Here is a 54829-nt window from a genome sequence, read left to right as displayed (position 1 = left end):
TCACGTAGCAATTGCAGCCCGGCTGCATCGGGTTCGGCCAGCTTCTCGATCATCGACGTGGAGCAGCGCGCATTGGTGCCTGTTGCTGGCATCCCGGCGGCGACAAACCGTTCCCGCTGACGCTCTCGGGCGCGCGCAACGCGTGCGGCGATATCGGCGCTCTTCTCGGCCGGCATCGGACGGATGAGGTCGGCCGCCGAGACAGCGGGAACGTCGATGCGGATATCGATGCGATCCATCAACGGGCCGGAAATGCGGCCCTGATAGTCCGTCATGCAGCGCGGACCGCGGGCGCAGGTATGTCCCGGCTCGCCCGCCATGCCGCAGCGGCAGGGGTTCATCGCCGCAACGAGCTGGATGGTCGCAGGATAGGAAATCCGGTGATTGGCGCGGGCGATGATGCATTCACCCGTCTCCAGCGGCTGGCGCAGGGCATCCAGCGCCTGAGGCGAGAATTCGGGAAACTCGTCGAGGAACAGGACGCCATGATGGGCAAGCGATGCCTCGCCGGGCCGGGCGCGCAGACCGCCGCCGACAAGGGCCGCCATGGTTGCGGAATGATGCGGGGTGCGGAAGGGCCGCCGGTCAGAGAGCTTGCCGCCGGACAGTTGGCCGGCGATGGAATGGATCATTGAGACTTCCAGCAGTTCCTGGGCGGACAGCGACGGGAGGATTGAGGGAAGCCGCGAGGCGAGCATGGATTTTCCGGAACCCGGCGGTCCGACCATCAAGAGATTGTGCCCTCCTGCCGCAGCCACCTCCAAAGCACGCTTGGCGCTTTCCTGGCCCTTGATGTCGGCGAGATCGGGAAGGTTGGCAGCATTGGCGCGAATGGCGGGCTCCGGTCGCGAGAGCACCTGCGTGCCGCGGAAATGATTGGCGAGCGCAATCAGGCTGCGCGGGGCGAGGATGTCGATCTGCGAGCCGGCCCAGGCTGCCTCCGCGCCGCTTTCCGCCGGGCAGATCAGGCCCTTTCCCATGGCGTTTGCGCCCATCGCAGCCGGCAGGGCGCCTGCGACAGGGGCGATCGTTCCGTCGAGATTGAGTTCGCCGAGCACGACGAAATCGGATAGCGCATCGGCCGGAATGGCACCGAGGGCAGCCATCAGCCCGAGGGCAATCGGCAAGTCGAAATGCGATCCTTCCTTCGGGAGATCAGCGGGGGCGAGATTGACCGTCACCTTCTTTGGCGGCAGCGCCAGACCGGAAGCATGGAGCGCTGCCTGAACCCGCTCCCGGCTTTCGGCCACCGCCTTGTCCGGTAGGCCGACGATCTGAATGCCCACCTTTCCAGGCGCAACCATGACCTGAACTTCCACGGGAACGCCTTCAATGCCCTGAAATGCAACCGTGCTTACCCGCGCGACCATGCCCTGTCCTCCATGCCGCAACCCCTTACACCGCGAAATACAGACCCTCTGGTGCTATGAATTGCAATCATGCATGGAAAAAAGAATAAAACAAGAACAATAAACGAACAATCGCACCTTACCGCTGCATTAAAGTTGCAATGAGTTGTAGCGGCGGAACAAACGGCAGATGAATCGCGAAACCGCGCTGGCAGCTAGGTTTGTCGGCAAGCTCTCAACGTCATCCACGGCCTCGTTGTAAAGCCCGAGGATGACGAAAGAGCCGTTGGCAGACTTTTTCGGTAGTCTGACGCGCCCTCAGGCGCGCTTGCTCTCGATTGCATCCCAGAGGAGGCTGGCGATATCGGCGCCGCCGAAGCGCTTGACCTCGCGGATGCCGGTCGGCGAGGTGACGTTGATTTCCGTCATGTAGTCGCCGATGACATCGATGCCAACGAGAAGGAAGCCGCGCTCCCTCAGCGCCGGACCGATGCGCTTGCAGATTTCCTGCTCACGGGCGGTCAACTCGGTCGCCTCGGCGCGCCCGCCGACATGCATGTTGGAGCGGCTGTCATGCTCGGCCGGCACGCGGTTGATGGCACCGACAGCTTCGCCATCGACGAGGATGATGCGCTTGTCGCCCTTGCGGACGTCAGGCAGATATTGCTGGGCGATGAAGGGCTCGCGGAACAGTTGGCCGAACATTTCCAGCAGCGAGGAGAGGTTTCGGTCGTCCTTGGTGGAATGGAAGACGCCTGCGCCGCCATTGCCATAAAGCGGTTTCAGGATGATGTCGCCCATCTCGTCGCGGAAGCGGCGGATCTCGGCGGGGTCCTTGGTGATCAGCGTCTTCGGCATGAGATCGGCGAATTCGGTGACGAAGATCTTTTCCGGCGAATTGCGGACCCAGGCCGGGTCGTTGACCACGAGGGTCTTTTGATGGATGCGCTCAAGCAGGTGCGTCGAAGTGATATAGGACATGTCGAAGGGCGGGTCCTGGCGCAGCAGGACGACGTCCATGGTGGAAAGGTCCACACGCTCCGGCTCGCCAAGGGTAAAATGATCGCCCTTGATGTCGCGCAGTTCCATCGGCTCGACGGTCGCGAAGATCTTGCCGTCGCGCATGCTCAGACGCTCAGGCGTGTAGTGAAAGAGCTTGTAGCCGCGTGTCTGCGCTTCCAGGCTCATGGCGAAGGTCGAGTCGCCTGCAATGTTGATGCCTGATACATGGTCCATCTGGACCGCGACGTTCGTAATCTTCGCCATGTCTGTCCCTCGCTCGGATGCCGGACAGATTTAGGTCCGCCGCCCTCCAAACGCAACGCCTGTTCGGCGAGTTCGCAAAGCTTGTTTCAGGCCGCGATGCCCTGAAGGCCGCCGCTGCGGACGAGATTGCGGAGCCGGTAGGCCATGGTGAGCGGTTTCGGGAAAGGCTTGCGGCAGAAGGCAACCTTCTTCACATAGCGCTCGATGCGCCAGACCGCGGAGGTACCGCCGGCGAAATAGGCGACGTCGCCAGCGCGAAGCAGGCGCTCGGTACCGTCCTCGGCGGTCACATGGACTTCCCCTTCCATGATCATGACGGTCTCGTCCCAGCCGAACTGCCACTGGAATTCGCCCGCCGTGCAGTCCCAGATCGCAGTCACCGCCGCATCGTCCTGCCCGCGGGAATGCTCGGCGAGCCGCGCGACCGGCGCGCCCGAGAGAATCCAGGACGGCTCGATCGGCGAGGGCTTCATCTCCATCTCGTCTGCGGTGCCGGCCACGAAATTCCTCGGTGCGGGCTGCGCCATCATTTCGGGCACAGCGCGCACGGCAAATGCCGCAGCACTCGCAAACACAAAGTTCCAAGCCATAGCAAAGCCCCCGTCATACCTCTTGCGTCGATCTTTGAATGGCATGACGGGAGTAACGGCTTCATTGAAAGGAAAGCCGGCATTTTAACGATTTCAATTTTTAGGCGAAACTTTCAACCGTACAAACAATCATATCGTGGTCGGTAAGCGGCTTTCCTTCCTCGTTCAGCGAGGAGACGAGATGGCTCTCGCTGATCTTCAGGCCGCGGCAGACGATCCAGTCGAGCTTCATGGCGCGCTCTGGGAAACGGGTAATCAGGCTCGGGCGGGTGCTCGTCTGATCGAGCGGGCCGCCATGGCATTCGAAGCCGCGTGCTTCAGCCATCGCAAACAGCGTATCGGTCCGGTAGTCGCCGCCAGAGTGATTGCCGGTGTTCAGGTCACCGCCGATCAGGATCGGAAGGCCGGGCGCATAGGCCTCGACGGCGTCCATCAGGGCTGATATCTGCCGTTCACGATAGGGGCCGTCGGCGACGCTTTCGAGATGGACGGAGACGGCAACGAAAGGGCCGGCTTCCGTTTCGACCGTGGCCCCGATCGCGCAGCGCTCGCCGACGCGCGGCTGCTCGTTGCTGTCCTTGAACCACTTGCCTTCGCCCGGAAGCCGGAAAACAAAGGGATCCTTCAACGGAGTGGATGCCATCAGCGCGTTGCCGTGGAAACCCTTTTCGTTGAAGTCGTCCTTGCAGAAGGAATGTTCGATTTCGGAACCGAGGCTCAGTTCAAGGAACTCGATACCATAGGCATAGGCCATGCCGAGCTCACCGGCGACGATGGCGGTGGGATCGGCCTGGCCGGTACGGGCCATGCCCTCGTCCATTTCCGAGAGAAGGACGAGGGGCGCCCCGGTTTTCCGCAGCTTTTCGGCGCTTTCCAGCGGGAAGAGGCAACGCTCGAGATTCCAGGCCGCAACGGTGAAAGGAAAGGCAAGCGGGGTTGAAAGGTCGGCGCCGCCTATCCGAACCGTATTCATGCAGTCGAGCGAGGCAATGGTCGCATCATGGATATCGGGGCGCTTTTCCAGCGCAATGAAGGCTTGGCGCGCTTCCTGGGAGGGAACGTCGAACACAGATACGGTCTTGCGGATCATGATGAAATGCCTGCCTGTTTTAGATGGGGGCCTTGGCCTTGCTTTATCAGCAAGACGAGATGCGCCGGCCATAGGCGCGTTCTATGACAGGGCCGTGAAGATCGCTCAGAAAGCATCCATGAAATGCCGCGGCCAGCGGCCGGGCAGGATGGCGACGATATCGTAGCGTTGCGACAGGGCCGCATAGTCACGCTGGCGGGCGAGCCAGAGGTCGCTTGCGGCGCGGATCCGCCTTTGCGTGCCGTAGGACACCGCGTCCACGGCTTGCTGCTCTTCGCGCCGCGCCTTCACCTCGACGAAGACGGCGAGATCGCCTTTGCGAGCGATGATGTCGATCTCGCCGAGCTTGGTGCGATGCCTGATGGCAACGATGCGGTAGCCCTTCAGCAACAGAAAGGTGGCGGCGAGATATTCCGATACCTGGCCGCGGCGCCAGGCTTTCTGTCGCTTGCGGCGTTCGTCGTTCTCGATCATTCAGCGTTCTTCATGTCGAGCAGGCGCTGATAGAGCTCCTTGCGCGGCAGGCCGGTCAGTCGCGCGGCTTCGGTCGCGGCCTTGGCGGTCGGCAATGTTCGGGAAAGATCGGCTAGGATCGCCTCGACATCGGCTTCCGGGGTCTCCTTTGCCTCGGGTGGCCCGACCACGAGGACGATTTCGCCCTTCACGTTATCGACCTTTTCGTAATGGGCCGCCAGCTCGGAGAGCGTGCCCCGCCGGAACTCCTCGAAAGTCTTGGTCAGTTCGCGGCAAACTGCGGCCCGCCGATCTCCTCCCAGAACATCGGATGCACCGGCGAGGGTGGCGGCAATGCGGTGCGGCGATTCAAAGAAGATCAGCGTCGCCGGAACTTCAGCCAGTTCGCTCAACCTGTCGCGACGGCCCTTGTCCCTGGCAGGCAGAAAGCCCGCGAAAAAGAAGGCATCATTCGGCAGGCCGGAGCCGACAAGAGCGGCAAGCGGTGCGGATGCGCCCGGGATGGGCACGACGCGATAGCCGGCCTCGATCGCCTGAAGCGCGAGCCTGTAGCCAGGGTCGGAGACCAGCGGCGTGCCGGCATCCGACACCAACGCCACCGAGCGGCCATCTGCCAGCGCCTGCAGCAGCCGGGGACCGGCTTCATCCGCATTGTGCTCATGATAGGCATAGGGGCGGTTCTGGATGCCGTAACGGTCGAGGAGGACGCGGGTGACGCGCGTATCCTCGCAGGCCAGCACGTCGGCGCCTGCCAGCGTTTCCAGGGCTCGGAGCGTAATGTCGCCGAGATTGCCGATCGGCGTTGCGACAAGATAGAGCGCCGTCTCCAGGGGGCGGGCCGGAACTGCCGTGTTATGTAGCCGGAAGCCGCGAACCCTGCCTCCCTCGCCCGAAATCTCGTCGCTCATGTCGTGTCGATACCCTGTCCTAAAGTCTAGCCTTTATGGGCGAGGCAGTCGCCTTGGGCAAGACCGGACGAAATCCTGTGCGCATTCGGCAGGAAATGCCGAAATGACCTTGCGTACCAATGCATAGCTCTTGCATTCGCATGCGGAATTCTGCCATTTTGCCTGTCCAATCCTTCGGGTCCGGCCCGGAGAGGCATTTCTCCGAGCGCTCCGGCGCCCGGGCAGTAACGGTCGAAAGCGGTAGCATCCCATGCGTATTACTATTGAGCGGTCAAACCTCCTGAAGTCGCTGAACCACGTGCATCGCGTGGTGGAACGTCGCAATACGATCCCGATCCTGTCGAACGTACTGCTGAAAGCCGAAGGCGCCAATCTCGACATGAAGGCGACCGACCTCGACCTGGAGATCACCGAAGCGACGCCGGCCAATGTCGAGCAGGCTGGCGCCACCACCGTTCCGGCCCATCTTCTCTACGATATCGTGCGCAAGCTTCCTGACGGTTCCGAAGTTCTCCTGGCCACCAATCCGGACGGCGGCTCGATGACCGTTACATCAGGCCGCTCGAAATTCTCGTTGCAGTGCCTGCCGGAATCCGATTTCCCCGATCTGACCGCCGGCACTTTCAGCCACTCCTTCAAGCTGAAGGCATCCGATCTGAAGATGCTGATCGACCGGACGCAGTTCGCGATCTCGACTGAAGAGACCCGCTATTATCTGAACGGCATCTTCTTCCATACGATCGAGGCTGGCGGCGACCTGAAGCTTCGCGCCGTCGCAACCGATGGCCACCGTCTCGCCCGCGCCGATGTCGATGCTCCCTCGGGATCGGAAGGCATGCCCGGCATCATCATCCCGCGCAAGACTGTCGGCGAATTGCAGAAGCTGGTCGACAGTCCCGATGTCATCGTCACGCTCGAAGTGTCCGATGCCAAGATTCGCCTGACGATCGGTTCGATCGTCATGACCTCGAAGCTGATCGACGGCACCTTCCCTGATTATCAGCGGGTCATTCCGGCCAATAACGACAAGGAAATGCGCGTCGATTGCCAGACCTTCGCCCAGGCGGTCGATCGCGTGTCGACGATCTCCTCGGAGCGCGGTCGCGCTGTGAAGCTTGCCCTTTCCGATGGGCAACTGCTCTTGACGGTCAACAATCCGGACTCGGGCAGCGCCACTGAAGAAGTCGCCGTCGGCTACGACACCGACGCGATGGAAATCGGCTTCAATGCCAAATATCTCCTCGATATCACCGCCCAGCTTTCCGGCGACGAGGCGATCTTCCTCTTGGCGGATGCCGGCTCTCCGACGCTCATTCGCGACACGGCGGGCGACGACGCGCTCTACGTTCTGATGCCGATGCGTGTTTGATCTGTCACACAAGCGTCGCAAACCTGTAAGGAATGCGACGTTTTATCTTGTCTTTGCGTCATGACCTTGCAAGATTGCGCGCGAGCGATACCTCAAATCGCGTCGGTGAGATTCTGGTGGGAGGAAAGCATGGCGCTGCGCCTGAAAGAACGGTTGGGCAAGAAGTTCGACGAGGAAATCCGTTTTTTCAAAGGCATGATGCAGGGGCCGAAAACCGTGGGCTCCATCGTGCCGACGTCGTCGATCACGGCCCGGAAGATGGCAAGCGTCATCAATCCGCAGTCCGGCCTGCCGGTGCTGGAACTGGGTCCGGGGACCGGGGCCGTCACCAAGGCGATCCTGGCGCGCGGCGTCAAACCTGAAAATCTGGTCGCCATCGAATATTCGACCGATTTCTACAAGCATCTGCTGCGGCTTTATCCCGGCGTCCATTTCATCAACGGCGATGCTTTCGATCTGGACAAGACGCTGGGCGTGCTACGCGGCCAGACGTTCGATTCCGTCATTTCCTGCATTCCGCTCCTGAACTTCCCGATGCAGGCGCGTGTTGCGCTGCTGGAAAGCCTTTTGGACCGCATGCCGGCGGGACGGCCTGTCGTGCAGATTTCCTATGGCGCGATGTCACCGATCATCGCCAAGCCCGAGCGCTATCATATCCAGCATTTCGATTTCATCGTCCGCAATATTCCCCCTGCCCAGCTCTGGATCTACCGGCGCACGTAAGATCAATCATGTTTGCGCTTTATATTACGCATCCGCAGGTCCGCATCGACCCTGACGTGGCCGTGCCCAAATGGGGGCTGTCCGATATCGGCTCCGCGCGGGCGAGACTTGCTGCGGAAAGCGCCTGGGCCGGCCAGCTTCGGCGGATCATTTCCAGCAATGAGGTCAAGGCGATCGAGACGGCCAATATTCTGGCCTCTGCGAGCGGGGTCCCGGTCGAGATTGTCGAAGGCATGCACGAGAACGATCGTTCGGCGACCGGCTTTTTGCCGCCGCCCGAATTCGAAATGGCCGCCGACTGGTTCTTTGCCCATCCGCATGACAGCTTCAGGGGCTGGGAACGGGCAATCGACGCGCAGACGCGGATCGTCTCGAAGGTCGAGGCCATTCTTGCCGAACATGATCCGCAAGCGCCGATCGCCTTCATCGGCCATGGCGGCGTCGGCACGCTGTTGAAGTGCCATATCGCCGGCAGGCCGATCGCGCGGCAGGGCGACCAGCCGGCAGGCGGCGGCAATCTCTTCTGCTTCGATCTTGCGAACCGCGCCATCTCGTGCGACTGGACGCCTATGGAAAGCTGGAAGGGCGAAAGCCGGAAGGGATAGGCCGGACAATGACCGCACGGACCGCACGCGACCACTTGATCGTCGGACTGGATGTCCCGACCCTTGGCGAAGCCGAGAGGATCGTGACGACGCTCGGCGACGATATCGTCTTTTACAAGATCGGCTACCAGCTCGCCTTTGCAGGCGGCCTGGAATTCGCCCGCGACCTCGCAAAGAGCGGCAAGAAGATCTTCCTCGACATGAAGCTGCTCGACATCGACAATACGGTCGCCTCGGCCGTCGAGAACATCGCCAAGATGGGCATGTCGATGCTGACGCTGCATGCCTATCCCAAGGCCATGAAGGCAGCCGTTTCCGCCGCTGCGGGGTCGGATCTCTGTCTGCTCGGCGTGACCGTTCTCACTTCCATGGACGATGCCGATCTGCGCGATGCCGGCTATGGCGACGATGCCGCCTCGCTGGTTCTGCGCCGCGCGGAACAGGCTCGATTGGCGGGCATGGGCGGTATCGTCTGCTCTGCCGAGGAAGCTGCTGCCGTTCGCGAAGTCATCGGCCCTGATATGGCGCTGGTAACGCCGGGTATCCGTCCGGCCGGCAGCGACCATGGCGACCAGAAGCGCGTCATGACGCCCTTCGATGCCCTGAAGGCCGGTGCCTCGCATCTCGTCGTCGCGCGACCGATCGTCAAGGCGCCCGATCCGCAGGCAGCCGCCAATGCAATTCTTGGCGAGATGCTGAACGCGCTGTGGCCGGCCAATCGCTGATATCAGGACGATCATAAAGGGAGAACATCATGCCAAAGGGATATTGGATTGCGCGCGTGGATGTCCGCGATCTCGAGCGCTACAAGGATTATATCGCGACGGCCAAACCGGCATTCGAGCGATACGGCGCGAACTTTCTTGCGCGCGGCGGTGCATTCACCGAACTGGAAGGCAAGGCGCGCGGCCGCAACGTCGTCATCGAGTTCCCCTCGCTGCAGCACGCCGTCGACTGCTACAACTCGCCTGAATACCAGGCAGCCGCGAAAATCCGCCATGAAATAGCGGATGCGGAAATGGTTGTCGTAGAAGGCGTTTAGAGCATCTGGCAGGAGGCCGAAGATGCGGGCGCGATGGTACTTCACCTTGCGCCCCGATTCGGCTAAGACGAAACCATATCCAGCATCTGTCCAAGCCTTTCGAGGAGCCTGCCATGACCCTTGCCGACCTTCCACCGCTCGTGACCGTGTTCGGAGGGTCTGGCTTCGTCGGACGGCACGTCGTGCGGCAGCTTGCCAAGCGCGGCTATCGCATCCGTGTTGCCGTTCGTCGTCCTGATCTTGCCGGCTTCCTGCTTCCGGCCGGCAATCTCGGCCAGATCTCTGTTGTCCAGGCCAATCTTCGCTATCGCAACTCCGTCGACCGTGCCGTCCAAGGCGCGCAGCACGTGGTCAACTGCGTCGGCATCCTTTCCGAAAGCGGGCGCAACACGTTCGACGCAGTGCAGGACTTCGGCGGTCGCGCGGTTGCCGAGGCGGCTCGCGGCGTCGGAGCAACGCTCACGCATATTTCCGCGATCGGCGCGAATGCAAACTCTGCGTCCTCCTATGGCCGCACCAAGGGCCGTGCCGAGGCTGCCATCCTCTCCATCAAGCCGGAAGCCGTCATCCTGCGGCCCTCGATCGTCTTCGGTCCCGAAGACAACTTCTTCAACAAGTTCGCTGAAATGTCGCGCCTTGCGCCTGTCCTGCCCCTCATCGGCGGCGGCCAGACGAAGTTTCAGCCGGTTTATGTTGAGGATGTCGCCGAGGCAGTTGCCCGCGCGGTCGACGGCAAGCTTCTTCCCGGCAAGATCTATGAACTCGGCGGCCCCGAAGTCCTGAGCTTCCGCGAATGTCTCAAGACAGTCCTGAGGGTCGTGGACCGCAAGCGGCCGCTGGTCACCGTGCCTTTCGGCGTAGCATCGCTGATCGGCAGCATTGCCTCGCTCGTTCCCGTGATCGCAGCGCCGATCACGCCTGATCAGGTTCGGCTGCTGAAATACGACAATGTCGTCTCGAAGCAAGCGGAAACCGAAGGCCTGACCTTGAAGGGTATCGGCATCCTGCCCACTATGCTGACCTCGGTGCTGCCGTCCTATCTCGTGCAGTATCGGCAGCACGGCCAGTTCTCGGGTTCCGGCAAGGCTGCCTGATTCTCTAAGCGCTCAAAATCAAAGCCGCCGCGGTCTTTCCAGGCGGCTTTTTCTTTGCCCTTCGTGCGGCCTTTTCGTTCCAAAACGGCGGCTTTTTCATGATCGCGCACAGGTAAGCGTTGCTTAAAAGACGCATCGTTTAATTAGTGGCATTAACGTCAAATTTAACCGGAACATTTATTGCTAATTCCCATTCCTGTGACTAACACAAGCCGCGCGCCCAATGACTGTCCCAAGGGTTTTTGAGGCGTGCTGATTATTGCGGAAAGGCATTTCGATGGGCAAGTCAATCGCGCTTCTGTTTGCGTGTGCGGCATTGGTAATCCTGGCGGGTTCGTTCGTAGCGCCCGGCAGCATTGCAGCGGTCAAGGGCGAATGTTCGCCGGCTTATGGTGTCGATCCCTGCTCGACGGGTTCGATCGGCCATTAATGAAAAGGCCGGCGCTTCAAGCACCGGCTCTCTTCTCTCTCTATATATAACAACAGGCAGCTCGGTCTGAGCGTGTGAAACGCGACGCCCAAGGTTTGGTGCGATCCGCCTGCCGGTTGATGAAAAAGGGCGGCAGACGCCGTGCCACCCCTCTATAGTTTCTCTGAAAATTGATATGTCCGAGGACTGATATCACCTCACTGCATCCGCGCCATGGATTGCGCGAATGCAGTGCGAGACCGATGTCTCAGTTGATCATGCCGGCCATTGCCATGCCGAGCAGCAAAACGCCGAGAATAATGCGGTAGATGGCGAATGCGGTGAAACGGTTGCTCTGGATATAGGAAAGCAGCCATTTGACGGCGATGAAGGCGACAACGGTGGAAACCACGAAGGCAATGCCCAGCGAGGTCCAGTTTTCGCCTGCAGCTCCGCCACCCTTGAATGCCTTCAGCAATTCATAGCCGCTTGCGGCATACATGGTCGGGATGCCGACGAGGAAGGCGAATTCGGTTGCGGCAGCGCGGTTGCCGGTGCCTGCCAGCATGGCGACGAAAATCGTGGCGCCGGAACGCGATGTTCCCGGAAAGACGCCGGCAACGATCTGGGCGATGCCGACCAGGATGGCGACGAGCCAGGTGATCTTGGTGTGGGGCGGCCGGCGGGCGGCGGCCCATTCAGCAAAGATCATCCAGATACCGCCGATGATGAGCGCCCAGGCGACCGGCGTTGCATCCTCAGGCAGTTCGAAGCCGAGTTTCTTGACTATAAGCCCGAGGACTGCCGTGATGAGAAATGCGACGATCAGCTTGGCGGCGTAATCGCGGTTCCTGGGATCGCGCCAGCCAAGCACCAGATCCACCAGGCGGCGCCAGTAAATGATCGTGACGGCGATGATGGCGCCTGCCTGAATAACGATGTTGAAGAGCTCAGACCGCGCGCCGAGCCATTGCTCCGCAATGATGAGGTGGCCGGTGCTCGATATCGGCAGAAATTCGGTGATACCCTCTATGATGCCCAGAATTATAGAGTTTATGTATTCCATTCATTGTCTCCGGTTTTGAGTTCGGTCGGACTTGAAGCACGCTTAAGCCGAGTGGGGCGGCATCCGTCTTCAGTGGTCAGAGGCGGGGTAAAAACATGGCCATTGGCGGCGTGATAATGATTTGTTCAGCCATGTGATGTCCTTATGTCAGACGGCGAGGCGGGCCGATTCGCTTGTATTAGCTTGGCCAAACTCCTATAGCTGCAACGAATGAGTCATGACTAGGGCCGCAAAATAGAAGCGCTCCGTCCATGCAAGCAACAATCACAAAGTTCGAGTATCAATGCCGACGCTCTACCATCATTCCATGTCTTCCGCATCACGCTTCGTCAGGTTGATCCTGACCGAATACGGCTATCAGGCAGAACTGATAGAGGAGCAGACCTGGGAGAAGCGGCGCGACTTTCTTGCGCTTAACCCAGCCGGCACCCTCCCCGTCTATGTCGATGACAGTATGAGGGCGCTCTGCGGCGCGACGGTCATTTCCGAATATCTCGACGAGACGCATGGCGTGCTGAAGCGCGACCGGCGTCTGCTCGCGGAAGATCCGTTCCAGCGCGCAGAAATTCGCCGGCTCACGGAATGGTTCATGCAGAAGATGGAACAGGACGTCACCCGGCCTTTGGCGCGCGAGCGTGTCTACAAGCTGCAGATGCGCGCGGAGCACGGCGGCGGCGCACCTGATTCCAAGATGATGCGCACCGCGCGCGCCAATATCCGCCAGCATATGAAGTACCTCGCTTGGCTTGCCGGCTCGCGGCAGTGGCTGGCCGGCGAGCGGCTGAGCTATGCCGACCTTGCGGCCGCAGCCTCGATTTCCGTGCTCGATTATCTCGGCGAGATCGACTGGGCGGAATCGCCGATCGTGAAAGACTGGTATCAGCGGCTGAAATCGCGCCCGTCCTTCCGGCCGCTGCTTGCCGAGCGCGTCCGCGGCCTGACGCCCGTCTCGCACTACGCGGATCTGGATTTCTGATGGATACGGAGCCATGCCCGAGGAGCGGTCAACAGAGAAGGAACGCAAGCGTCGTGAGACGCTGACGGCTTTTCTGCGCGCCGAGGCGCAAGCTCAGGGTTTCGACCTTTGCCGCATCACCAGCCCCGATGCCATACCCCAGGCGCCCGAGCGGCTGAACAGCTTCCTTGAAGCCGGCTATCACGGCACCATGGACTGGATGGCGGAGACGCGCGAGCGCCGTGGCGATCCGCGCGTCCTTTGGGCTGACGTCCGGTCCATCGTCGTCTTCGGTCTGAACTACGGCCCCGATGAGGATCCGCGCGGTATTCTTTCCAAGCCGGACCGGGCCGCGATTTCCGTCTATGCCCGCAATCGGGACTATCACGACGTCATCAAGGGGCGCCTCAAGGAAATTGCGACGCGCTTTGCGGCCCGGGCTCAGGAGGACGTGAAGGTCTTCGTCGACACCGCTCCCGTCATGGAAAAACCGCTGGCTGCGGCCGCCGGCCTCGGCTGGCAGGGAAAGCACACCAATCTCGTCAGCCGCACGCATGGCTCATGGCTGTTCCTCGGCTCGATGTTCACGACCGCCGATCTGGTCGAGGATGCGCCTGAGGTCGATCATTGCGGCTCCTGTCGCGCCTGTCTCGACGCCTGCCCGACAGCGGCTTTCCCGGCGCCCTACCAGATCGATGCGCGGCGCTGCATTTCCTATCTGACCATCGAGCATAAGGGGCCGATCAATCCTGAGCTCCGGCCGCTGATCGGCAATCGCATTTATGGCTGCGACGATTGCCTTGCGGCCTGTCCCTGGAACAAGTTTGCGGCACAGGCCTCCGAAATGAAGCTCGTCGCGCGCGAAGACCTGAAGGAGCCGACAATCGCTTTTCTGCTTGATCTCGACGATCCGACCTTTCGCTCCTTCTTCAGTGGCTCGCCGGTCAAGCGGATCGGCCGAGACCGGTTCGTGCGCAATGTGCTCATTGCAGCCGGAAATTCGGGCGACCGGAGCCTGATCGATCACTGTCGGCGGCTTGCGGGCGATGGCTCGGCTGTGGTGCGCGGAATGGCGGTCTGGGCGCTTTCGCGACTGATGGAGGCTGGCGAATTCAGCGCGTTTGCTGCAGAAAGGCCCGTCGAGGCGGATAGCGATGTTCGCGCGGAATGGGACCTGGCGGGGATGAAACAATGAATCTGACGATTTTCGGCTGCGGCTATTCCGGTACGGCGATTGCGAAGGCTTTCGCCGATTCAGCGGACCATATCGTCGGCACGACCCGCTCGCCTGACAAGGCCGCCGTTCTGGAAAGGGACGGTATCCGGGCGTTCGTCTTCGACGGAGCCGAGATCAGTGACGCATTGCGCGCCGATATCAAGGAGACGACGCATCTCGTCCAGTCGATCGCACCCGGCAAGGATAGCGATCCGCTAATCCGGCTGGCCGGCAGCGATATGCGGGCGCTTATGCCGAAGCTCGAATGGATCGGCTATCTCTCCACCATCGGCGTCTATGGCGATCACAAGGGCGCATGGGTGGACGAGACGGTTTCTGTGCATCCCGTTTCGGCACGTTCGGTCGAGCGTGTCGAGGCTGAGGAGAACTGGCTTTCCATCGGTGAGGCGAACAGTATTCCTGTCGCCGTGCTGCGGCTCTCCGGCATTTACGGGCCGGGACGCAATGCGTTCTGCAATCTTGAGAGGGGAACTGCCCGGCGGCTCATCAAAAAGGACCAGGTCTTCAATCGCATCCGTGTCGAAGATATCGGCGCTGCCACCCGCTTTCTTTCCGACCGCGGTCTCGGCGGCATATATAATGTGACCGACGACGAGCCTCGGGCACCGCAGGACATCATTGTCGAGGCAGCGCGGCTGATGGGTATCGAGCCACCGCCGGAACAGCCCTTCGAGACGGCCGAACTGACCCCGATGGCGCGCTCCTTCTACGGTGAGAACAAGCGCGTCTCGAATGCCAAACTGCGGTCGCTCGGCTTTGCCTTCCGCTTTCCTGAATACCGCATGTCGCTCTCCGAGCTCTGGTCGTCGGGCCGCTGGAGAGGCTGATCCTCTCCCTTCGACCAAGATCGGTTTCGTGCGGAATCGACACGCGCGCAAGCCCTTCTGCCAGCCGAAATTCGACGGGTAAACCGGGTGGATTCCTGCGCCTGAATGGCCCGATTGCGAGTGAAATTCACATTCTCAAAGGGCAGGAATTTCCTACTAATCCATTTGCATTAGCTAATTTTACCCTCAAATAGGGTTAACGACCTTTAAATTTGCACAAATGTGGCAACGAATATGGCAAAGTCGGAAAAAAATTTCTCCAAATTTTGTGATCTACTCGCCAGCCACATCGTCGGCAGAAAAATCATTCAATTTTGAACTGATTTCATTGCCTTTTTTCCATATATTAGATATTTATAATGACCTAACCGTACGGTAATCGAAATCACAAATGTTACACGCTGTAACATTCCGTGATTTCAGATGGCACTTTTTCGCCACGTTTGACCCGATTGAAACGGCCCGCGCCAATAAGCGCATGGGTCTACATGTAGAGGGAAAATCGGTTTGAAGAAAATCTGTCGTTCAGTTCTCACAATTTCAGCTATTGCCGCTGCCTTTGCTTTCCATCCGATGGCAGCATCGGCAGCAACGGGATGCGGGGGCGCATCGTGGTATTCATTGGGCTCGAGAACTGCTTCCGGCGAGCGCATGAGTTCTTCGACGTTAACTGCAGCTCATCGCTCTCTTGCGTTCGGCACCCGGCTGAAGGTCACCAACCGTCATAACGGCCGCAGCGTGGTCGTCCGGGTCAACGATCGCGGCCCCTTCATTCGCGGACGCGTCCTGGATCTCTCCCGCGCCGCAGCGCAGAACATCGGCATGGTTGCTTCAGGCACGGCCAGCGTCTGCTACCAGGTCGTCGGCTGATTTGCAGACAGGCCGAAGCGCAAAGCTTGCTCTCTCCGTCAATCGCGGTTACGACCCGATCGAGACGTTTCAATAATCCGCCGCCACGTGCGTTTTTTCGTGCGGATTGATGAAATGCCAGCTTTAAGCAGGAGAGAAGACTTATGCGTTTGGGCGGCCGGCTACAGGGGGCCATCGAGGTACTTGGCGATATCGAGGCTCGCAAGCGACCGGTGGCCGACGCGCTCAAGGACTGGGGTCTGGCCCACCGCTTTGCCGGGTCGGGCGACCGAGCGGCAATCGGCAACATTGTCTACGACGCCCTCAGGATGCGCCTCTCGCATGCATGGCTGATGGACGATGACAGCCCCGCCGCTCTTGCCCATGCCGTGCTCTTTCGCCAGTGGGGCCTGACGCCTGACATGCTTGCCGCCGAACTGGAAGGCGACCGCTTCGCCCCGGAGACACCCGGGGAGGCCGCCATGGCGGCCTTTGCCAGCCGCTCTCTCGCCGATGCGCCGCTTTACATACAGGGCGACATTCCCGAATGGGTCGAGCCATCCTTGGCGCAATCCTTTGGTGAGGAATGGCTTGATGAAGCCAGGGCGCTCGCCGAACGTCCCACCCTGGACCTGCGGGCCAATATCCTCAAGTCGAGCCGCGAAAAGGCGGTGAAGGCGCTGGAACGCGCCGGCGCCATGCCATCCCGGATCGCCCGCTACGGGATGCGCATCCCCGCCGGCGAAGGTCCCTCACGGCTTCCGAACGTGACTGCCGAGCTTTCCTTCCAGAAAGGATGGTTCGAGGTTCAGGACGAGGGCTCGCAGATCGTGGCCGATCTCGTGCTGCCGCAGGAGGGCGAGCAGGTTCTCGACTATTGCGCCGGCGGCGGCGGCAAGACACTTGCCATGGCAGCCGCCATGCAGAACAAGGGCCAGGTCCACGCTTACGACGCCGATCGCAAGCGGCTCGCGCCGATCATCGAGCGGCTGAAGCGGGCGGGCACTCGCAACGTCCAGGTCCATGACGACAAGAACGCTCTCACTGCGCTGCGCGACCGCTGCGACAAGGTGCTGGTCGACGCGCCCTGCACTGGAACTGGCACATGGCGCCGGCGGCCCGACACAAAATGGCGCCTGACGCAAAAGAACCTCGACGAGCGCATCGGCCAGCAGCAGGAAGCGCTGGCGCAGGCCGCACAATTCGTCCGCGTCGGCGGTATGCTGATCTATGTCACCTGCTCGGTGCTGCCTGAGGAAAACGAGGCTCAGGTCAACCGCTTTACCGCCAATAATCCCGAATTCGAGATCGTCGAGGCGCAGAGCTCGTGGAACGCCCTGTTCGGCAACGACGCGCCGAAACCGCGCTCCTCCGATGGCAAGACGATTACGCTCACGCCGGCCTCGACCGACACGGACGGCTTCTTCTTCTGCCGCATGCAGCGCAAGGCGTAAGCCCGAGCAGATTTTCCGCTCTATGGTTGTCGTCAGGCGGCTTCACAATATGGTGAAGTCTGGCGGTCCGAATATCGTTCGAACAGCCGGATCTCTGTGTAGCCGGCTCGCAAACCCGCCTTTGGCCCCTCGCATTCCTGTCCACCGGTCGTTCGCCCGCAAATCCCGCATCGCGTGCAAGGGAAAAGCGGAGTTTCTCTTACAACAATTCTAAACTAGAGTGTTTGACACCAGTTTGATTTTCCGCCATGACACGGGTCGCGAATTTTTGGGTGGCATTTGCCGCCAACCGGAGAGGGACCCCATGAAACTGACCATCAATCTTGGCGCCACGCTGGCGCTGCTGGCCGCCTCGGCGCTGACAACGGCGCTTCCGGCGCGTGCTGCTGTCGACGAAGCTGCGATCGTCAAGCATTACGCAGACGTCGCCCATGCCAAATACGAGGACTCGCTGATCCTCGCCAAGAAGCTCGACAAGGCAATCGACGACCTGATCGCCAATCCAAGCAAGAAGACGCTGGATGCAGCCCGCACCGCCTGGATCAAGGCCCGCGTTCCCTATTCGCAGTCTGAAGTCTACCGCTTCGGCAACCCGATCGTCGACGACTGGGAAGGCGATGTGAACTCCTGGCCGCTGGATGAAGGCCTGATCGACTATGTCGACAAATCCTATGGCACCGAGAGCGATGAGAACGCGCTCTACGTCGCCAACGTCATTGCCAACAAGACGATCAAAATCGACGGCAAGGATGTTGATGCCTCGCATCTGACGCCCGACTTCCTGAAGTCGCTGAACAGCGCCGACAAGGTCGATGCCAATGTCGCTACCGGCTACCACGCCATCGAATTCCTGCTCTGGGGCCAGGATCTGCACGGCACAGGCCCGGGCGCCGGCGAACGCCCCTATACCGATTACGATCAGAAGAATTGCACCGGCGGCAATTGCGACCGCCGCGCCGAATACCTGAAGTCGGCCTCCACGCAGCTCGTGGACGACCTGCAGGAAATGACTGATGACTGGAAGCCGGATGGCGCCGCCACGAAGCGCGACCTTGATGACCCGAAGGTCGGCATCACGGCAATCCTGACCGGCATGGGCTCGCTCTCCTACGGCGAACTGGCAGGCGAACGCATGAAGCTCGGCCTGCTGCTCCACGATCCGGAACAGGAGCATGATTGCTTCTCCGACAATACCTACAACACCTACAACAACGACATCATCGGCATCGAGTCGGCCTATACGGGCAACTACACCCGCATCGACGGCACGAAGATGAAGGGTCCGTCGCTGCACCAGCTCGTGGCCTCCAAGGACAAGGCCGTCGACAAGGAAATGATGGACAAGTTCGCGGCCACCAACAAGGCGGCGAAGACCATGGTCAAGCGCGGCGAAACCGTCGAAAAGTACGACCAGATGATCGGTGAAGGCAACACGGAAGGCAACGCCGTCGTCCAGCACGTCATCGACGGCCTGCTCGACCAGACGAAGAGCATCCAGCGCGTGATCGCTTCGCTCGATCTCGGCGAGATCAAGCTCGAAGGTTCGGACAGCCTAGATAATCCTAGCTCCGTTATGAAGAAGTGATAAAGGAGGGCGGCGGCATTCCGCCGCCGCCCTTGATCCCTTGATGTTGCGTATCGTCACCCGCCCTGTTCTTTTGTCCGCGCTCGCAATCGCAGCGCTTACGGGCACCATTTCTCTGGTCGCCGCCGATACGATCAACTTTCCGAAAATACGGACGGACCTGACGCCTGAGCAGCTGAAGCGCGTCGAGAACCTCACGCGGCCGACCACCGATTTCACCAAGGCCGAGACCTACGAGGCGATGGAAAGCGGTGCGACGACCTCGATCGCGCCCGTCACTCTCAACGCCTTCTCCCAGCCTTCCGCCAATCTCGGGTTCGATCGCGAAGAGAATTTCCATCTCGGCAATGCCCTTTTCCGCCAGCTCTGGGTCTCGTCTCCATCTTCGACGCAGGCGGCCGACGGGCTTGGCCCGCTTTTCAATGCACGCTCCTGCCAGAGCTGCCACATCAAGGACGGTCGCGGGCATCCGCCCGATAGCGACGGCAATGCCAGCTCCATGGTGCTGCGTCTGGCGCGGCCGGCCACCACGCCCGATGAACAGAAGGCGTTCGACAGCTTTCACGCCATCAATTTTCCTGACCCGACCTATGGCACGCAGCTTCAGGATCGGGCCGTGCCCGGCCTTGCCGCCGAGGGCAATGTGCAGGTCACGTACACCGAAGAGACGGTGACGCTCTCGGATGGCGAAACCGTTTCGCTGCGCCGGCCCCACTACACGGCCGGCGATCTCGCCTACGGCCCGCTTGATCCCGCGACCACCGTATCCGCCCGCGTCGCGCCTCCAATGCTCGGCCTCGGCCTGATCGAGGCGATCCCCGAAGCCGATATTCTCGCTCACGCCGATCCCGATGACCGCGATGGCGACGGCATCAGGGGACGAGCGGCCATCGTGCGCGACCATCGCACCGGCAAGCTCGCGCTCGGCCGCTTCGGCTGGAAGGCGCAGAACGCGACCGTGCGCGACCAGGCCGCCGATGCGCTCGATACGGATATCGGCATCTCCAATCCGGACCGGCCAAACGCCCAGGGCGACTGCACTGACAAGGAGCCCGCCTGCCTTGCCATGCCCAACGGCGTCCAGAAGCGTCTCGGGCCTACCGAGACATCAGAGACGATCCTCGATCTGATCACCTTCTACTCGAAGAACCTCGCGGTTCCGGCGCGCCGCAAGGCGAGCTTCCCGGATGTGCTCCACGGCAAGCAGGTCTTCTATCAAGCCGGTTGCACCGCCTGCCACACGCCGAAATTCGTCACCAGCGACAAGGCCGCCGACCCGGCCCAGCAATTCCAGCTGATCTGGCCCTATTCCGACTTCCTGCTACATGACATGGGCGAAGGCCTCTCCGACGGCCAGCAGGTGGGCGTGGCATCCGGCCGCGATTGGCGGACACCGCCGCTCTGGGGCATAGGCCTCACCCAGACCGTCAGCGGCCACACCTTCTTTCTTCACGACGGCCGCGCACGAAACCTGACCGAAGCCATCCTCTGGCATGGCGGAGAAGCGGAAAAGGCGCGCAACGCATTCGCATCCCTGCCTGGAGATGACAGGCAAGCCCTCATAACCTTTCTGGAGTCTCTCTGATGCGTCCCTGGAAATTCCCGCTTACCGGCCCGATCGCAACAATGTTTGCCAGCCTGCTCCTTGGCGTCGCGGCATTGCCTGCAGCTGCCCAGCAGGCGGCTCCCTTCGGAACGCTGAACGAGGCTGCGGTGCCGGCCGTCATGCAGAAGGCGGTCGACGACTTCATCCGTCCCGGCTATCGCAACATGCATGACTCCGCCTCGCGGCTGACGACAGCGATGAAGGCGCTCTGCTCGGCGCCGTCGGACGATACGCTGAAGGCTGCCAAGTCCGCCTTCGCCGATACGGTCAAGAACTGGTCCATGATCGAGATCGTCGAGGCCGGTCCCGTCATCGAGAAGAACCGCTTTGAGCACATCCTCTTCTACCCTGACCGCAAGGGCATCGGCCTCAAGCAGGTGCAGGCGCTGATCGCGAAGGCCGATGAAAAGGATGCGACGGTCGAGGGCGTTGCCTCGAAGAGCGTAGCGCTGATGAGCCTGACAGCGCTCGAATATGTACTCCATGGCAGCGATTCCGACACGCTTTCAAAGGACAAGAACGGTTTCCGCTGCCGCTACGGCGCGGCCGTTGCCGGCAATATCGAGAATGTCTCGAAGGAACTGACGGACGCCTGGGAAGACTCAAACGGCATTCAGAAATCCTGGAAGAACCCCGGCAAGGACAGCCAGGATTTCATGGACGGCAAGGAAGCGGCAACCGCCCTGCTCGGCGTGCTCGTACATGGCGCCGAGAACGTTCGCGACCAGCGGCTTGAGAGCTTCTACAAGGGCGATATGAATGCGGCGCGGCCGAAGATGGCGATCTACTGGCGCTCCGGCAACACCTGGACTGCCATCGCCGGCAATCTCGAAGGGCTACAGGCGCTCTGGCAGAAGGCCGGCATGGCCGATCTGTTGCCACCGGACAAGCGCGACGTCGTCGGCAAGATCGACGGCCTGCTGAAGACGCTTGTTGCGACCGCTCCGACCGTCAACCCTGACATCGAGGCTGCGATTTCCAGCGATGCCGAGCGTGCCAAGATCGATGTGCTGCGCAATGAGAGCCGCCAACTGACGACCGATTTCTCCGACGGTTACGGCGGCGCGATGGGCCTTTCCGCAGGCTTCTCCTTCGCCGACGGTGACTGAGCGATGCCGCGCAGTGCGCTGATCGATCGCAGGGCATTCATGAAGGCTGCAGGGATCACCTTCCTTGCGGCATTGAAGCCCGGCGCCGTCATGGCGCTGGAACGGGCCGACGCGGTCTATGCATCAGGTATCCGCGCAGCTGACGGCTCCTATGCGGTGGCGACCGTCACCGAGCGCGGCGAGATCGTCGACCAGGTCGCTCTGCCGGCGCGCGCGCATGGAATGGCCTTTTCGCCCGTCACCGGCCGGACCGTTGCCTTCGCGCGGCGGCCGGGCACCTATGCCATGATCTTCGATCCCTGGACGAAGAGCGAGCCAATCGTCGTCGCATCTCGCGAGGGCCGGCATTTCTACGGTCATGGCACATTCTCGCCGGACGGTCGGCTGCTCTATGCCAGCGAGAACGACTTCGAGAACAATCGCGGCATGATCGGCATCTACGATGCCCGTGATCGCTTCGCCCGCATCGGCGAATACGAGACCTTCGGCGTCGGGCCGCATGACATGACGGTTTCCGACGACGGAAGCCTCCTGATCGTTGCCAATGGCGGCATCGAGACCAATCCGGATTTCGGCCGCACCAAGCTCAACCTCGACCATATGGAACCTTCGCTGGCGCTGATCGACGCGGCAACCGGATCGCTGATCGAAAAGCATACGCTGCCGCCGCAATATGCCCAGGTCTCGACCCGGCATGTCGATCTCGACGCGAGGGGACGGATCTGGTTTGCCTGCCAGTACGAAGGTCCGCGCAATGAACTGCCGCCGCTGGTCGGTCATTTCGCCAGGGGTGAAGACCTGACCTTCGTCTCGCTGCCTGATGAAACCACGCGCAAGCTCGGTAACTATGTCGGCGCAATTGCCGTCAACCGGGCGGAAAACCTCGTCGGTGTGACCTCGCCGGTCAATGGTGCTGCGGTAACGCTCGATGCCAGAACCGGAGCCCTCCTCAAGGTGAAAAGCATAACGGATGCAGCGGGGATAGCGCCGGCGAAAGACGGATTTGCGATTTCCTCCTACCGCGGCGACTTTCTCGAACAGCACAGCGATGTCGCCTGGGATCAGCATATCGTGCGGATTGCCCGCGGTTGATTTAGTGGCGCAAACCTCGGGTTATGTTCATGTGAGACTCAAGCAAATCGATTACGATTTCCGGAGGACCATCGGTGCTACGCCAGCTTGCCGTTTCCTGTGATGATATGGATTGCGACCATTTGTTGATGCATTGGCATTGGCTTGTGCCGGCAGATGCAAAGCCGCTGATGATTGGCATCTTCGGAGACTGGATTTTTGGCGCACCCGATGGATCGCATTGGCATCTCGACCTCCTTGAAGGAGATTTCCATCGGATTGCGGACAGTTCAGACGACTTCAATGAAAAGAAGGACCAGGATCAGTTCCGCAATGAGTGGTTTGGCGCGGACTTGGCGGAAATCGCGCTTGGGAACGGGTTGGTGCCAACACACGAGGAATGCCTGGGTTGGAAAATAGCGCCGATACTTGGTGGAAGCTTCTCCATGGACAATATCGAGGTGTTTCCGCTCACAGTATACCAAGCCATCACGGGCCAGCTTTTTCGGCAATTATTCGCGAATAAATGACAGAGCTGATCCAATGGAGCTGTTGTCACTCTCGATGCCGGAACCAGAACTCTCCTCAGGGAGGAAAGTATATCGGATGCTGCGGGCATAGCGCCGGCGAAAGACGGATTTGCGATTTCCTCCTATCGCGGCGATTTTCTCGGGCGGCACAGCGATGTTGCGTGGGATCAGCATATCGTGCGGATCGCTGAGCCGGTCGGCAGCGCAGTTGATCGAGGCTGGCGGAATTCGGGATCGGCCCTAGCTAATCCGACATGAACAAGCCTGCGACCTATCTCCTTTTCATCATCTTCGTCGTCGGCATCGGCGTGCTGATCGGCTTCATCAATCTTCCCGGTGAATGGTACCAGACGCTCGCCAAGCCGCAGTTCACTCCACCGAACTGGCTGTTCGGCCCAGCGTGGACGATCCTCTACATCCTGATCGGCATTGCCGGGGCGAGGACCTGGATCGGCGATCGCGGTTCTGCCGGCATGAAGCTCTGGTGGTTGCAGATTTTGCTGAATTTCTCTTGGTCGCCCGTCTTCTTCGGTTTTCGGCTGACGGTGCCGGGGCTTTTCGTGATCGTTGCGCTGCTTGTCGTCATCCTCTGCTTCATCGTGGAACGTTGGCGCCGCGATGGGACCGTTGCCCTGCTTTTCATTCCCTATGCCGCCTGGGTTAGCTTTGCGACACTGCTCAATGCATCGATCGTTTATCTGAACTAAATCGACCACTTGGCGCTTGTCGAAAATTAGCCGCCATGCCACTTTCGCAACCGCGAGAGGACAGCAGATGATTGGCGACGAGAGCGGCGATTTCCGGCAGCGGATCCGACAGAGTTTTGAGCGGCAGGCGGCGATGGCGACCATCGGCGCGGAACTGACGCGCGTCGAGCACGGCATGATCGAGATCGAGATGCCGTTCGACGTCAAGCTGACGCAGCAGCATGGCATTCTACACGCGGGAATCATCTCCGCCGCGCTGGATTCGGCCTGCGGCTTTGCCGCCTATAGCGTGATCGACCCCGATGCATCGATCCTGACCATCGAATTCAAAGTCAATCTGATGTCGCCGGGACGCGGAGACCGTTTCCTGTTTCGCGGCGAAGTTACAAAGCCCGGCACGACGATCATCGTTGCCGACGGCCGGGCCTATGCCATTACCGACGGACCTGCAAAGCTCATCGCCTCGATGACTGGCACGATGATGGTCATTAGGGGAAGAGAGGGAATTACAGGATGAAATTCGAACTGAAATCCGTGGCGGGAAAATCGATCCTGTTCGTCATGGCGGCAGAGGCTGAATACGGCCCCTTCCTGCGCTCCAGGATCGACCCGCTGATGACTGGTGTCGGGCCGGTCGAGGCGGCGATTGTGTTGACCCGGGCGCTGACGCAGCTCGAAGCCCATGGCGATCTGCCAGATATGGTCGTCTCGCTCGGCTCGGCTGGCTCTGCACGGCTTGAGCAGACGGAGGTCTATCAGGTCAGCTCGGTCTCATACCGCGATATGGATGCCTCCCCTCTCGGTTTTGAAAAAGGCCGGACGCCGTTCCTCGATCTGCCTGCGATTATCGATCTGCCGCTCCGCATTCCGGGCGTGCCAGAAGCAAGCCTTTCCACCGGCGGGAATGTGATATCGGGCCTCGATGCCTATTCCAAGATTTCGGCCGACATGGTCGACATGGAAACCTTTGCGATCCTGCGCGCCTGCCAGCAATGGGAGCTGCCGCTGATCGGCCTGCGCGGCATTTCCGACGGTGTCGTCGAACTGCAGCATATTTCCGGCTGGACCGAATATCTGCATGTGGTCGATCGCAAGCTTTCCGACGCCATCGACAGCCTGTTCACCGCACTGGAAGACGGAGTATTCTGGTTCTGATCGGGCAGACGGTCGTTCTGCTGTTTTGCCCCGGCGAACATCCCGTTTGCCGGGACAATCGGGACAATAAAATCGGATTTCCGCCGTTTTGCCGGATTGCAAGGGAAAGCGCTTTTCTTTAAAGGCTCGCCATGACCCAGACAGCACATCCAGACACCGTCCTCATCGTCGATTTCGGCAGCCAGGTTACACAGCTCATCGCACGGCGCGTGCGCGAAGCGGGCGTCTATTGCGAGATCGTTCCCTTCCAATCCGCCGACGAAGGTTTTCGCCGCCTCAAGCCGAAGGCCGTGATTCTATCAGGCAGCCCGGCCTCGACGGTCGATGAGGGCTCGCCGCGGGCACCACAGATCATCTTCGAGAGCGGCGTTCCCGTTTTCGGCATCTGCTACGGCCAGCAGACCATGTGCATGCAGCTCGGCGGCAAGGTCGAGAGCGGCCACCACCGCGAATTCGGCCGCGCCTTCCTGGAAGTCGACAAGGACTGCGCCCTGTTCGAAGGCCTCTGGTGCTCGGGCACCCGCCATCAGGTCTGGATGAGCCACGGCGACCGCGTCACGGCACTGCCTGAAGGCTTCGAGATCGTCGCGACCTCTCCCAACGCGCCCTTCGCCTTCATCGCCGACGAGGCCCGCAAATATTACGGCGTGCAGTTCCACCCGGAAGTCGTGCACACGCCCGACGGCGCCAAGCTGATCAGCAATTTCATTCACAACATCGCCGGCCTGAAGGGCGACTGGACGATGTCGGCCTACCGCGCCAAGGCGGTGGAAGCGATCAAGAAGCAGGTCGGCGACAGCAAAGTCATCTGCGGCCTTTCCGGCGGCGTCGACAGCTCGGTTGCGGCACTGTTGATCCACGAGGCGGTCGGCGACCAGCTGACCTGCATCCTCGTCGACCACGGCTTGATGCGCAAGAACGAGGCGACCGATGTTGTCGCCATGTTCAAGGAACACTACAATCTGCATCTGGTGCATGTCGATGCATCCGACCTGTTCATCAATGCGCTGGAAGGCGAGAGCGATCCGGAAACCAAGCGCAAGACGATCGGCCGCCTGTTCATCGACGTCTTCGAAGCCGAGGCAAAGAAACTCGGCGGCGCCGATTTCCTGGCCCAGGGCACGCTCTACCCTGATGTCATCGAAAGCGTTTCCTTCTCCGGCGGCCCGTCGGTTACCATCAAGTCGCACCACAATGTCGGCGGCCTTCCCGAGCGGATGAACATGCAGCTGGTCGAGCCGCTGCGCGAACTCTTCAAGGACGAGGTGCGCGTGCTAGGCAAGGAGCTCGGCCTGCCCGACAGTTTCATCGGCCGCCACCCCTTCCCCGGCCCCGGCCTTGCCATCCGCTGCCCAGGCGGCATCACCCGCGAAAAGCTGGAGATTCTCCGCGAAGCCGATGCGATCTATCTCGACGAGATCCGCAAGGCTGGTCTCTACGACGCGATCTGGCAGGCGTTTGCCGTGCTGCTTCCTGTCCAGACCGTCGGCGTCATGGGCGACGGCCGCACCTACGAATTCGTCTGTGCCCTTCGCGCCGTCACCTCGGTGGATGGCATGACAGCGGACTTCTACCACTACGACATGGAATTCCTCGGCCGCGCCGCAACCCGCATCATCAACGAAGTCCGCGGCATCAACCGTGTGGTCTACGATGTGACGAGCAAGCCGCCGGGTACGATCGAGTGGGAATGAGGATCAGGTGCCAATGACGGATACGCTGGGATAGAACAGCGTATCCGTTGGCAACTGGGTGTATCGATAGGTGTCGATTGTCGCCGGTCTTTGGCTTCCTGACACGGCGACGTTAGCAGTTGACTAAAGCAATTCCAGCAAAAGTGTAACACGGTTTTGCGTTCGGAATTGCGTCAAATCAAAGAGATAGAACGTTTCCACGACTCGGAGAAAAGCGGGAATGGTCTAGAGAGGATTGAACGAGCGGTTCATTGTGATGATGGCGTCGTGGACATCGGCGTAGGCTGGGTTATTGGCGAATAGCTGGCCGTACTTTTCTCGCCATAGGGTGTCGCGTATCGTTTCCGCCTTACCTTTGACCGCAGCAGCGATCCCCCGCAGAGTCGTCTCTGCGTCATAGTCACAACAATACGCCGGCGTCGAAGGCTGTTGCCGCCACGAATCCTGCAATAATCCACCGTCTACCGGATCAAATCCCATATCGTTTATGAGCTCCATAACAACGGATTTTCCCCGAGAATTATCGCCGGCCACAGGGATGGCCAACCGGTTGGAAGACCCCTCCAGCTTTCCAAACTCTGACAGAGCATAGAACATGATACTGTTAAACGCTTTGAAGATGGGGCGACCGAGTTGACGCGAAGTCCACACGCTTTCCGGCATGCCGTAATCGATCTCGGAAATACGGGCGTCACGCACATCGGGGTAGTAGTTTGACGTGTCAACTATGACGAGGTCATCCCGAGCCTGACTGAATAAATCTCCAGGTAACGTAGCCGCCACCGGGAATGCCATCGCGAGCAAGACGACGTCCGAATTGGCCACTGCGCCGTATATATCCGTCGCTTCCGCCCCAATAGCATCCGCGAACGGCTTAACCGCAGAAGGGCCTCGTGAGTTGGCGACTCGCACGGAGTGTCCCTTCTCCCGCCAGCGGCGGGCCAAGGTTCCACCCATTTCCCCCGTACCGATAACGCCGATTTTCATATCGTCGGCCTCCCTGTCTCGCGGCTCAATCGATTGCCGATCAGTTTCAGCCACGGAGCGGAATGGAACACGCTCATCAGCAGATACATCGACCCCATTCCCCCTAGCGAAAAAGGATCGGCGCCGCACATCATCTCCATGTTCCCGGCGGTCGGCAACGTGGTGATGATTGCCATGGCTGCAAAGGTCGGCGCGGCTGCGATCGGCAGCCACGTCGCGATCCGACATGTCAACGGATGGGGTATTTTCGATGCGCCCGTCGACCGGTCAATATAAGACTCGCTCATTCGTGCGAGCCTTTGTTCTGATTTCGGAACGCCGCCTCACCAACGTCCGACACCTCGACCCACTTGGCGTCGGGTGCCGCGCCGGCCTCGTAATTGTCGTTCCAATTCCACCACTTGTATGTCTGTGTCTGGGGATAGCCTTCCGGAGAGTCCTCCCAGACCTCCTGCCGCCCGAGTGGGGTGATGTCGAGATAGCTCCAGGTGGTACCCAAGGCTTCGTCACCGCGGTTGTTGGTGAAATAGGTGCGGAAAATCTGGTTGCCATCGCGGAAGAAGACATTGTGGCCGTGCCATTGGTCTACGCCGAAATCAATATCGAAGCTCCCCTCGAAGCTGTACCAGGGCATCTCCCAGCCCATCCGGGCCTTCAAACGTTCGATATCGGCCAGAGGTGCGCGGGAAGCGTATGCGAGGATGGTATCCCTCGCGTTCAGGTGGGCAAGATTTGAGACCTGATCTGCCCCGAGCGAGCAGCCGCGACAGGCGTGGTCCGGCCAGCCGTGAACGCCAGGCTCGAAGAAGGCGCGGTAGACGATCAACTGCCGACGGCCTTCGAACAAATCGAGGAGGCTCACCTTGCCTTGCGGTCCCTCGAATGCATAGTCCTTCTCGACTGCCATCCATGGCATACGACGGCGTTCCGCCGCCAGCGCATCGCGAGCGCGGGTCGACACTTTTTCCTTAACAAGCATTTCCCCCCACGCGGACGTCCACTCGTCCGGCGACACGATCGGGGGCATATTGGGACGTCTTCCCTTATTGGAGTCGTCTGCAGGTACAGTCCTGTCGTTGATGGTCATGGTCTTGCTCCAGTGATTACTCTCTCCAAGACGTTCAACGGGAGCAAAAAGAGTCAGGGATTTTTGCGCGCCGGCGAATAGACGCGAGGCGGCAGCGGGTGGCCCAAACATCTGGTTATGGGTTCTGCGACTATCGGGGCTTGCTTCGTCCCCGCATTCCCGGAGCTTGTGCCGATGAGATCTAACAAAGAGGCATCAAAAGAGCCGGGATCTGACTCTTTTCCGGCGCTTCGATCGTCTTGGCTTCATTGGAACATTGGAGCAAAGCAGATGAGCCTTAGAGATAAAAGCGCGGTTGTGACCGGTGGAAGCCGCGGCCTTGGACTGGGTTTGGTCGAAGCGCTTGTTGCCGAAGGCGCGAAAGTCACCGTGGTCGCCCGGGGAGCAGACGCACTCGAAGCCGTGAGAGCCCGTCTTGGGGTCGCAACTATCTCCGCCGACGTAACGGATCGCGCCGCCGCCAATCGCATCCTTGCCGATATCCGGCCGGATATCCTGGCGCTCAATGCCGGTGTGACGCCGCGGATGGGGCGATTGGATCAACTGAGCTGGGAGGACTTTTCCGTGGCTTGGGAAACGGATGTGAAAGCGGGCCTGTTCTGGCTTCAGGCAGCTCTCAATCTTCCGCTGAAGCCTGGAAGCAGGATTCTGGTCGGCTCGAGTGGCGCCGCGGTGACCGGTTCGCAGATGTCGGGCGGTTATGGCGGCTCGAAGAAGATGCTGTGGTTCATGACGAAATATGCGAACGGCGTTTCGCGGGAATTGAACCTCGGCATTCGTTTTCAGGCTATCGTGCCGCGGCAGATGATTTTGGGAACCGGAACAGGCGATGTGGCCGCCGGCGCCTATGCAGGCTCGATGGGAATTACGCCGGAGCAATTCGTCGCCCGATTTGGCGCTCCGATGCCACCTCGACAATTCGGCGACCGGGTGATTTCTGTTCTGGAAGATCCACAATATGCCGATGGCATCGTCTTCGGCCTTAACGGCGACGCCGGCGTGACTGTAATGGAGGGGTGACGGCTTGACCAACGGCGAACAGTCTTCGAAAGCCGATCGACGGGCTGAGCTTCTCGCCCTGGCTGGAGAGTTGCGGCCCGAGCTTCACCGCTATTGTTCACGTCTCGTGGGTTCGGTCATCGAGGGCGAGGACGTCGTGCAGGATACGCTTGCCAAGGCATTCCTCGCCCTTGATGGACTGACGGAAACGCCGCAACTTCGCCCCTGGCTTTTTCGGATCGCCCATAACCGCGCCTTGGATATGCTGCGCAGCAAAGCCATCCGAGCCGCGGAGCCGATAGAGGCAGCACATGATGTCGTCGACCAGGCAAGCCCCGATCCCGTGGAGATATTGATGCGTCAGGAAGCGGTGAAGACAGCGGTATCGCGCTTTACGGAGCTTCCGGTTCTCCAGCGCAGCGTGATTGTCCTGAAAGACGTCCTGGATGAGCCGCTCGCCGATATCGCTTCACTCCTTGATCTCACAATCGACTCCGTCAAGGCGCATCTTGCACGCGGTCGCGCCCGTCTTCGCGCGATAAACGAGAAAGCGTCTCCGCTTCCCGAAATCAAATCGTCCTCCGCCGCGGTGGAGCGTTATGTCGCTCTGTTCAATCGGGGGGACTGGAACGGCCTGCGCGCGATGCTGGCGGATGATGTGAAATTGAATCAATCGACGCATCCCGTTCGAACAGGCTCGGCGGATGTTGGAATGTTCTTCAGCATCTATGCGAAGATCGGCGACGTATGGCTTCAGCCCGCCTGGCTGGAGCGACGTGAGGTCATCGCGGTATTTGACAGCCGCCTCGCCGCCAAGCCGAGCTATTTCATGTGGCTGGAATGGCACGGAAGCGAGATCACCTTCATCCATGACTATAAATATGTCCGCTACGTCATGGAGGGTGCGGAACTGACAATCTCACCCTAGGTTGCTGGGTTCCACGGAGTTCTGTTCGTCGCCATGCCCAAGCAGGCAGGCCGTATCACCAGATGAATGGAACCAGGCGCCAGCGCACCTGGCGGGCATATTCATCATAGCCTTCGAGACCCGTCCGCAGCGTCCGCTCCTCGATGCCGATCCGGATGCCGAACAAGAGGGCCAGCAACGGGACCGTCACCAGCCCCCACCACGATCCGAGCACAAGAGAAGTACCGGCGACGTAGAAGAGTGCGCCGAAATACATGGGATGGCGGACGATGGCATAGGGGCCTGTCGTGATAACCGCCTGCCCGCGGTCTTTTTGTATCTTTACGACGGGTGCTGCGAAGCTGTTTGTGCGCATCGTCCAATAGATGAACAAGAGTGCGGCCATGAGGACGCCGGCCCCTGCCCATTGCACGGTGGGCGGCATCATGGACCAATGCCAGCGCGCAGCATCCGCCGCCATGAAGGCCATCCCTCCGAATATGAGGAGCAGGAGCGGGACGATAATCAACTTGTCCGCGAGTGGCTGGTCCTTCTGTACAGGCGGCTTCAGGCGCTCTCTGAGCAGACCCGGATCGACGCGCATTATATCCAGCCCAAAAACGACTGACACGACGATCATTCCACCGAGATAGAGCCAGCCGCCGGCGTAGTCTAGCGTGCCCGCGGCAGCGAAAATGATCGCGCCCATGAGGCCGAACCAGACAATCGTCTGGACGAGAAGATTTAGAACGAGACCCATTTCCAACCTTTCCCGTCGGAGCCGTTGATTCCTCTGCGCGGCGATTACCGTCGCCGGAATTCGGCTGCTCACTAAGGGCACAGCGTATCAAGTACCCCTATATTTGACGTGCTCGATGAAGGCACGCAGCTTGGGCAAGACCTGGCGTATCCCCGAATGATAGAGAAAAATTCCCGGCGTTTTGACGGCAAAGGGGGCGAGCAGCGCTTGCAACCGGCCGTCAGCAAGCGGCGCTTCGGCAAGCGGGGCCGGCACCTGCGCAAGCCCCACACCACGGATCGCCGCGCCGAGGAGTGCGGGGTAGTCGTGGGCGATTAGCGGCCCGGAAAGGATTGCCTCGACCGCCCTGTTGCCATCCACAAAAGGCCAGGGCGCGATCGACCCATCCGAGCGGCGCATGCGCAGGCAGGCGTGTCCGCGCAGATCGTCGATGCGTTCCGGCCGCTTTCGCTGATCGAGGTAATCGGGGCTGGCGACGACGACTAAAGGAAGAGGCGGCGTCAACCGCACCGCGACCATGTCGGCGGCGATAAACTGACCCATCCGGATGCCGGCATCAAAGCCCTCCGCCGCCAGATCGACCAGTTCCCCACTTGCGGCAATCTCCACCTCGACCTCAGGATAGAGCCGGCAGAAGGATGCGATCAGCGGTTCCAGCAGGATCGGCACGACGGCGGGAGGCACCGAGAGGCGCAACAGTCCGGTCGGCCGCTGCCCGAGGTCACGCGCGACTTCGCTTGCGGCGACAAGCTCCTCGAAGGCTGGCTTTGCGCGTGAAAGGAAACGCTCGCCGGCTTCGGTCAGGCCGACGCTGCGGGTCGTGCGGATGAAGAGCGCTGCGCCGACGCGCGCCTCAAGCGTGCGCACTGCCTGGCTGATGGCAGATGGCGTTACTCCGAGTTCCGCGGCCGCTTTGCGAAAATTGCGGTGCCCGGCAACGCTCAGGAACGCTTCTACGCCATCGAGCGCGCCCTGTCTGACTGTGAAGTTATGCTTCATGGCTCGTCGACATTATCGCGAATAGTCGCTCACAGGAAGCAGTTGTAAACATGGCCTGACCGGAAACCTGAAAGGAATTTTGCGATGACCGACATAGCAGACGGCGTCCGCGACCACTATCTCGCGAACGGCCTGACCGAGCGGCTGAAGACGGCGCTCAGCGTTCTAGGGCCGGAGGATCAGCGGCTTACGCCTGAACAACTTGCGAGCCTTGATCAGTTTCACACGCTCGGTCTTGCCGCAACCGCCGGGCTTGCCAAATTGGCCGGGATTTCCGCCGACATGTCGGTTCTCGATGTCGGTTCCGGCATCGGCGGGCCGGCGCGCTTTCTCGCCGCGACCTATGGCTGCCGCGTGACCGGCATCGACCTTAGCAAACCATTCGTCGACGCCGCGCGCTATCTGACCGAGCGGACAGGATCGAGCGGGCAGGTGACGTTCGAGACAGGGAGTGCGCTTGAACTTCCATTTGAAGCCGGTCGTTTCGACGTCGTACTGCTGCAGCATGTGGCGATGAACATCGCCGACCGTGCGGGGCTCTACAGTGAGATCAGGCGCGTGCTGAAATTGGGCGGCCGCTTCGCGACCTTCGATGTCGTGTCGAAAAAGGGCGAGCCGCATTATCCCGTTCCCTGGGCGCGCACGCCTGACATCAGTTTCCTGATGACTGCTAACACGACCCGCGAGGCGATCGAACAGGCCGGTTTCCACATGTTGGCTTTTCAGGATGACAGCGAGGCCGCAAAGGCTTGGTTCACAGCTTTGCGCGCGTCGGGGGCGCCGCCTTCGCCAAATCTGGGCGTGGTGATGGGACCCGACTTCGCGCAGCTCTCCTTCAACCTCGGACGAAATCTGCTCGAAGACCGCCTTGGTATCCTGACTGCGGTGTTCGAGGCCGCGTCAACCAACAGCTGACAGGAGGAGACATGTCCCCGGCGATCATCTTCCAGATACATCTCGTTTTGGGTTACGTGCCATGGCTGCTTTGCTTCGGCACCTATGCCTGGCCCCGGCTCAAGGCGATGAACCGGGTGGATGCGCAACGCGCCATCGCGACGCTGCACAGCTTCCGCTTCTTCGGGCTCGTCTTCATCGTTCCCGGCGTCATCGGCCCCAACCTGCCCGCGGGCTTTGCTGGTTTCGCGGCCTATGGCGACTTTGCGACAGGGCTGCTCGCGATGCTGGCGCTTTTCATGGTCAGGATGGGTCCGCTCTTCTGGCTGTTCGTCGTCGCCTTCAATCTCGTCGGCGCGGCCGATATCATCATCGACTACTATCACGGCATCCAGTTCGGCCTTCCCGAACTTGCGGGGGAGTTGGGCGCCACCTACGCAATCCCGATCCTCTACGTGCCCCTGCTGATGATCACGCATTTCGCAGCATTCTATTTGCTCATGCGTCCGCAGGCGAAAGCAGCCAAGGCACTCGCCGGCAATGTGATGGCCTCCTAGGCTTCCGTAAACGGCAAGTTCGCCGGGAGCAGAGAGCAAGCGAGCGGTGCGTGATGTCGCGCGCCGCTAGCCGTTAGAAGCCGAGAGATTGCTGGACCGGCTCCTGAGATCCCACATGGACGCCTTCGAGTACAAGCATTCGCGCCTTAGAGACCGAGCCCCCGGGCGCTGAAAAGCCACCGATCTTGCCGCCGGCTGCAAGGACGCGGTGGCAGGGAATGATCAGGGCCACGGGATTTTTGGCCATGGCCTGGCCGACATCGCGGGCAGCCTCAGGACCGGCGCCGAGTTCTTTCGCCAGGGCTCCATAGGTCGTCGTATGCCCCCATCCGATCCGGCGGGCTGCAGCGTAGATCTGTTTGAAGAAATCGTCCTGGCCATCGAGATCGAGAGTGATGGCCGAGAAATCCGTTTCTTCACCGGCGAAGTAGCGCTTTACCGCGGCTATTGCTTCGGCCACTTCAGCGGTGGGATTGCCGCGCTCGGCATCCGGCAGGCGGCGCAACATCAGGCGTTCCGTGCTGTCAGCGCTTTTCGTCGGCAGCTGAAATCGCGTTACGCCGACATCGTTCCAGGCGATCGCGCAGTAACCGCCCTCGGTTGCGAAGACATGATAGTGATGTGTTGGGTGAGCCATAACGCGGCCTCCATTTTTTCATTTGCCTTCAACATCGTGCGTTGGCGCTGCTGTTTCAACCCGATTCTTGCGCCTCCGGTCATGCATTGGCAAGTATTCTGTTCACTTTTTGTTCTTGAACTAGGACTCTTTTCACGTTAGTCTTATTCATCCTTTCATCATTCGGAGGCGAGGCTGCATGAGGCAGCCTCGAAAAGCGATGGGTTCTGCGTCAACACAGCTACCTCTTGATCTTCAAACCATGCAGCGGTGGCATCGAGTCACCCCTAGGAATGGTCAACCGGCATACTTCATTGCCATTTTGCCTGGCTTTGAGATCGCTCAGAAAGCCACCCTTATTGCGGATGGCTTACATCGAGAGCATGCTTTTTATAGAGGCCCGCGCCCAGCGGGCCTCCTGCATCTGACGACATGTGGAATAGGTGGCTACGAGGAATCACCCGAAGAAATCGCCGTCGCCATCAGTGAAGCTATTAAGGACATTCATATGGAGCCGTTCACATTGGTTCTGGATTGTCTGATGACCTACGATACGCCGACGAAACATGTCGTGCTCTGTGGCGAAAAGGGCCAAACTCAATTTCGGCTGCTCCATATCAAGCTCGTGAAGGCGCTTCGCCTCGCCGGTTTTTACGCAGCGCTCGATTGTGGATGCCAGCCGCACATGACCTTGTTCTATCGGGGGAAGGATATCGGCAAGAGACGATTGCCTGATCCCTTCGTGATCCAAGCGAGCCAAATATTCCTCGTGCAGAGCCATATCGGCGAAGGGCGGCATGACCATTTTGGCCCTTGGCCGTTGCACTAGATCGAGGGCGAAAGCAATCTTTCACTCCCTTATCTGACATGCCTTCCCAACGATCTCGCTTAAGAAATCCATGACGCTGCGGATCGCTGGCGACCGCCTCAGATCAGGATAGGTCACAAGCCACAGATCCCGTGCGGGAGAAGGAACGGCGGTCGGCAGGCGAACGAAGACGGGATCTGCGTCGCCCAGAAAAACGGGAAGTGCCACGACGCCGAGACCCGCACGTGCCGCCTCCTGCTGGCCGAAGACATCACCGGCGCGAAAGACGATTTGGCGGCCGGCAAGCAGGCTGTTCAGCCATGCCTGCTGCGTCAAGTGATCCAGCCTCAAATCATAGCCGATGAAGCTCCAGCTTTCAGGCGGCTGAGCGGCAACCTTCGGCAAGGCATAGAGACCGAAGCGCATCGTCCCGATGCGGCGAACCAGGAGGTCGGCCTCTTCGGGGCGTGTCATGCGCACGGCGATCTCCGCTTCGCCGCGATCCAGCGCCGCGGCCTCGGTCGATCCAGACAGCGTCAAGGTGATATCGGGGTGGCGCCGCCGAAAATCGGGAATATTGGGCGCAACCAGGCGTGCGGCAATCGACGGAGGCGCGCTCACCCGGATTGCCGAGGCGGGCTTGGCAGCGGCACCTCTGGAATAGCGGCGGATCGCCTCCACTTTCTCCTCGATTTCCATGGCGAGTTCGGCAATCGCCCGGCCATCCGATGTGAGGGGAGAACTCCGTGGCAAGCGATCGACGAGGCGCAAATCCAGGGCACGCTCCAACGCTGCGATGCGGCGACCGACCGTTGCGTGATCGACGCCGAGGGTGCGCGCAGCCGCCGACAACGAACCGGTGCGGGCGAGCACGACGAAATGAAGAAGGTCCTGCCAATCGATCATCGGTGCATTATTGCACAGGTAAAGTGAATACATACCGAATTTATTCCGGTTGCGCTTTGTGATCCTCTCCTTCCCAGAAAAAGGAGAAAGCCCATGTCACTCGCCGTCATTCTCACTGCGCCAGGCGCGCCCGATGTTCTCAAGCCCGCCGATGTTTCGGTGCCCGCACCGGGGCCCGGCGAGGTCCGGATCCGCCAGAGCACGATCGGCGTCAATTTCGTCGATATCTATTACCGCAAGGGTCTCTACCCCATGCCATCGGGCCACGATGTGCTGGCGCTCGAGGGCGCGGGTGTCGTCGAGGCGATCGGTGCCGATGTGACCGACCTCAAGATCGGAGACCGTGTTGCCTATACCGGTCATCCGCTGGGCGGCTATGCTGAAGTGCGGACCCTGCCTGCATCGCGCCTTATTCGCCTGCCCGATGGCGTCAGCGAACGTGTCGCCGGAAGTTCGATGCTGCGCGGCCTCACCGCCCATATGCTGCTCCACAAGATCCATCGCCTCAATGCCGGCGAATGGGTTCTCGTTCATGCGGCAGCCGGAGGCCTCGGCCAGCTCGTCACACGATGGGCAAAAAGCATGGGTGGCCGGGTGATCGGCACTGTCGGCTCCGAGGCCAAGATGGCGATTGCGAAAGAGGCGGGTGCCGATGCAGTCCTTCTCCATACGGCATCGGACTGGGCTGAGGAGGCGCGGCGCCTCGCGGATGGCAAGGGCGCGCATCTTGCCGTCGATGGTATTGGCGGAGAGATGCTTTCGAAGACACTCGGAACCGTGCGCCCCTTCGGCGTGGTCGCCAGCCTTGGCCAGCCGGCAGGCCCGATTCCGCCCATTCGCGTCGAGGAGCTGAGCGCGCCCCGCGTCATCGGCCTGGCGCGTCCGAGCGTGCTTGCCTATGCCAACGATCCCGATCTTTATCGCCAGGGCGCCACGGACCTGTTTGCCGCGCTGCAATCGGGCCTGATCAATCCGATCGGTGCGGAATATCCGCTCGAAGAGGCTGCGAAGGCACATGAGGATCTCGAAGCCGGCCGCACGACCGGCAGCGTGATCCTGACGGCTTAGCGGGGGATTGATAGGCCCCGGACGTGTCGTCTTGTCGACGGCGGCACGTCGCTTGCCGCTGTCACGATAATTTATTGCTGCAGAGCAGCAATTTGATTGACGAGCTTAGCAATCGGCTGTTATCCGCATTTCAGTGACTTTGCGTATTCATCCGGATATGCCGCGTCATCACCATCCTGAACGGCAGCAAATTCCGGCACATGAAGCGCCGGTGGATGATGTCGTGCTTACCCTTTCAGCGGCCTCGAGCCGATCGCCTGATCCCCGTCGCGCTATCACCGATCTGCCCTGGCAAAGCAGCAGCATGGACATCGCTCGTCGATGTCCGGCGACCAGATCTTGTGAAAACAGCCATGCAATCCACCTTTTCGCTCCTGTCCATCGTCGCGTTGACCTTTTTCGGCTATCTCGCGATCGGTCTGCCCCTTGCCGTACTTCCGACCTATGTGGATACCGGGCTCGGCTTCGGCGTGGTCTGGGCGGGCATTGCGATCAGCACGCAATATGTGGCGACGATCGTCAGCCGCGCCCAGGTCGGGCGTCTTACGGATCGCCACGGGCCGAAATATTCCGTAACGCTCGGCTTCTTTGCCTATATCCTCTGCGGCATCCTCACGCTGCTTTCGGCACTGGTCACGTCCATGCCGGCTCTGAGCCTTGCCCTTCTGCTTGCCGGCCGGCTTGCGCTCGGCGTCGGCGAGAGCTGGGTCAGCACCGCGGCGATCACCTGGGCGATCGGGCTTTTCGGCCAGAAGGACACGGTCCGCATCATTTCCTGGAACGGCATTGCGACCTATGGCGGCATCTCGCTGGCAGCACCCTTTGGCGCGTGGCTGGAAGGCCAGTTCGGTTTCGTTGCCACAGGCGTAGTCACAATTCTGCTTGCGATTGCGGGTCTGCTCGTGGCGCGGACGCGGCCGACAGTGCCCGGCATCAGCAAGAAGGGCATGGGGACAGGACAGGTCTTCACGCGGATCGCCCCGTTCGGCACGGCTATGGCCCTTGCCTCCTGCGGCTTCGGCGTGATCATGACGTTCATCGCGCTGTACTTTCATAGCCGCAACTGGGACGGCGCACCCTTTGCGCTCAGCGCCTTCGGTCTCGCCTTCATGGGTATCCGCATATGGCTTGCCCGCGTGGTTGCCCGCTATGGCGGCCTGCCGGTGGCGCGTCTTTCGCTAATTCTCGAGGTCATCGGCCTCGTCACCCTCGCCTGCGCGCCCAATCCGATCATAGCCATTGTCGGCGCAGCACTTGCCGGCGCCGGCTTCGCGCCGGTCTTTCCGGCGCTCGGCAACGAGGCTATGGCTCAGATCCCGCCGCAAAACCGCGGCGTCGCACTTGGCCTTTACTCGGTGTTCCTCGATGTGGCGCTGGGTGCGACCGGGCCTCTTGCGGGTCTCTTTGCCGCCCATCTCGGCTATGCCTCCCCTTTCTTCCTCGGCATCGGGGCGGTCCTTCTCAGCCTCGCCTTGAGTTTTAACCTGCGCAAGGGCGGCGGCACGCTCTGAGAAACGTGCCCTGCCTGGTGAGACCAACAGTGAGGTGGGTGCTCATCCGCCCTTCCAAGGCGTGGGCCTGATCCGTTTGGCCCGCATAAGTCATTGCCTACCCCTCTTTGTGCTTGCTATGAGCGTGACCGCAGCATGCGGCAAGGCAGGAGAGAAGAGATGGACATCACCGAAATCGTCGTCGAAGGGGATACACCCGGCATTTCGTGGCGACTGCCTGTGTTTCATTTCAAGGGATCGGCGCCCGGGACTCCGAAGATCTACATTCAGGCGGCCCTGCATGCCAACGAGCTGCCAGGCACAGCGCTTCTTCACTTTCTCTGCCAGAAGCTACAGCAAGCGGATGCTGGCGGCACGATCCTCGGCGACATAACCGTCGTGCCGCAAGCCAATCCGATCGGCGCGGGCCAGTGGCTTTTCGGCGGAATGGAAGGTCGCTTCGATCTCGGCACGCGGACGAACTTCAACCGCGACTTTCCGCTGATTTCCATCCGCGACCGCGACAGCCTCGTCGAAGGCCTCGATCGCTATCGCGCACCTGACAGGCTGAAGCGCCAGCTGATCCATATGGCGCTCGGGGCAGATCTGGTTCTCGACCTCCATTGCGACGACGAGGCCCTGCAATATGCCTATATCGACGAGGCATTCTGGCCCGAAGCATCCGACCTTGCGGCAGCGCTCGACATGGACGCCGTGCTGCTTTCGGATGGCGAGAGTTCCGCTTTCGAAGAGGCCGTGAGCTTTGCCTGGAAATATGCCGTTCCCGGCGAGAAGAGGACACATTTCAGCGACAAGCTGTCGGTGACCGTCGAGTTGCGCGGCCAGCGCGATGTTTACCCCGACATGGCGCGATCGGATGCGGAAGGCCTGTGGCGCTTCCTTGCCGCACGCGGCATTGTACTTGATGACACTGCCCAGCTCTCCGAATTCACAGGCCCCGCCGCGCCGCTCGACAACATCGAGATGATCCGCGCGCCGCAGTCTGGCATCGTCTTGTTCCATCGCACGATCGGCGAGCGCGTGGCAGCGGGCGACCTGCTTGCAACGATCATCACCAGGCCCGGCATGGCCGATGGATCAATCGATATCCATGCGCCGCAGGCGGGCCTGATCGTCACCCGCATCTCTGACCGGCTCGTGCATCGGCGCGGCGACCTGATGAAGATCGCCAGCGACAAGCCGAGCGCTGCGGGACGCAAACCCGGCACATTGGAGGATTGAGAACACGATGACGGTCACGATCTACGGCATCAAGAATTGCGACACGATGAAGAAGGCACGCAGCTGGCTTGAAGAGCACGACATCGACTATCGCTTCCATGACTACAAGGCCGAGGGCATCGACAGGGCGCATCTCGATCGCTGGACCAGCGAAGCCGGATGGGAAACAGTGCTCAATCGTGCCGGCACGACCTTTCGCAAGCTGCCAGACGAGGAGCGCACCGACCTGACCAGGGAGAAGGCGATCGCGCTGATGCTGGCCCAGCCCTCCATGATCAAGCGACCGGTGTTGGAGAAGGACGGCGAACTCCTGGTTGGGTTCAAGCCGGAGATCTACAGTGGCGTACTTATTGGAAATGCATAGAGGGTTGCCATGTCCAAAACCACCCGTGCGACGCAGGTTCTGACCCAAGCCAAAGTCAGCTTCACCGTTCACGCCTACGACTACGACCCCAATGCCGAACGTGTCGGCCTGCAGGCGGCGGAAGCGCTCGGCGAGGAACCGCATCGTGTCCTGAAGACGCTGATGGCTGAGGTCGATGGGAAACCCGTCTGCTGCGTCGTCCCCTCGGACCACGAAGTGAGCATGAAGAAGCTTGCCGGCGCCTTTGGTGGCAAGTCGGCCAATATGATGAAGCCTGCCGATGCCGAGCGGCTGACGGGCTATCACGTCGGTGGAATCAGCCCTTTCGGCCAGAAGAAGGTGGTGCCGACCGCAATCGAGGAAGCGGCGATGAGCGAGGCCTATGTCTTCATCAATGGCGGCCAGCGCGGCCTGCAGGTTCGGCTCGATCCGAAGGATGCGCTGAAGGTCCTGAAAGCGAAAGCTGCGCCGCTGATCGCTTAAGCCGGAAGCACCTTCAATTTCGCCGCAAAGGGGACTAAGTCTTAGTTCCTCTTTTCCGAAATCAGCAAGCAGGTTTTCCCATGACGATCGTTCCGCAAAACACCCATTCCGTCGATGCCGCCAAGCTGGAAAAGCTCGCCGAAGTGGCCGTAAAGGTCGGGCTACAGCTGCAAAAGGGCCAGGATCTTGTCATCACGGCGCCTGTCGTTGCGATGCCGCTGGTGCGGCTCATTACCCGGCATGCCTATATTGCCGGCGCCGGGCTGGTGACGACCTTCTATGCGGACGAGGAGGCTACGCTCGCTCGCTACGAGCATGCCCCGGATGAAAGTTTCGATCGTGCCTCCAGCTGGCTCTATGAGGGCATGGCAAAGGCCTATGCCAACGGATCCGCGCGCCTTGCCATTGCCGGCGACAATCCGCTGCTGTTGTCAGGACAGGATCCGAGCAAGGTGGCCCGGGCCAACCGCGCCAATTCGGCGGCTTACAAGCCGGCTCTCGAGAAGATCTCGAATTTTGACATCAACTGGAACATCGTCTCCTACCCCAATCCCTCCTGGGCAAAGGTCGTCTTTCCGGACGATCCGGAAGAAATCGCGGTTGCCAAGCTTGCCAAGGCAATCTTTGCCGCATCGCGCGTCGATGTTCCCGACCCGATCGGCGCATGGGCCGAGCACAATGCCAATCTGCACAAGCGTTCGGCCTGGATGAACGAACAGCGATTTTCGACGCTGCATTTCCAGGGACCGGGCACGGACCTGAAGGTCGGGCTTGCGGATGGCCATGAATGGCATGGCGGCGCCTCCACCGCCAAGAACGGCGTGACCTGCAACCCCAATATCCCGACCGAGGAAGTCTTCACCACGCCGCATGCGCTGCGCGTCGAAGGCCATGTATCGAGCACCAAGCCGCTGTCACATCAGGGCACGCTGATCGACAATATCCAGGTGCGCTTCGAGGGCGGCCGGATTGTCGAGGCAAAGGCTTCGCGCGGCGAGGAAGTGCTGAACAAGGTGCTGGATACGGACGAGGGAGCCCGTCGTTTGGGCGAAGTGGCGCTGGTGCCGCATTCCTCGCCGATCTCGGCAAGCGGTATCCTGTTCTACAACACGCTCTTCGACGAAAACGCCTCCTGCCATATCGCGCTCGGCCAGTGCTATTCGAAGTGCTTCATCGACGGCGCCAAGCTCAGCCAGGAGCAGATAAAGGCGCAGGGGGGCAATTCCAGCCTGATCCACATCGACTGGATGATCGGCTCCGACAAGGTCGACATCGACGGCATCAAGCCGGACGGTTCGAAAGTGCCCGTCATGCGTCGGGGTGAATGGGCCTGAGAAGGCTGCCTCTTTCCCCTTCTCCCCTCGGTGAGAAGGGGGCCTCCCCTCGGTGAGAAGGGGGCCCGAAGGGTCGGATGAAGGTGCGGCACTGGAGACCTATCAGTTGAGGTGCGCGCAGGCCCCTCATCTGCCTGCCGGCATCTTCTTCTCGACGGGGAGAAGAGACTCGTGGCAATGGCACCCCGGCCATCGTGGACGTCCGCCTCTCAGAAAAGGCTGCCCTGCTTTGGCGGATGGATAGGCTCGGTTGCTTTTGGCGGGCGTTTTTTGACAGTCGCGGAGGGTGGTGCGGAAGATGGTGTGCCCTCCTCGCCGGTCACCGCCCCCACACGACCATCCGCGAATTCGATGGAGATGGCGGCACCCGCTGACAGGGCCGAGGCCAGTGAAACCGGCCTGTCATCCTCGTCTCGAACGACCGCATATCCTCGCTTCAGCACGTTCTTGTAGGAAAGCGATTGCAGCACGCGATCCTGCGCCACGAGCTCCCCGCGGGCGCGTACCAGTTGATGGCGGATCGCGGTGTCGGCGTGGCGGGAAAGATTTGCCAGTTGATCGCGGGCGCGGGCCGTCTGGGTCGCCAAGCGGGTCGGCATGCTGCGCAGGGACACCTCGGCATTCGACAGACGTTTGCGGCTTTCCGACAGCAGACGCTCCACCCTGCGTTCGGCGCGGACGATCCGCTCGTTCAGCATCTGGCGCTTTTCAGCGATACGGCTCGAAAGGACTTCGGGGCGCAGATGGGCGGCAGAGCGCTCGAATGCGCGGCGCTTGTTCAGCGTGTTGAGTTCCAATCCGCGACCGAGACCGCTAGCTGCCTCGTCGAAACGGCGGCGCGGCAGGGCAAGGAGCTGGTCGAGCGAGGGCAGCGCCCGCAACAGTGACCTCACCGCCTGACGGCGCTGCTCCATGTGGCGGCTCATGCTCGTCTGCAACCGTGCTGCAAGACCTGAGATCTGGGCCTCCAGCTCGGCCTTGACGGGCACGGCCATTTCGGCGGCACCCGTCGGCGTCGGCGCGCGGACGTCTGCCGCATAGTCGATCAGCGTCCAGTCGGTCTCATGGCCGACCGCCGATATCAGAGGGATCTCGCTTGCCGCAGCCGCCCGCACCACGATCTCGTCATTAAAACTCCAGAGATCTTCCAGACTGCCGCCACCACGCGCGACGATCAGGACATCGGGGCGCGGCAGGGCGCCGCCGCGCTGGAACGCGTTGAAGCCATTGATGGCGTTCGCCACCTCTTCGCCCGAGCCCTCGCCCTGAACCTTGACCGGCCAGACGAGAACATGAACGGGAAAGCGATCGGAAATGCGATGCAGGATATCCCGGATGACGGCGCCGGTCGGCGAGGTCACGACGCCGATGACATCAGGCATATAGGGCAGGCGCCGCTTGCGCTCGGGATCGAACAGGCCTTCCGCGCCGAGCTTGCGCTTGCGCTCCTCGATCAACGCCATCAGTGCGCCCTCACCGGCGGGCTCCAGCGTTTCGATGACGATCTGGTATTTCGAGGAGCCGGGGAAGGTCGTCACCTTGCCGGTAGCGATCACCTCCATGCCTTCCTCGGGACGGAACTTCAAACGCGAGAACGAGCCCTTCCAGATGACGGCATCGATGCGGGCGCGGTCGTCCTTAAGGGAAAAGTAAGCATGACCGGAGGAATGTGGCCCACGATAGCCCGATATCTCTCCGCGCACGCGAACCTGGTCGAACGCATTCTCGACCGTGCGCTTGATCGAGCCGGAAAGCTCCGACACCGAATATTCGGCAAGGTTCGACGGCGAATCATTCTCGAAGAAGCTGCTCATGAAGCCTTTCTAGCGCAAGCTACCGGCAAGATCAGCAAGGGAGACGCATTTTCCCGAGCGATGTGGGGACGATATCTCGACGGTAATCGTTGGGAATAAGAATTTCTTCGGAAATAACCCTAACCTTTTCAACGGTGTTTCCGAATTCATCCTCGCAGCCTGCAATCCTTTCCATCCTCGCTCGTCCCGATGTCGGCACAATCGTTCTCATCACTTTGTTGAAGAGGACCAATATTATGACCGATCGCTTCGAATCCCTCAGCCCCTCGATTTCCGGACCGGCGATTTCCGGTTTCCCCGTCGCTCCGAACGATGCCTCCGACCTGCAGGAGACGACGCGCGGCCTTTACATCGGCACGGGCGGCGATCTTGCCGTGTTCATGCTGGCAGGGGACTCGCTGCTGCTGAAGCAGGTTCCCCAGGGCATCGTGCTGCCGCTCAGAGTGACGCGTGTCCTGCAGACGGGGACCACTGCCGCCGATATCGTCGCGCTGGTCTAGCGAGGCCGGTCCAACTTATTCCATCGAATTTTACCGAATAAGTTGCAGAAGGATTCACCCTTCTCCTCAAGGCTTCTTTAGCAGGGATCGTGCAATATCAGGACAACGAAATTTTGCACGAACGGGAGATGGCCGTGATCTTCGCGACCGCCATGACAATCGGGATCGTCGTTGGGATGATGCGCTCGGCCGTAAGCGTGGCGATCGTCGCCGCGCTCATGGGCCTGGCGTTCCTCGCGGCCCTTTTCGTTTCCTCAGGACCAGTGTCCTTCCTCTCGCTGGTGCTTGCAATTGCGGGCTACAACTTCGCGCTTCTCGGTCACGTCGTGGCCCTTCTCACCTTTGAGCGCGGCCGTCGGCAGCAAGCCCAAATATCCTGACTATTCCAAGCCTTTTGCGGCAAATTTCCCGCGCTAGGCGACGTCAGCGCTTATTGTGCGGGGCAACTATAATTCGCTTGAACAACCTCCGTCATGAGGTCATCACCCGTCGCGTCGCGTACGCCCGGATTTTGTTCGAGGAATGTGCAGAGCACATCGCCCAACACCTCCGCCTTTGTCCCGACCGGCACGCACAAGTTTATCCCGACGGATTCGCCCAAGTACGCGGCATTCACCATTGCCTTTGTATTCGGAGCGTTATCGACAATATTGCGTCGGGCAAGGTATTCGTCCCTGTTCCATTTATCCAACCAGCCGGCAACATAGCCCCGGACGAATTGCCGCGAGCCATGACAATCGGAAAGAAGCAGGTCGCCGGTCGAAAACCCTGCAGGTACCTTTGCCGCAATAGTCGCCAACAGAGTAGCGATAAAAATGCCTGACATTTTGGGCTCCAGCGTTCTTGGTCAGCGCAGATTTCAGCCCAAAAGTGTCGGAAATTAGCTGGTTTCCCCTAAACAACCTGAAATAGCGAATTTCTCTTCTGACGCTATGCAGTCCTTGCCGAATGCCGGGGGTCGGACGGCAATCGCGCAGCCGCCATCTCGACTTCGACCGACGTGACCTTAGGGCTTGAAGCGGAAGAATTTCACGTCTGCGCCTTGCCCATTCGGCAGGGGTTCCAGATAAGACGGCACCTGCCCCCTTTTGAGCGCTGCATAGAGGCCATCCGGCTTGATATCGGCGATATCGCTGGTCTCAGGGTTGTCGGGGCAATAGGCGAACAATGTCACCTTGGCTCCACGCAGGAAGGCTTCCGCCTCTGCGGGTTCCGCCAGTTCAATATGCAGCTGGGTCAGCATGCCTGCTTGGTCACGGTGGTATGGCCCGGAGAGTGCGCGATGCTTCGTGAAACGGAGAATGGGCGCGCCCATGTCCGACGGAGCGGAAACGACTCCGGGATCGAGACCGGCTATCGGTGCCAGCGCCTCCTTGGAAAAGCATCCGGCCGCATTTTCCTTGTTTGAGCCTGGCTCCACGACAAAGCTGGTCTTCATCTGCCCATTGACCAGCCCGCCTCCGACAGCCCAGACGGCGGGAACCGAAATGAGCGCGCCGACGATATAGAAAAAGGCGGCGCCGATATTTTCGGAATCGGCATTGGAGACACGGCGCAACTCGATCAGCAGCAAGGTCAGCGGCGGAATAGCGAGCAGGTTCGAAAATGTCGCGCCGCGCACCTGCACGAAAGCTATGATGAGATTTACCAGGAGAAGCGTTAGCAGGATGAGATATAGCCTGACACGCTCGCCGCGAACGATCCTGAACAGGCAGGCGGCGCAGGCAAAGACACCAACCGCATAGAAGGCACCGAGTGTCTCCGGTGCCTTGCGAGCGAGATCTACGAATGACTGAGCCTCGCTGATACCGTTCAGCCAGAGCTTGACGAGCATTGGATCCAGATCACCCAGCGGGTTGCCGAGGCATTGGGGCGCAAGCAGGAGTGCTGTCCCGGCTATGACGACACCGCCGGCTGCGAGGACGACGAACCGGCCGACACGTGAAAGGCCTGACGCAAAGAGCGAAGACAGCAGGAGAACGACACCGCCGACGCTGGTGATGCCGTAAAAACCGATCGAAAGGTTATCGCAGGTCACGGTCGAGTAGAGATGCGGTGGAACCGTTGCGAAAAAGGCCACGCTGATCGAGACGGCAAGGGTCAGCGAGAAGGCCTGGGCCGCAGCCGCAAATGCCTTTCCTTCCCAGGCCCAGAGAAGCGCGACCGCAAGGCAGGCGACGGCGACGAAGGGCGTCGTTTCGGCGCCGATGGCGATCGCGAGCGCGGCTGCAAATCCGGCGATGGCGAAGCTTGCAGGACGAAACCTGTCATCCACCAGCATGGCCGTCATGAAGGCGACGAGGCCGAGTTGCACATTGTCGTGGTCGATCGAGCCGGGCAGGAAGCGGTTCGACGTCATGACATAGAGCCCGGTCAGGCCGAGCGATATGTGCATCCCGACGATACCGCCCGTGCGATATCCGGTCAGACCCATTCCGTACATGAGCGGCAGAACCAGCGACAGCGGCCAGACCGTCAGCGCCAAGACTTCCGCGCGTTCGGGCGCGACAAAGAGGCGGAAAAAGGCAATGAGACTGGCGATCGGCAGGTCGATCAAACGCGACCAATGCATCAGCGTCCCGGCATCGAGGCCCAGGCGGTATTGCATCAAGTCGAACCAGCCCTGGCCGGCAAGGAAATCGCGCACTTCGACCAGACGCATGACGTCGTCATTGTCGGCGCCGACATAATCCGTCGCGCTCCAGCGCAGGAAGACCAGCACTGCCATCAGGAAAAGACTGTAGAGAATGGACATTATCCAGAGGCGTGACCAGATCGAAGACTTGCCATCGCCGGGCTTCGCGGCCGTCATGCCGCGTACTTCCATCGCATCCGTCATGATCCGTAATGTTCCGTTGCCTCAAGCTTTGGCCGTAGTTTAGCGTTCCGGCCTCAAGAAAGCGTAAAACCGCGGGCAAAGACGATCACGACAATGTTCCGGCAACAGGCCCCGGTTCTCCTTATTTCCCAAGCAATCATAGGGTTTGTTAACGAGCGCGGAGATAAGCTCGCCTGCGGATTTTCCATGTATCGAGTGAAAACCATGCCAGAGACTTGGGCCGAAAGCCTGGACATCGCCGTCCTGCTGCCATGCTATAACGAAGCGGCAACGATCGGGCCGGTTGTTCGCGGGTTCCGCGCGGCGCTGCCAAGCGCCCGCATCTATGTCTACGACAACAATTCCACCGACGGGACGGCGCTGCATGCCATGCTCGCCGGCGCGATCGTGCTGCGCGAGCGACGCCAGGGCAAGGGCCATGTGGTGCGCCGCATGTTCTCCGATATCGATGCCGACATCTATATCATGGCGGATGGAGACGGCACCTACCAGCCTGATGACGCCGAAGAGCTGGTGCGCACGCTGGTAACCGAACGCTCCGACATGGTGGTCGGAACGCGGCGCGGCGTGCATGACGATGCCGGCCGGCAGGGCCATGCATTGGGCAACCGCATCTTCAACATGCTCTACCGCAGCATCTTCGGACCCGATTTTACCGATATTTTCTCCGGCTACCGCGCCTTCAGCCGACGCTTTGTCAAAAGCTTTCCGGCTGTCTCAGGCGGATTCGAAATCGAGACCGAAATGTCGGTACATGCGTCACGACTGAAGCTGCCCGTCACCGAACTTGAACTCGACTACGGTCGGCGCCCCGAGGGGTCTCACTCCAAGCTTTCCACCTTCAGAGACGGCGCGAAGATCCTCTGGATGTTCGCCATGCTGATGAAGGAAACGCGGCCCTTTGCCTTCTTCGGCCAGTTGAGCGCGCTGTTCATGGCGGCGAGCCTCGGCTTCATGGCCCCGGTTCTCGCCGAGTATTTCGAGACGGGTCTCGTCAGCCGCATGCCGACCTGGGTGTTCTCGATGGCGCTGATGATGGTGTCGTTCATGCTCTTTACGGCGGCTCTTATTCTGGATTCCGTCGCACGTGCCCGTGCAGAGCAGCTTCGGATCCACTATATGGGGATCGAAGCAATCGGTCTGAATGACAAGCCGGCGGCGATCACGATCCATCAGGCGGAGAATTCCACCCGCCGCAAGAAGAAAGCCAAGGCTGCATGAAGAGACTGTTCTGGTTCGGCATTGCCGGTGGTATCGGCTTTGTCGTCGATGCGGGCTTGCTGATGCTGCTTTTGCACTTCACCACGCTGGGCCCGTTCTGGGCGCGCGCAATCAGCATACCGTCGGCCATGGTCGCGACCTGGATCCTCAACCACACCTTCACATTCGAGAATACCGGCCGGTCCCTCGCAGTCGAGGGTTTCCGCTACGGTTCGGTCGGGATTACCTCGGCACTGGTGAACTATGCGATCTACACGTCACTACTGGTATCGATACCGGTGTTGCGCCCGACGGCCGCGCTGATACTTGCCTCGGCGGCGGCGACGGCGTTCAGCTTTTTCGGCTATTCCCGCTTCGTCTTCCGCCGCTGATCTCCGCCGCTTATCAAGAAGCCGGTCAGACCGGCTCCCAGCCATCCTTTTCGCTGGCGCGATAGATGGCGTCGATGACCTTCTGGTTCAGCCTGGAGCTTTCCAGCGTCACGATCTCCGACTTGCCGCCGGCTGCGGCATCGGCGAAGGCTTCCGCCTCGCGCTTGTACTGGCGGCTATCGGGGAAGCGGAAAATCTGCGATTCCGAATGGTTGCGGTTGGTGAGCTCGATTTCCTCGGCGCCGTAGCGGTCCGCATTGAAGGGCGACTTGACCTCGATGAAGCCGTCGGTGCCATGGAAGACCATGACCTGACGGGCAGCCATCTGCGTCGAGATATAGAAGCTCTGCTCAAAATCGCCGAAATCGGCCTTCACGCTCGAATAGATGTCGGTGCCGAATTCCGGATCGCGCTCGGTCACGGCCTGGATGCGCAGCGGCTCCTTGCCGGTCACGAAGCGCGTGCTGATCGTCGGATAGACGCCGATGTCAGGCAGGCCGCCGCCCCCGAGCTCGGGAATGTTGCGCATGTTGCCGGCGTCGCGGTTGAAATAGGTGAAGGCGCCCTGGACATGGCGCAGCTTTCCGATCGCGCCGTCGGCCAGCAGGGCACGGACCTTCTGCCAGACCGGCGTGTAGGTGACCATATAGGCCTCGGTCACAAGTACCTTGTTGCGGTCGCGGGCAGCGATCAGGCTATCGATCTCTTCGGCCTTGAGCGCGATCGGCTTTTCGCAGAGCACGTGCTTGCCGGCATCGGCAGCCTTGATGGTCCATTCGACATGCTGCGAGGTCGGCAGCGGGATATAGACGGCGTCGATCGTGTCGGAGGCCAGCATCTCCTCGTAGGAGCCGAAGGCATGCGGCACGGAGAAGCGGTCCGCCATCTCGCGGGCGCGGGACAGATCGCGGCTGGCGACCGCAGTCACCACGCAATTCTCGGCATCCTGAATGGCCGGTACGACAAGCTCGCGACCGATCTTTGCGGTCGACAGAATTCCGAAACGAAGCATGGTCTTCCCTCCCAAAAATGATTTCGGCGCACCTTATGCAGCCGTCGCGCGAAGCGCAATGCCACCTGAATGCCGCACGGATATTTCACCGAAGTTTGGTTTCCCTCGGCGCCATAAAGGCCTAGATAGGTAAAGCGGTTTTCACCGCATCTATCTTTTCAACCACTTTAGTCATTTTCGGGAGAGCGGCATGGAAATGCGCCGGCTAGGTAAAACAGAGATTTCGATCGCGCCAATCGTCTTCGGCGGCAACGTCTTCGGCTGGACGGCCGACGAGAAGACCTCCTACGACATTCTCGACGCATTTTTCGGCGCCGGCTTCAACACGATCGATACGGCAGACGTCTACTCGCGCTGGGTCCCCGGCAACAAGGGCGGCGATTCCGAGGAAATCATCGGCAAGTGGCTGAAGAAGGGAACTATCTCCCGCGACAAGGCCATTATCGTCACCAAGGTCGGGTCCGATATGGGTGAAGGAAAGACGCTGAAGGCGGCCTATATCCTCAAGGCCGTCGAGGATTCGCTGCGTCGCCTGCAGACCGATTATATTGACGTCTATCTTTCGCACTGGCCGGACGAAGAAACGCCGCATGAGGAATCGCTCGGCGCCTATGCGAAGCTGAAGGAACAGGGCAAGATCCGCTCCGTCGGGTGCTCCAACTATGATGCCAAGCTTCTCCAGGCATCGCTCGATGTCGCCGACAAGGCCGGGCTTCCGCGCTACGACGTGTTGCAGCCGGAATACAATCTTTACGAGCGCGCCAGCTTCGAAGGCCCGCTGGCCGATCTCTGCGTCAAGGAAGACATCGGCGTCATCACCTATTTCAGCCTTGCAGCCGGCTTCCTTTCCGGCAAATACCGCACCAAGGCCGATACGGAAGGCCGGGCGCGCGAAGGCCGCGTGGCGCAATATCTCGACGACAAGGGCATGCGCATCCTTGCCGCTCTCGATACGGTCTCCAAGGATACCAGCAGCAAGCCGGCGGAAGTGGCGCTTGCCTGGCTGTTGCGCAAGAAGGGCGTGACCGCGCCGATCGCCAGCGCCACGAGCCTTGGCCAGCTCGACGCTCTCATCAATTCGGCAAAGCTCGACCTTTCCACTGAGGCAATGAGCCTGCTCGACAAGGCCGGCGAATAGGGCTGGCGAACAGGACCCGTGAATAGGACTGAAACAGAATGACCGTGATCACCCGCGATGCAAGGCCTGAAGACGAGACGCGCTGGCGCGAACTTTGGGCCGACTACATCACCTTCTATAATGTGACCATCGCGCCTGAAATCACCGACATGACGTGGCGCCGGATCTTCGATCCGGCTTCCGCCATCTTCATGCGGGTGGCAGAGGTTGACGGGAAGGTGATGGGTTTTGCCCTTTGCCTCACCCATGAAGGGACGTGGATTCGTGATCCGGACTGCTATCTGGAAGACCTGTTCGTCGATGCGGCGGCTCGCGGCAAGGGTGTCGGCAGGGCGCTGCTGGACGACCTCGTCGGCCTCTGCAAAGAGAGAGGCTGGGCGCGGCTCTACTGGCACACGGAAGAAACCAACACCACGGCTCGCAAGCTCTATGACAGCTATGTCGAGAGCGACGGGCACATCCGCTACCGCATCAACTTCTGAGCGGCGGAAAACCTTCGTAGAGGGCCGAATGGTCCTCTTCCCAATTCGCCATTCCGGGCCGCGTCAGAATACCGCGCGGCTCGGCATAGCTGGTGATCTCTTTCGTCGGGTGCTCATGCCAGGTGATATTGACCGCCCATAGTTTCGGAAAGAACTGAAGCGACGCATAGGGCAGGTGATCCCTTATCCACCAGGCCAGCCGGCGCCAATCGCCGGGCTCATGGTATCGATCCCAGACCCAGGGCACGACGACACAGGCCGTAGCGCCAATGTGACCCTCTCTGTCGCGCAAATCCCAGATGTGGTTGGCGGCGGTCGCCTCGTTGCGCGCACAATTGAGATTGTTCTTGTTGCCGAACTTGTTGAGCGCGGGCGCCCGATAGCCAGAGCGCAGGTGAAGACGTCCGAATGTAGCCTCCAGCGGCTCCAGCAGTTCCTCGCAGAGGCACTTGCCCGCTGCAATCGCCAGATTGGGATTTTCAGGGATATTGGGTATGCCGTAGAGGCTGCCGATCTCGGAATGCAGAAAATCGCGCAGGAAGAAATTCTTCGAGAGGCGTACGCGACCCAAATCTTCGAGGCCTCTCATCGATGCCGGCTTCCTCATCGCACTCTCCCCTTTTCGCGGAACCTAGCCCCTGTTTTTCCCGGCGCCACCCGAAACCTGCAAGACCCTCAACCGCCGACCTTGAAGAAGTCGATGAAGGCCCGCAACGCCGGGCGCATCTGCCGACGACTGGGGTAATAGAGAAATGGTCCCGGATAAGGCGGACACCAATCTTCCAGCACCCGGATCAGCTTTCCCTCGACGAGCTCGTTATGCACCCGCATGTCGAAGAGATAGGCAAGGCCGGCACCGCTGAGCGCGCCCAGCAATGAAAGCCTGTCTTCGCTGACGGTCAGGGGGCCATCGATCGAAACGATCAGTTCCCGTCCGTCCTTTTCGAATTCCCAGCGATAGATAGAGCCGTTGGCGAAGCGGCGCTTGATGCAGCGATGCTGGACGAGATCCCGCGGATGGAGCGGTTTTGGATAGCGCTCGAAATAGGCGGGCGAGCCGGCAATGACGGTGCGTATGTCCGAGGAGATCCTGACCGCGATCATATCGGCCTCGAGACTTTCCTCGAACCGGATGCCCGCGTCGAAGCCGCCTTCGACAATATCGGTAAAGGCGTCCTCATTGGCGATTTCGAGGGTGATATCGGGATAAGCGTTGAGAAAATCCCCAAGCCGCGGGCCGAGAATAACATCCGAGGCAAAGCGCGGGGCTGTCACGCGCAGGTTTCCGGCCGGCCGGCCGCGCGTATCGAGGACGGCATCCAGGGCGGTGCCGATTTCCTCCAGCGCCGGGCCGAGACGTTCCAGCAGCAACCTTCCCTCCTCGGTCGGTGCGACGCTGCGGGTCGTGCGCGCCAGCAGGCGCACGCCGAGGCCTTCTTCCAGGCTCGATATGGCATGGCTTACCGCCGAGGGAGCGATGGTCAGTTCCTTGGCGGCGGCGCGGAAGCTGCGGTTGGCAGCAACGGCGGCCAGAACCGCGAGTTGGGAGAGTTGCGTCCTGTTCATTGATCTAAATGATAGAACAAGCTGTTATGCTTTGCACGGATTTTCAAACATCGGTTAGGGCTTTAACTTCCGGGGCGTGCCGGGCGATTTGATCGCCGGCCAGACAAATCCGCTCAGGGAGCTCCAGAATGAAAACCCGCAAACTCGGAAACGACCTTACCGTCTCTGCCATCGGTCTCGGCTGCATGGGCATGAGCTTCGCCTATGGCGCAAAGGACGACGAGGAGTCCACGAAGACGCTGCGCCGCGCTGTCGATCTCGGCGTGACCTTCTTCGACACGGCCGAAACCTACGGCCCCTTCCACAATGAAGAATTGCTCGGAAAGGCACTGAAGCCGGTTCGCGACCGCGTCGTTATCGCCACCAAGTTCGGCTTCAAGCTCGATCTGACCAAATCCGGACCGGCCGCGATGGTTGGCGTCGACAGCCGTCCAGAACATGTGAAGGAGGTCGCCGAAGCCTCGTTGAGGCGGCTCGGCACCGATGTCATCGATCTTTTCTACCAGCATCGCGTCGACCCCGACGTTCCGATCGAAGATACGGTCGGCGCCATGGCTGACCTAGTTCGGGAAGGCAAGGTGCGCACACTGGGCCTCTCCGAGGCGAGTGCCGCCACGATCCGCCGCGCCCACGCTGTTCACCCGATCGCGGCCCTGCAAAGCGAATATTCGCTCTGGAGCCGGGATCCGGAAGCAGAGGTGCTCGCAACCTGCCGCGAACTCGGCATCGGCTTCGTGCCCTACAGCCCGCTTGGCCGCGGCTTCCTGACGGGCGCCATCCGAAAGGTGGACGATCTGGATCAGGACGATTTCCGCCGCAACCTGCCGCGTTTCCAGGGCGAGAACTTCGATGCGAATGCCGCTTTGGTCGCCGCTCTCGAGCGTCATGCCAGGGAAAAGGGTGTGACCGCGGCACAGCTTGCGCTCGCCTGGGTTCTGCATCAGGGCGAAGGGATCGTGCCGATCCCCGGCGCCCGCAAGCTTGATCATCTGGAGCAGAACGTCGCTGCTGCAGAGATCGTACTTTCGCCGGAAGAGGTGGATGAGCTGAGCAATATCATTCCGCTCAGCGAGGTCGCGGGAAAGCGCTACTCTGACGCCTCATTGGCCATGACAAACCGCTGAGAAAGTAGAATGACCGCCCGCCCGAGATATCTTCCGGGCGGGCTGCTGCAAGCTTTGCGTCTATGTGATCCCAACGACCGCGGCAACGTTTCTCCTCGAAAAACGTTGATTCTCACAGATGGTCTAACTTCGTCGGGTACAGTACCATTGCCCCGGGAGCACAGGAGGCGCAGGAATGTTGGACAAGCAGGCAATCGAGGCGACGGTTCACCTCTATGTCGAGGGAATGGCATTCTCCAACGGGGCCGCGCTGAAAAAGGCGTTTCACCCCCAGGCGGCAATTATTGGAAATTATCAGGGTTCGGTCGAATGGATGTCGCGCGATGAATTCATCGACGCGGTTCTGTCCGAGACGCCGGCATCTCCCGGCACACAGCCGATGATGGATATCGCCTCGATCGATATCGAAGGCGATGCGGCGACCGTCAAGGTGGTCGACGAATTCGGCGGCATGCGCTTCTCGGACTATCTGTCCCTGCTGAAGATCAACGGCCGGT

60 protein-coding genes and 1 pseudogene (2 of these 61 running past the window's edge) are annotated in these 54829 nt (G+C 60.5%); 41 read left to right on the top strand and 20 right to left on the bottom strand.

Annotated elements, in window-relative coordinates; genetic code table 11:
- The 6 genes from EV561_RS09205 to rsmI all read right to left on the bottom strand — a co-directional run.
- Positions 1 to 1370, bottom strand: partial view of a YifB family Mg chelatase-like AAA ATPase gene (locus tag EV561_RS09205; protein ID WP_132520431.1) — the 5' portion only. 163 nt of this gene lie to the left of the window's left edge; 1370 of the gene's 1533 nt are visible here — the first part of the coding sequence; its start codon is at positions 1368 to 1370; the stop codon falls past the left edge of the window.
- A gap of 297 nt (positions 1371 to 1667) precedes the next feature.
- Positions 1668 to 2615: a glutathione synthase gene (gene gshB, locus EV561_RS09200; RefSeq protein WP_132520428.1), complete on the bottom strand. Its 948-nt coding sequence runs from the start codon at positions 2613 to 2615 to the stop codon at positions 1668 to 1670.
- Between the two features lie 86 nt (positions 2616 to 2701).
- On the bottom strand, positions 2702 to 3205 hold the full coding sequence (locus EV561_RS09195) for a cupin domain-containing protein (RefSeq protein ID WP_132520425.1): 504 nt from the start codon (positions 3203 to 3205) through the stop codon (positions 2702 to 2704).
- A 100-nt stretch (positions 3206 to 3305) separates the two neighbouring features.
- Positions 3306 to 4295: an endonuclease/exonuclease/phosphatase family protein gene (locus tag EV561_RS09190; protein ID WP_132520422.1), complete on the bottom strand. Its 990-nt coding sequence runs from the start codon at positions 4293 to 4295 to the stop codon at positions 3306 to 3308.
- A 105-nt stretch (positions 4296 to 4400) separates the two neighbouring features.
- Positions 4401 to 4769 (bottom strand): YraN family protein, encoded by a 369-nt coding sequence (locus EV561_RS09185; RefSeq protein ID WP_132520419.1) that lies wholly within the window; start codon positions 4767 to 4769, stop codon positions 4401 to 4403.
- Positions 4766 to 5677 carry a 16S rRNA (cytidine(1402)-2'-O)-methyltransferase gene (gene rsmI, locus EV561_RS09180; RefSeq protein ID WP_132520416.1) on the bottom strand — a complete coding sequence of 304 codons (912 nt, stop codon included), beginning with the start codon at positions 5675 to 5677 and terminating at the stop codon, positions 4766 to 4768. The genes EV561_RS09185 and rsmI overlap by 4 nt, the downstream gene beginning before the upstream one ends.
- A gap of 250 nt (positions 5678 to 5927) precedes the next feature.
- On the opposite strand from rsmI, the gene dnaN reads away from it, so the two are divergent.
- From dnaN to EV561_RS37115, 7 genes are all read left to right on the top strand, one after another.
- Positions 5928 to 7046 (top strand): DNA polymerase III subunit beta, encoded by a 1119-nt coding sequence (gene dnaN, locus EV561_RS09175; RefSeq protein WP_132520413.1) that lies wholly within the window; start codon positions 5928 to 5930, stop codon positions 7044 to 7046.
- Between the two features lie 129 nt (positions 7047 to 7175).
- Complete coding sequence (gene pmtA / locus EV561_RS09170; RefSeq protein WP_132520410.1) at positions 7176 to 7769, top strand: phospholipid N-methyltransferase PmtA; 594 nt, start codon at positions 7176 to 7178, stop codon at positions 7767 to 7769.
- An 8-nt stretch (positions 7770 to 7777) separates the two neighbouring features.
- Positions 7778 to 8374 (top strand): histidine phosphatase family protein, encoded by a 597-nt coding sequence (locus EV561_RS09165; RefSeq protein WP_132520407.1) that lies wholly within the window; start codon positions 7778 to 7780, stop codon positions 8372 to 8374.
- An 8-nt stretch (positions 8375 to 8382) separates the two neighbouring features.
- Positions 8383 to 9099 (top strand): orotidine-5'-phosphate decarboxylase, encoded by a 717-nt coding sequence (gene pyrF / locus EV561_RS09160; RefSeq protein WP_132520404.1) that lies wholly within the window; start codon positions 8383 to 8385, stop codon positions 9097 to 9099.
- Between the two features lie 29 nt (positions 9100 to 9128).
- Positions 9129 to 9416 (top strand): DUF1330 domain-containing protein, encoded by a 288-nt coding sequence (locus tag EV561_RS09155; RefSeq protein ID WP_132520401.1) that lies wholly within the window; start codon positions 9129 to 9131, stop codon positions 9414 to 9416.
- 113 nt (positions 9417 to 9529) lie between these two features.
- Positions 9530 to 10510 (top strand): complex I NDUFA9 subunit family protein, encoded by a 981-nt coding sequence (locus EV561_RS09150; RefSeq protein ID WP_132520398.1) that lies wholly within the window; start codon positions 9530 to 9532, stop codon positions 10508 to 10510.
- Positions 10511 to 10787: 277 nt separating this feature from the next.
- Complete coding sequence (locus EV561_RS37115; protein WP_165927781.1) at positions 10788 to 10940, top strand: hypothetical protein; 153 nt, start codon at positions 10788 to 10790, stop codon at positions 10938 to 10940.
- Between the two features lie 247 nt (positions 10941 to 11187).
- Here the strand turns inward: EV561_RS37115 and EV561_RS09145 are convergent, their stop codons facing one another.
- Positions 11188 to 11985 carry an undecaprenyl-diphosphate phosphatase gene (locus EV561_RS09145; protein ID WP_132520395.1) on the bottom strand — a complete coding sequence of 266 codons (798 nt, stop codon included), beginning with the start codon at positions 11983 to 11985 and terminating at the stop codon, positions 11188 to 11190.
- Positions 11986 to 12268: 283 nt separating this feature from the next.
- Between EV561_RS09145 and EV561_RS09140 the strand changes: the two genes are divergently transcribed.
- From EV561_RS09140 to guaA, 15 genes and pseudogenes are all read left to right on the top strand, one after another.
- The gene (locus EV561_RS09140; RefSeq protein WP_132520392.1) at positions 12269 to 12961 is read left to right on the top strand and encodes a glutathione S-transferase family protein; all 693 of its coding nucleotides are present in this window, start codon (positions 12269 to 12271) and stop codon (positions 12959 to 12961) included.
- A 13-nt stretch (positions 12962 to 12974) separates the two neighbouring features.
- Entirely contained in the window at positions 12975 to 14135 is a 1161-nt protein-coding gene (gene queG / locus EV561_RS09135) for a tRNA epoxyqueuosine(34) reductase QueG (RefSeq protein ID WP_132520390.1), read from the top strand.
- Positions 14132 to 15004, top strand: coding sequence for an SDR family oxidoreductase (locus EV561_RS09130; protein WP_132520387.1), 873 nt, complete (start codon positions 14132 to 14134; stop codon positions 15002 to 15004). The genes queG and EV561_RS09130 overlap by 4 nt, the downstream gene beginning before the upstream one ends.
- Before the next feature lie 507 nt (positions 15005 to 15511).
- On the top strand, positions 15512 to 15874 hold the full coding sequence (locus EV561_RS09125; RefSeq protein ID WP_132520384.1) for a septal ring lytic transglycosylase RlpA family protein: 363 nt from the start codon (positions 15512 to 15514) through the stop codon (positions 15872 to 15874).
- A gap of 143 nt (positions 15875 to 16017) precedes the next feature.
- Complete coding sequence (locus EV561_RS09120) at positions 16018 to 17307, top strand: RsmB/NOP family class I SAM-dependent RNA methyltransferase (protein WP_132520381.1); 1290 nt, start codon at positions 16018 to 16020, stop codon at positions 17305 to 17307.
- 304 nt (positions 17308 to 17611) lie between these two features.
- Positions 17612 to 18892 carry an imelysin family protein gene (locus tag EV561_RS09115; RefSeq protein ID WP_132520378.1) on the top strand — a complete coding sequence of 427 codons (1281 nt, stop codon included), beginning with the start codon at positions 17612 to 17614 and terminating at the stop codon, positions 18890 to 18892.
- Between the two features lie 43 nt (positions 18893 to 18935).
- On the top strand, positions 18936 to 20477 hold the full coding sequence (locus EV561_RS09110) for a di-heme oxidoredictase family protein (protein ID WP_132520375.1): 1542 nt from the start codon (positions 18936 to 18938) through the stop codon (positions 20475 to 20477).
- Positions 20477 to 21607 carry an imelysin family protein gene (locus tag EV561_RS09105; protein ID WP_132520372.1) on the top strand — a complete coding sequence of 377 codons (1131 nt, stop codon included), beginning with the start codon at positions 20477 to 20479 and terminating at the stop codon, positions 21605 to 21607. The genes EV561_RS09110 and EV561_RS09105 overlap by 1 nt, the downstream gene beginning before the upstream one ends.
- Positions 21608 to 21610: 3 nt before the next feature.
- A complete protein-coding gene (locus EV561_RS09100) occupies positions 21611 to 22699 on the top strand; it encodes a DUF1513 domain-containing protein (RefSeq protein ID WP_132520369.1) in 1089 nt (362 codons plus the stop codon).
- Positions 22700 to 22773: 74 nt separating this feature from the next.
- Positions 22774 to 23208, top strand: a complete 435-nt coding sequence (locus EV561_RS09095; RefSeq protein ID WP_132520366.1) for a T6SS immunity protein Tdi1 domain-containing protein — start codon at positions 22774 to 22776, stop codon at positions 23206 to 23208.
- Positions 23209 to 23223: 15 nt separating this feature from the next.
- A pseudogene (locus EV561_RS09090) lies at positions 23224 to 23466 on the top strand (DUF1513 domain-containing protein); the annotation flags it as partial.
- A complete protein-coding gene (locus EV561_RS09085; RefSeq protein WP_132520363.1) occupies positions 23463 to 23915 on the top strand; it encodes a TspO/MBR family protein in 453 nt (150 codons plus the stop codon). The pseudogene EV561_RS09090 and the gene EV561_RS09085, both read left to right, overlap by 4 nt.
- Before the next feature lie 67 nt (positions 23916 to 23982).
- On the top strand, positions 23983 to 24432 hold the full coding sequence (locus EV561_RS09080; protein WP_132520360.1) for a PaaI family thioesterase: 450 nt from the start codon (positions 23983 to 23985) through the stop codon (positions 24430 to 24432).
- On the top strand, positions 24429 to 25070 hold the full coding sequence (locus EV561_RS09075; RefSeq protein WP_132520357.1) for a 5'-methylthioadenosine/S-adenosylhomocysteine nucleosidase: 642 nt from the start codon (positions 24429 to 24431) through the stop codon (positions 25068 to 25070). Before EV561_RS09080 ends, EV561_RS09075 begins: the two co-directional genes overlap by 4 nt.
- 131 nt (positions 25071 to 25201) lie before the next feature.
- Complete coding sequence (guaA, locus tag EV561_RS09070) at positions 25202 to 26764, top strand: glutamine-hydrolyzing GMP synthase (protein ID WP_132520354.1); 1563 nt, start codon at positions 25202 to 25204, stop codon at positions 26762 to 26764.
- A 225-nt stretch (positions 26765 to 26989) separates the two neighbouring features.
- Here guaA and EV561_RS09065 read toward each other — a convergent pair whose 3' ends face one another.
- Genes EV561_RS09065 through EV561_RS09060 form a run of 3 tightly spaced genes read right to left on the bottom strand, consistent with a single transcriptional unit; the run spans position 26990 to position 28778 of the window.
- The gene (locus EV561_RS09065) at positions 26990 to 27751 is read right to left on the bottom strand and encodes an NAD(P)-binding domain-containing protein (protein WP_165927780.1); all 762 of its coding nucleotides are present in this window, start codon (positions 27749 to 27751) and stop codon (positions 26990 to 26992) included.
- The gene (locus EV561_RS37110; protein ID WP_165927779.1) at positions 27748 to 28038 is read right to left on the bottom strand and encodes a hypothetical protein; all 291 of its coding nucleotides are present in this window, start codon (positions 28036 to 28038) and stop codon (positions 27748 to 27750) included. Before EV561_RS37110 ends, EV561_RS09065 begins: the two co-directional genes overlap by 4 nt.
- Entirely contained in the window at positions 28035 to 28778 is a 744-nt protein-coding gene (locus EV561_RS09060) for a DUF899 domain-containing protein (protein WP_245512649.1), read from the bottom strand. The genes EV561_RS37110 and EV561_RS09060 overlap by 4 nt, the downstream gene beginning before the upstream one ends.
- A 330-nt stretch (positions 28779 to 29108) precedes the next feature.
- Here EV561_RS09060 and EV561_RS09055 point away from each other — a divergent pair, with 330 nt between their 5' ends.
- Together EV561_RS09055 and EV561_RS09050 are read left to right on the top strand one after the other, a co-directional pair.
- Entirely contained in the window at positions 29109 to 29858 is a 750-nt protein-coding gene (locus EV561_RS09055) for an SDR family NAD(P)-dependent oxidoreductase (protein WP_132520345.1), read from the top strand.
- 4 nt (positions 29859 to 29862) lie between these two features.
- Positions 29863 to 30765 (top strand): sigma-70 family RNA polymerase sigma factor, encoded by a 903-nt coding sequence (locus EV561_RS09050; protein ID WP_132520342.1) that lies wholly within the window; start codon positions 29863 to 29865, stop codon positions 30763 to 30765.
- A gap of 55 nt (positions 30766 to 30820) precedes the next feature.
- Here the strand turns inward: EV561_RS09050 and EV561_RS09045 are convergent, their stop codons facing one another.
- Both EV561_RS09045 and EV561_RS09040 read right to left on the bottom strand, forming a co-directional pair.
- Entirely contained in the window at positions 30821 to 31504 is a 684-nt protein-coding gene (locus tag EV561_RS09045; RefSeq protein WP_132520339.1) for an isoprenylcysteine carboxylmethyltransferase family protein, read from the bottom strand.
- A gap of 87 nt (positions 31505 to 31591) precedes the next feature.
- On the bottom strand, positions 31592 to 32503 hold the full coding sequence (locus tag EV561_RS09040; RefSeq protein ID WP_132520336.1) for a LysR family transcriptional regulator: 912 nt from the start codon (positions 32501 to 32503) through the stop codon (positions 31592 to 31594).
- Between the two features lie 84 nt (positions 32504 to 32587).
- On the opposite strand from EV561_RS09040, the gene EV561_RS09035 reads away from it, so the two are divergent.
- Both EV561_RS09035 and EV561_RS09030 read left to right on the top strand, forming a co-directional pair.
- Positions 32588 to 33418, top strand: a complete 831-nt coding sequence (locus tag EV561_RS09035; RefSeq protein WP_132520333.1) for a class I SAM-dependent methyltransferase — start codon at positions 32588 to 32590, stop codon at positions 33416 to 33418.
- A gap of 11 nt (positions 33419 to 33429) precedes the next feature.
- Positions 33430 to 33954 carry a hypothetical protein gene (locus EV561_RS09030; RefSeq protein WP_132520331.1) on the top strand — a complete coding sequence of 175 codons (525 nt, stop codon included), beginning with the start codon at positions 33430 to 33432 and terminating at the stop codon, positions 33952 to 33954.
- 73 nt (positions 33955 to 34027) lie between these two features.
- Here the strand turns inward: EV561_RS09030 and EV561_RS09025 are convergent, their stop codons facing one another.
- Positions 34028 to 34591 (bottom strand): methylated-DNA--[protein]-cysteine S-methyltransferase, encoded by a 564-nt coding sequence (locus EV561_RS09025; protein ID WP_132520328.1) that lies wholly within the window; start codon positions 34589 to 34591, stop codon positions 34028 to 34030.
- Between the two features lie 178 nt (positions 34592 to 34769).
- On the opposite strand from EV561_RS09025, the gene EV561_RS09020 reads away from it, so the two are divergent.
- A complete protein-coding gene (locus tag EV561_RS09020) occupies positions 34770 to 35399 on the top strand; it encodes a 2'-5' RNA ligase family protein (protein WP_132520325.1) in 630 nt (209 codons plus the stop codon).
- Positions 35400 to 35420: 21 nt separating this feature from the next.
- Here the strand turns inward: EV561_RS09020 and EV561_RS09015 are convergent, their stop codons facing one another.
- Positions 35421 to 36317, bottom strand: a complete 897-nt coding sequence (locus tag EV561_RS09015; RefSeq protein ID WP_245512635.1) for a LysR family transcriptional regulator — start codon at positions 36315 to 36317, stop codon at positions 35421 to 35423.
- 60 nt (positions 36318 to 36377) lie between these two features.
- Here EV561_RS09015 and EV561_RS09010 point away from each other — a divergent pair, with 60 nt between their 5' ends.
- From EV561_RS09010 to EV561_RS08985, 6 genes are all read left to right on the top strand, one after another.
- On the top strand, positions 36378 to 37352 hold the full coding sequence (locus tag EV561_RS09010) for a quinone oxidoreductase (protein ID WP_132520322.1): 975 nt from the start codon (positions 36378 to 36380) through the stop codon (positions 37350 to 37352).
- Positions 37353 to 37705: 353 nt separating this feature from the next.
- Positions 37706 to 38863 carry an MFS transporter gene (locus tag EV561_RS09005; RefSeq protein ID WP_132520319.1) on the top strand — a complete coding sequence of 386 codons (1158 nt, stop codon included), beginning with the start codon at positions 37706 to 37708 and terminating at the stop codon, positions 38861 to 38863.
- Positions 38864 to 39022: 159 nt separating this feature from the next.
- Complete coding sequence (locus EV561_RS09000) at positions 39023 to 40084, top strand: succinylglutamate desuccinylase/aspartoacylase family protein (RefSeq protein WP_132520316.1); 1062 nt, start codon at positions 39023 to 39025, stop codon at positions 40082 to 40084.
- 7 nt (positions 40085 to 40091) lie between these two features.
- The gene (locus tag EV561_RS08995; protein WP_132520313.1) at positions 40092 to 40448 is read left to right on the top strand and encodes an ArsC family reductase; all 357 of its coding nucleotides are present in this window, start codon (positions 40092 to 40094) and stop codon (positions 40446 to 40448) included.
- A gap of 9 nt (positions 40449 to 40457) precedes the next feature.
- Complete coding sequence (ybaK, locus tag EV561_RS08990) at positions 40458 to 40931, top strand: Cys-tRNA(Pro) deacylase (RefSeq protein WP_132520310.1); 474 nt, start codon at positions 40458 to 40460, stop codon at positions 40929 to 40931.
- Positions 40932 to 41011: 80 nt separating this feature from the next.
- On the top strand, positions 41012 to 42265 hold the full coding sequence (locus EV561_RS08985) for an aminopeptidase (protein WP_132520307.1): 1254 nt from the start codon (positions 41012 to 41014) through the stop codon (positions 42263 to 42265).
- Positions 42266 to 42474: 209 nt separating this feature from the next.
- On the opposite strand, the gene xseA is transcribed toward EV561_RS08985, so the two are convergent.
- Positions 42475 to 44079, bottom strand: coding sequence for an exodeoxyribonuclease VII large subunit (xseA, locus tag EV561_RS08980; RefSeq protein ID WP_132520304.1), 1605 nt, complete (start codon positions 44077 to 44079; stop codon positions 42475 to 42477).
- Positions 44080 to 44315: 236 nt separating this feature from the next.
- Between xseA and EV561_RS08975 the strand changes: the two genes are divergently transcribed.
- Positions 44316 to 44579, top strand: a complete 264-nt coding sequence (locus tag EV561_RS08975; protein ID WP_132520301.1) for a hypothetical protein — start codon at positions 44316 to 44318, stop codon at positions 44577 to 44579.
- A 134-nt stretch (positions 44580 to 44713) separates the two neighbouring features.
- A complete protein-coding gene (locus EV561_RS08970; RefSeq protein ID WP_132520298.1) occupies positions 44714 to 44959 on the top strand; it encodes a homogentisate export protein in 246 nt (81 codons plus the stop codon).
- Positions 44960 to 45009: 50 nt separating this feature from the next.
- Here the strand turns inward: EV561_RS08970 and EV561_RS08965 are convergent, their stop codons facing one another.
- Together EV561_RS08965 and EV561_RS08960 are read right to left on the bottom strand one after the other, a co-directional pair.
- The gene (locus EV561_RS08965) at positions 45010 to 45405 is read right to left on the bottom strand and encodes a Rap1a/Tai family immunity protein (RefSeq protein WP_132520295.1); all 396 of its coding nucleotides are present in this window, start codon (positions 45403 to 45405) and stop codon (positions 45010 to 45012) included.
- Positions 45406 to 45585: 180 nt separating this feature from the next.
- Positions 45586 to 47406: a hypothetical protein gene (locus tag EV561_RS08960; protein ID WP_245512648.1), complete on the bottom strand. Its 1821-nt coding sequence runs from the start codon at positions 47404 to 47406 to the stop codon at positions 45586 to 45588.
- Positions 47407 to 47622: 216 nt separating this feature from the next.
- On the opposite strand from EV561_RS08960, the gene EV561_RS08955 reads away from it, so the two are divergent.
- Both EV561_RS08955 and EV561_RS08950 read left to right on the top strand, forming a co-directional pair.
- Positions 47623 to 48639, top strand: coding sequence for a glycosyltransferase (locus tag EV561_RS08955; protein ID WP_132520289.1), 1017 nt, complete (start codon positions 47623 to 47625; stop codon positions 48637 to 48639).
- Complete coding sequence (locus EV561_RS08950; RefSeq protein ID WP_132520286.1) at positions 48636 to 49010, top strand: GtrA family protein; 375 nt, start codon at positions 48636 to 48638, stop codon at positions 49008 to 49010. Before EV561_RS08955 ends, EV561_RS08950 begins: the two co-directional genes overlap by 4 nt.
- 25 nt (positions 49011 to 49035) lie before the next feature.
- Here the strand turns inward: EV561_RS08950 and EV561_RS08945 are convergent, their stop codons facing one another.
- Entirely contained in the window at positions 49036 to 50022 is a 987-nt protein-coding gene (locus EV561_RS08945; protein WP_132520283.1) for a Gfo/Idh/MocA family oxidoreductase, read from the bottom strand.
- 190 nt (positions 50023 to 50212) lie between these two features.
- Between EV561_RS08945 and EV561_RS08940 the strand changes: the two genes are divergently transcribed.
- Both EV561_RS08940 and EV561_RS08935 read left to right on the top strand, forming a co-directional pair.
- Positions 50213 to 51160 carry an aldo/keto reductase gene (locus tag EV561_RS08940; protein ID WP_132520280.1) on the top strand — a complete coding sequence of 316 codons (948 nt, stop codon included), beginning with the start codon at positions 50213 to 50215 and terminating at the stop codon, positions 51158 to 51160.
- A 38-nt stretch (positions 51161 to 51198) separates the two neighbouring features.
- Positions 51199 to 51642, top strand: a complete 444-nt coding sequence (locus tag EV561_RS08935; RefSeq protein ID WP_132520277.1) for a GNAT family N-acetyltransferase — start codon at positions 51199 to 51201, stop codon at positions 51640 to 51642.
- Here the strand turns inward: EV561_RS08935 and EV561_RS08930 are convergent.
- Both EV561_RS08930 and EV561_RS08925 read right to left on the bottom strand, forming a co-directional pair.
- Positions 51632 to 52249, bottom strand: a complete 618-nt coding sequence (locus tag EV561_RS08930) for a hypothetical protein (RefSeq protein ID WP_132520274.1) — start codon at positions 52247 to 52249, stop codon at positions 51632 to 51634. The genes EV561_RS08935 and EV561_RS08930 overlap by 11 nt on opposite strands.
- 68 nt (positions 52250 to 52317) lie before the next feature.
- Positions 52318 to 53208, bottom strand: a complete 891-nt coding sequence (locus EV561_RS08925) for a LysR family transcriptional regulator (RefSeq protein ID WP_132520271.1) — start codon at positions 53206 to 53208, stop codon at positions 52318 to 52320.
- Positions 53209 to 53336: 128 nt separating this feature from the next.
- On the opposite strand from EV561_RS08925, the gene EV561_RS08920 reads away from it, so the two are divergent.
- Positions 53337 to 54332 carry an aldo/keto reductase gene (locus EV561_RS08920; protein ID WP_132520268.1) on the top strand — a complete coding sequence of 332 codons (996 nt, stop codon included), beginning with the start codon at positions 53337 to 53339 and terminating at the stop codon, positions 54330 to 54332.
- A 175-nt stretch (positions 54333 to 54507) separates the two neighbouring features.
- Positions 54508 to 54829, top strand: partial view of a nuclear transport factor 2 family protein gene (locus tag EV561_RS08915; protein WP_132520265.1) — the 5' portion only. It continues 38 nt past the right edge of the window; 322 of the gene's 360 nt are visible here — the first part of the coding sequence; it begins with the start codon at positions 54508 to 54510; the stop codon falls past the right edge of the window.

Source organism: Rhizobium sp. BK376 (assembly GCF_004341625.1).
In the GTDB taxonomy this organism is placed as follows: Bacteria; Pseudomonadota; Alphaproteobacteria; order Rhizobiales; family Rhizobiaceae; genus Rhizobium.
The sequence above is the reverse complement of the archived record's forward strand: the minus strand, read 5'-3'. Positions and strand labels throughout refer to the sequence as shown.

Bases quoted from the DNA above. Each gene is read 5' to 3' on its own strand.
- gshB (WP_132520428.1), bottom strand. From the start codon at position 2,615: ATGGCGAAGATTACGAACGTCGCGGTCCAGATGGACCATGTATCAGGC.
- EV561_RS09195 (WP_132520425.1), bottom strand. From the start codon at position 3,205: ATGGCTTGGAACTTTGTGTTTGCGAGTGCTGCGGCATTTGCCGTGCGC.
- EV561_RS09190 (WP_132520422.1), bottom strand. From the start codon at position 4,295: ATGATCCGCAAGACCGTATCTGTGTTCGACGTTCCCTCCCAGGAAGCG.
- EV561_RS09185 (WP_132520419.1), bottom strand. From the start codon at position 4,769: ATGATCGAGAACGACGAACGCCGCAAGCGACAGAAAGCCTGGCGCCGC.
- rsmI (WP_132520416.1), bottom strand. From the start codon at position 5,677: ATGAGCGACGAGATTTCGGGCGAGGGAGGCAGGGTTCGCGGCTTCCGG.
- dnaN (WP_132520413.1), top strand. From the start codon at position 5,928: ATGCGTATTACTATTGAGCGGTCAAACCTCCTGAAGTCGCTGAACCAC.
- pmtA (WP_132520410.1), top strand. From the start codon at position 7,176: ATGGCGCTGCGCCTGAAAGAACGGTTGGGCAAGAAGTTCGACGAGGAA.
- EV561_RS09165 (WP_132520407.1), top strand. From the start codon at position 7,778: ATGTTTGCGCTTTATATTACGCATCCGCAGGTCCGCATCGACCCTGAC.
- pyrF (WP_132520404.1), top strand. From the start codon at position 8,383: ATGACCGCACGGACCGCACGCGACCACTTGATCGTCGGACTGGATGTC.
- EV561_RS09155 (WP_132520401.1), top strand. From the start codon at position 9,129: ATGCCAAAGGGATATTGGATTGCGCGCGTGGATGTCCGCGATCTCGAG.
- EV561_RS09150 (WP_132520398.1), top strand. From the start codon at position 9,530: ATGACCCTTGCCGACCTTCCACCGCTCGTGACCGTGTTCGGAGGGTCT.
- EV561_RS37115 (WP_165927781.1), top strand. From the start codon at position 10,788: ATGGGCAAGTCAATCGCGCTTCTGTTTGCGTGTGCGGCATTGGTAATC.
- EV561_RS09145 (WP_132520395.1), bottom strand. From the start codon at position 11,985: ATGGAATACATAAACTCTATAATTCTGGGCATCATAGAGGGTATCACC.
- EV561_RS09140 (WP_132520392.1), top strand. From the start codon at position 12,269: ATGCCGACGCTCTACCATCATTCCATGTCTTCCGCATCACGCTTCGTC.
- queG (WP_132520390.1), top strand. From the start codon at position 12,975: ATGCCCGAGGAGCGGTCAACAGAGAAGGAACGCAAGCGTCGTGAGACG.
- EV561_RS09130 (WP_132520387.1), top strand. From the start codon at position 14,132: ATGAATCTGACGATTTTCGGCTGCGGCTATTCCGGTACGGCGATTGCG.
- EV561_RS09120 (WP_132520381.1), top strand. From the start codon at position 16,018: ATGCGTTTGGGCGGCCGGCTACAGGGGGCCATCGAGGTACTTGGCGAT.
- EV561_RS09115 (WP_132520378.1), top strand. From the start codon at position 17,612: ATGAAACTGACCATCAATCTTGGCGCCACGCTGGCGCTGCTGGCCGCC.
- EV561_RS09110 (WP_132520375.1), top strand. From the start codon at position 18,936: ATGTTGCGTATCGTCACCCGCCCTGTTCTTTTGTCCGCGCTCGCAATC.
- EV561_RS09105 (WP_132520372.1), top strand. From the start codon at position 20,477: ATGCGTCCCTGGAAATTCCCGCTTACCGGCCCGATCGCAACAATGTTT.
- EV561_RS09100 (WP_132520369.1), top strand. From the start codon at position 21,611: ATGCCGCGCAGTGCGCTGATCGATCGCAGGGCATTCATGAAGGCTGCA.
- EV561_RS09085 (WP_132520363.1), top strand. From the start codon at position 23,463: ATGAACAAGCCTGCGACCTATCTCCTTTTCATCATCTTCGTCGTCGGC.
- EV561_RS09080 (WP_132520360.1), top strand. From the start codon at position 23,983: ATGATTGGCGACGAGAGCGGCGATTTCCGGCAGCGGATCCGACAGAGT.
- EV561_RS09075 (WP_132520357.1), top strand. From the start codon at position 24,429: ATGAAATTCGAACTGAAATCCGTGGCGGGAAAATCGATCCTGTTCGTC.
- guaA (WP_132520354.1), top strand. From the start codon at position 25,202: ATGACCCAGACAGCACATCCAGACACCGTCCTCATCGTCGATTTCGGC.
- EV561_RS09065 (WP_165927780.1), bottom strand. From the start codon at position 27,751: ATGAAAATCGGCGTTATCGGTACGGGGGAAATGGGTGGAACCTTGGCC.
- EV561_RS37110 (WP_165927779.1), bottom strand. From the start codon at position 28,038: ATGAGCGAGTCTTATATTGACCGGTCGACGGGCGCATCGAAAATACCC.
- EV561_RS09060 (WP_245512649.1), bottom strand. From the start codon at position 28,778: ATGCCCCCGATCGTGTCGCCGGACGAGTGGACGTCCGCGTGGGGGGAA.
- EV561_RS09055 (WP_132520345.1), top strand. From the start codon at position 29,109: ATGAGCCTTAGAGATAAAAGCGCGGTTGTGACCGGTGGAAGCCGCGGC.
- EV561_RS09045 (WP_132520339.1), bottom strand. From the start codon at position 31,504: ATGGGTCTCGTTCTAAATCTTCTCGTCCAGACGATTGTCTGGTTCGGC.
- EV561_RS09040 (WP_132520336.1), bottom strand. From the start codon at position 32,503: ATGAAGCATAACTTCACAGTCAGACAGGGCGCGCTCGATGGCGTAGAA.
- EV561_RS09035 (WP_132520333.1), top strand. From the start codon at position 32,588: ATGACCGACATAGCAGACGGCGTCCGCGACCACTATCTCGCGAACGGC.
- EV561_RS09030 (WP_132520331.1), top strand. From the start codon at position 33,430: ATGTCCCCGGCGATCATCTTCCAGATACATCTCGTTTTGGGTTACGTG.
- EV561_RS09025 (WP_132520328.1), bottom strand. From the start codon at position 34,591: ATGGCTCACCCAACACATCACTATCATGTCTTCGCAACCGAGGGCGGT.
- EV561_RS09020 (WP_132520325.1), top strand. From the start codon at position 34,770: ATGAGGCAGCCTCGAAAAGCGATGGGTTCTGCGTCAACACAGCTACCT.
- EV561_RS09015 (WP_245512635.1), bottom strand. From the start codon at position 36,317: ATGTATTCACTTTACCTGTGCAATAATGCACCGATGATCGATTGGCAG.
- EV561_RS09010 (WP_132520322.1), top strand. From the start codon at position 36,378: ATGTCACTCGCCGTCATTCTCACTGCGCCAGGCGCGCCCGATGTTCTC.
- EV561_RS09005 (WP_132520319.1), top strand. From the start codon at position 37,706: ATGCAATCCACCTTTTCGCTCCTGTCCATCGTCGCGTTGACCTTTTTC.
- EV561_RS09000 (WP_132520316.1), top strand. From the start codon at position 39,023: ATGGACATCACCGAAATCGTCGTCGAAGGGGATACACCCGGCATTTCG.
- EV561_RS08995 (WP_132520313.1), top strand. From the start codon at position 40,092: ATGACGGTCACGATCTACGGCATCAAGAATTGCGACACGATGAAGAAG.
- ybaK (WP_132520310.1), top strand. From the start codon at position 40,458: ATGTCCAAAACCACCCGTGCGACGCAGGTTCTGACCCAAGCCAAAGTC.
- EV561_RS08985 (WP_132520307.1), top strand. From the start codon at position 41,012: ATGACGATCGTTCCGCAAAACACCCATTCCGTCGATGCCGCCAAGCTG.
- xseA (WP_132520304.1), bottom strand. From the start codon at position 44,079: ATGAGCAGCTTCTTCGAGAATGATTCGCCGTCGAACCTTGCCGAATAT.
- EV561_RS08975 (WP_132520301.1), top strand. From the start codon at position 44,316: ATGACCGATCGCTTCGAATCCCTCAGCCCCTCGATTTCCGGACCGGCG.
- EV561_RS08965 (WP_132520295.1), bottom strand. From the start codon at position 45,405: ATGTCAGGCATTTTTATCGCTACTCTGTTGGCGACTATTGCGGCAAAG.
- EV561_RS08960 (WP_245512648.1), bottom strand. From the start codon at position 47,406: ATGGAAGTACGCGGCATGACGGCCGCGAAGCCCGGCGATGGCAAGTCT.
- EV561_RS08955 (WP_132520289.1), top strand. From the start codon at position 47,623: ATGCCAGAGACTTGGGCCGAAAGCCTGGACATCGCCGTCCTGCTGCCA.
- EV561_RS08950 (WP_132520286.1), top strand. From the start codon at position 48,636: ATGAAGAGACTGTTCTGGTTCGGCATTGCCGGTGGTATCGGCTTTGTC.
- EV561_RS08945 (WP_132520283.1), bottom strand. From the start codon at position 50,022: ATGCTTCGTTTCGGAATTCTGTCGACCGCAAAGATCGGTCGCGAGCTT.
- EV561_RS08940 (WP_132520280.1), top strand. From the start codon at position 50,213: ATGGAAATGCGCCGGCTAGGTAAAACAGAGATTTCGATCGCGCCAATC.
- EV561_RS08935 (WP_132520277.1), top strand. From the start codon at position 51,199: ATGACCGTGATCACCCGCGATGCAAGGCCTGAAGACGAGACGCGCTGG.
- EV561_RS08930 (WP_132520274.1), bottom strand. From the start codon at position 52,249: ATGAGGAAGCCGGCATCGATGAGAGGCCTCGAAGATTTGGGTCGCGTA.
- EV561_RS08925 (WP_132520271.1), bottom strand. From the start codon at position 53,208: ATGAACAGGACGCAACTCTCCCAACTCGCGGTTCTGGCCGCCGTTGCT.
- EV561_RS08920 (WP_132520268.1), top strand. From the start codon at position 53,337: ATGAAAACCCGCAAACTCGGAAACGACCTTACCGTCTCTGCCATCGGT.